The organism is Mucilaginibacter sp., assembly GCF_965225845.1.
GTDB lineage: Bacteria > Bacteroidota > Bacteroidia > Sphingobacteriales > Sphingobacteriaceae > Mucilaginibacter.
In genome coordinates, this window is sequence record NZ_CBDDBL010000002.1 from 1,094,039 (window position 1) to 1,151,709 (window position 57,671).

Sequence of the window (57,671 nt, forward strand, 5' to 3'; positions counted from 1 at the left end):
TAATTAACTATATTTCTCAATAAGCAAAAGCAAGAGTGCGCTTTCTGCCTTAGCTTCATCGAAATTTTCTCGTAATAGTTGTTTTATTTGCGGATTAATTATTTCTGCAGTAGCAAATTGTAAAATTTGTGAAGATGCCATTTCTACTGAATCTAATTGGTATAAATAGCTTACGATCATCAGATCGCGAATCTGCAAGTCATTTGAATGGAGATGCAGTCCAGCAAAGCTATTTTCAAGAAATGTGATAAGAACCTGGCAACTTTCAAATGAGTAAGTTATACCTAACTGGTCAAAAATTTGATCAATTCGAGCTAATTGTTTTTCGGTGGAAATAATGGTGTCTTTGATTGCATATTTTAAATCAGCAAACCCGGCTCCGTCATAAATTTCAGGTAATCGCTCAGCTAAATGAGATTTAGCACAATAGATACGATTAAGGTGTTCAATAAAAAAAGTATGAATTTTTTTTGAACCGGTTGGGGGTATATAATGATTAGTCAATTGTAAAAAATTAGTCAGGTCAGAAATAAAATATTATATCAAATACAACATACTTGGTTCAAATTAAGATATTCCGTATACTATCCTTAATAACTACGTTTAATACACCTGAATGGTTTTAGCTAAATTATTTTAGCTGATCAATTTACTTATGTGTAATTATCATATAATTTTTGTTTTTATTTATACTGTATTTATTGATTTTAATTTACTTAAAATATAGTGCATTTAAGTTTAAATTGCTATCCTTACCGTAATTAAATTATACAAAAAAATTACAAATAGTGAAGATCCTCATTATTATCCCGTGTTTTAATGAACAAGCATCGTTGCCCAATTTAATTGCAGACCTGGAGAGATTAACGCTACCGGAGAAATATAGATTACAACTATGCGTTGTAAATGATTGCTCAACCGATAATACAAGTAATGTGGCACAAAAGCTTAATGTTACCCTGCTTGATCTTCCCGTTAACCTGGGTATTGGAGGAGCCGTACAAAGCGGCTTAAAATATGCCTTATTGAATAACTATGACCTTGCAGTACAAATGGATGGCGATGGCCAACATCCCCCTGCTGAATTGCAAAAAATGATAGATTGCTACGAAAAAACAGGTGCAAGTTTAGTGATCGGTTCCCGGTTTCTAATAAAAGAAGGTTTCCAGTCGTCATTTTTGCGGCGATTAGGGATTACTTATTTTCATTTGCTGAACAAGTTTTTTACAGGAAAAAGTATTTATGATAGTACATCGGGTTTCCGTTTGTTCGATAAAAAAGCAATAGAACTTAGCGCGCGTTATTATCCTGATGATTATCCTGAGCCGGAATCGCTGGTATTCTTTTCAAAAGCCGGTTTAGCTATACAGGAAACGCCGGTTATCATGGTACATCGTACCGGCGGGCAATCTTCTATCAGGAGTTTTACATCTTTTTATTATTGTGTTAAGGTTACTTTAGCTATGTTTTTTTCATTTATCCGTAAATCATAATATTATGTTACGAATTCAGATCATTACCATAATTGCCAGCCTTGCATTTTTATACCTGGTTTTTCGCATGGTTGTTAAAGGTCGCCTCCGCGAAGAATACTCTATAATCTGGCTACTGTTTACAGGTATATTGGTTGTTTTCTCGTTTTGGGAGAAGGGTTTGTTATTAGTTACTGATCTGTTTGGTATTTATTTGCCGGCAAATTTGGTTTTCACCATATCTATATTTATAGCACTGGTTTATTTGCTGCACTTAAGCGTGGTTGCATCAAAACTGCAAAAGCAAAACAAACTGCTTGCCCAGGAAATGGCGATCATGAAAAATGAAATGGAAAAGTTAAAGGAAGAGAATACTAAATAGACCTTATTTATTCAGCATTATAAATATTCCCATTAAAACGATAAAGGCACCTATTGCTTGTTTAATATTGAGGCTTTCTTTTAAAAAAAAGTGGTTAGCAATGAGAATGAAGATGATGGATGTTAATGTGATGATCACAGAAAGGGTAGTAGCTATATCTGCCAAATATGGGATCTTAAGTAGCGTACTATTGATCAGGATAAAGGATATCCGTGATAATATGGCTAAGCTCATCGATAAGATAAAGCGCCAGTTAAACACCAACCCGATAATATTTTTCAGTTGGAATAAGTTTCCAGAGATCAGGCTTCTTTGACCAAGGAGCACTATAGAGAAAGCGGTTGCCAGGCAATAAACAATTACCAACGCAAAGGTTAAAGCTATCATATTTGATGATGATTTGTCAGGTTTGATTAATTTGTTCACGGTTAAGCTTTTAGTTTGTTATCGGCGTAACCTAATGTGTATATCCACGAGAATACGCCGGCAATCTTATCGCCCCATATCAATTTAAATATTTGTAGTTCCTCTTGACGGCGTTTCCCTTCGGATAGTTTCAATGTCGTTTCTGATTCAGCATGTATACGGTGTTTCATCAGCTTTTTGTTGATGAAACAGAAAGCGCCCTTTTTAGCTGCTATCTCGTACCAGGCATACCAATCCAAAGCCACTGTGTAATCGGGCGAAAATTTAAAGTTATTACCCAAAGCTTTTAAATTGAATGACACTGAGGGGCAACAGATCGGATCGCCAAATATTAAAACTGATTTTTTCAGTATGGTGCTTTTAATATTCCTTTTAAAGGCAAACGGAAATAACAATGCCTTTTTAACAAAGCTGTTAAGGTTTGATCTTCGGGCTTGTCCATCTACAAGATCCTCATAATCAGTAAAAGCGATCAAGGTATCGTTGGTAACCGATTTTAACAGTTTATCGGTAAAATCGGGTTCGTAAATATCATCCTGGTGTGCTATAGTGGCCCATTGGCTTGAGGCTTTTGATAGCGCGAAGTTCCAATCGTTAGCTATGCCGCCTTTATCGCTCACATAGTAATCGAAGTTGTATTTCTCTGCGATATGCTTTGAAAAATCGGTAGGGGTGGAGGTGGTTAGGATAATTGTACTATTAACCCTTTGGTTTAGCAAGCTTTGGATGCAAGTTTCCAGGAATGGGGATTGTTTGTAAACGGGTATTACAAAGGTGTGCATCAATTAATACTTACTGTTTAAAGTCTACAGGGTAAAAGTAAACAAATTGGGGAAATGTTAGGGTATTTAATAAGGCCAACTACCAACTGTTCGATGAACAGGGTGGAGCACCCGGCGAATTATGTCCACTTTTAGCGCTAAAAATGCCCAAAAATGTATCAAAAATGGTGTTTTTAACTACTTTTTTGATTGTATTTTTGATTGAAATCGACCTTTTTTAGCGTGAAATCAACTAAAAAACAACTATTTTTAGCTGGTTTTTGCTCTTATTTTATACGGGTTTTTAGCTTTTTGTAGAAAAATTAAACAATTTTTAACCACAGTATACACGAGAATGATACACTTTAACTTGCTATGTTTTTAACTTTTTGGTAAAATTCAGCCTATGCTTAATAACAAAAAAACAAAGACTTCTACTTAGAACCCTATTGTAATATACACTCGACGTTTTAGACTAAATTTGAAATGAATATCCAACCCAGTTTTCATGATGGGATAAGGAAACTGGTATTGCCTTTGCCTGATTTTGTAGGGCAACAGGTACGTTATGCTTATTTTTACTGATGGTGACCCTTTTATCACCCAACGCTTGCTGCAAGCTTGCTATAGCGAATTTTCTTACTTCAGCTGATTGAATTTCCGTATCAGTACTATCTATCTGTTTAATGCCCCAATGCGTGTTATTGAAATTTTCATCGGCATTAACCACTGTGGCGATCAATTCGTTATAAATTATTGATTTTGAATAGCATGTGGAATTCTCAAATTTTATAACTGAAGTAATAGTTGTAAACTGATCGAAGCCAATACCTTTTAATAAGGTTTGATTGAAATTATTTATCGTAAATGCTTCAGGTGCATGAATTTCTTTTACCTCGAATTTAACCGGGGTGAAAAGTACATCCGGCTTAATTCGCTGTAGAAATTTAAACAAAGATTCTTTGATCGACCATAATAGCCACACAAAAACTTCAAAGGGGGTGGCTGAAAAACAGGGTTGGCTATGCAGCGCGGTTTCAGTGGGGGTGAGGATTTTGGAGTAAAAGTTGTATTGTTTGGTGCGGGCAATATCAATACCCTTTAGCGATACAATATCGTTACCCGCACTAAGCATTTATTGTTGTTTTTGGCCAAGTTTTTCGCTTATCACATCAATACATGATCCTACATTCATCATTTTATCAGCTTCATCATAATCAATCTCAATATCGTATTTCGCTTCGGCATCTATAATAATATCAACCAAATTGGCTGAATTTATTTTCAGGTCTTTTAAAAGGTCAGTGTCTTCATTGATTTGGGCCAGCATCTCTTTGTTAGTTGTATAAGGTGAAATCACCTTTTTTAGTTCAGTTAAAATCTCTTGTCTGGTCATTATTTAATTAAATTTTGAAAGTATTAAACAGGAATTTACATCCCCAAAGCCAAAATTCGCTTTCGCTACAATATTAACTTCTTTTTTTATCATTTTAACAGGTAAACTATCAACGCTCACCATTTTGGTTATTTCGGGGTTGGGGTCCTCCAAATTGATGTTTGGATGCACAAACCCATTGGTTATCTGCAATATAGATGCCACAGTTTCTATCGATCCTGCCGCACTTAGGCTATGCCCGATCATCGATTTTAGGGAGTTTGTATGTGGAAAAGTGTTGCCTTTTCTACCCAATGCATCACACCAAAACTGTATTTCCTGCTTATCAGCATTCGTAGCCGTTAAATGCCCGCTTATCAAGTCTATCTGGCCGGGTGTAATATTTGATCGCTCTAACGACTCTTTAATACAACGCTCTACACCAATACCATTCGCCGCGGTCATGGTACCGCCAAGGCGTTGCCCACCCGAGTTCGATGATCCGCCTAAAACCTCGGCATAAATTTTAGCGCCGCGAGCCAGCGCAAAATCCAGATCCTCCAAAACCAGGGCTCCGGATCCTGAACCGGGAATAAACCCGCCTGCAGTTGAACTCATTGGCCTTGATGCTTTTTCAGGGTCATCATTAAACTTGCGCGATAGTACCCGCATCGAGTCAAATGCACCAAAAACATAGGTATCCACATGCTCGGCACTGCCTACCAACATGCGTTTGGCATAGCCGTGCTTAATATATTCGTAGCCCATTAAAATGGCCTGTGTACCTGTTGCACAAGCCGCTGAATTAGTAATCACTTTATTTCCCAAACCTAAACGGCCGGAGATATAGGATGTTACCCCGCTGTTCATGGCCTGCTCCACCACGCGCGAGCCTAATTTTTTAACTTCTTTATTATCAACACGGTTTATCACGTTCTTCATGGCTTCAGTATCAGCAATGCTGTTGCCAAATACGCAACCGGTTTCCCAGCGTGGCTCGTCAGTTTCGTAACTCATGCCTGAGTCTGCCCAGGCATCCAGCGCAGCTGCAAGTCCGTAGCCAATGTTGGTGCCTTTTAAACCGTGAAAGGTAACTTCGGAAATATAATTCGTCAGGCTGTCCCATTTAAAATCGGGCATGCCTGCCACCTGGCAGCTAAAATTAAGTTCGCGGTAATGTGGCATAAATTTTATGCCTGATATGCCATGCTGTATAGCATGCAAAAAAGCAGGTATCCCTATCCCGTTTGGCGCAACTACGCCCATGCCCGTTACCACAACACGATTACCCATTTTTAACAGCTATCTTTTTAATAATTCCCGCAAATGTACCGCTGGCTATCAGTTCTTTATTATGATCCAGCATTTCTACCTGGCATTTCAGTTTACCAAAACGAAAATATTGCTTTTTTGATATCACGGTAACTTTTTCGCCCGGTAATACCATTTTGTAAAAAGACACATCGGTAGAGGTTAGTAATGGATAAAGCGAATCATCATCCATAAAATTAAACTCGGTTTCCTTCAGCACTAAAAATATACCTAATACCACAAGTCCTATTTGCGCCATAATTTCGGTTACAATAACACCGGGGGTTACCGGGTTGCCCGCGAAATGGTCCTCGTAAAAAAAAGCGTCTTCTTTTAAAGTATATTCACCTCGCACCTCATCCTCGCTCAGTAACAATATGTTGTCAACAAAGCGAAACGAAGATTTATAAGGTAAATGACTTAGTATATGATTATTCATGTATCTATCTAAAATTTAACGGCAATGTTCACCACCATCTACATGAATGATAGCGCCGTTTATCCAAAACGACTCATTTGTACACAGCAGGTAAATAACACCGGCAACGTCTTCCGGTTTTGTAATTCTGCCTAATGGGTTACGTTTTATGCCTGCTTTTATTAATTTTTCGCTGCCGGGGATTTTTTTAAGCGATGCAGTTTCGGTTACACCGGCTTGTATCACGTTTGTTTTTAATCCGTAAGCGCTAAATTCTACCGCCATATATTTTGCCAAACTCTCTAACGAGGCCTTAGCAATGGATACAGCAGCATAACCTTCCCAGTACTTATGCGCACCTTCGCTGGTAAGGCCAATTATACGTCCATCAGCGTTAAACAGTTCGGCTTTTAGCAAAGATCGCGTCCAATCCAGCAAACTGTTCGACATGGCGTAGGTGGTCATCTGGATATCTTCGATGGATAATTCATTATAAGCCTCGTCTTCAACTGTCGCATTTTCAATGGTCAGGGGCTTTAAATTACCCCTGGCAATGCTGTGTAATAATAGTTTTACGCTATGTTTTGGTGCTATCTCTGCAAACTCCTGCACAAATGATTCGCGCCCAACCGTATCGAGCGCGTTGATATTGCGGGGAAGGATTGTGATGGTGTTCTCTTCAGCAATTTGATTGAAATTCTGCTTTAAAATTTTTTCGGATGAGGAATTTTCACGGTACAGTACGGCTACATTCATGCCATGTTTGGCCAGTTTTTCAACAGCAGCAAATCCAAACCCGCTCGATCCTCCCAAAATAACTGCCCATAAACCTGTGAATTGTAGTTTTTTATCCATCCAAATCGCTTTAAACTATTGCTGTCATAATTAGTCTGTATGTTGAAGCGTGGGGCGAATCAACAATCAAAAATTGCATCCCCAAAGTAAGTGAATTAAATTAAATTTAATATAAGGCGAATATATTATCTAACAAAACTTATAATAATATGTTAGAAGGCGTGGACAATAATATAATGCAGCTTATTGCTGAGTGTTGCCGGAGTGTTTATATTTATTATGTTTGATACGATTATGAAACCAACAATAGTACTTGTTTTATGCATACTGGTTATGCCTGCCTTTACTCAAAAAATCATGGCGCAGCAAAAGCTAAGATTCGATAAAGAAGAGTTTTACAATACGATGTCGGGTGAGGACATAAATGCTATTGATAATGAGCTGATACTGGTAAAGGACGCACCAAAAAATAAGGTGGGTTACGAAGGTGCCCTGCTCATGAAAAAAGCAGGTTTGATCAGCGGGCCTAAAAAGAAATTAGACCTGTTCAAAGCCGGGCGAATTGAAATGGAAACGGCCATTATTAATGAGCCCGAAAATACTGAGTATCATTTTTTACGTTTAGCCATTGAGGAGCATGCTCCTAAAATTGTAAAGTACCATGCCGATATTTTGAATGACAAAGCAATAGTGATCCGTAAGTTTAAAGACCTATCGCCGGTTGTGCAGCATGCTATTCTTGATTATTGCAAAAAATCGAAGGTTTTGCATGCTGAAGATTTTTCATAGCCCTGAAAAAATAGTTTATTATAACTTTGTTCCGAATGAATAAGAAGATATTAGCTATTTATTATACCCAGTCGGGCCAGATGGGAGATATCATCAATTCATTTACCGAACCGCTTGTGGAAGCCGGTGCAACGGTTGAAAAGGTTGTGATCAAACCTGTTGAGGATTATAATTTCCCCTGGACAGGCACTCGCTTTTTCTCAGTGATGCCATCGTGTGTGTTGGGTATTCCTACCGCATTGGAACCATTGCATTTTAAAGAGGCTAAGTACGATATGATCATTATGGCCTATCAGCCATGGTTTTTATCGCCGAGCATCCCCACCAATTCTTTATTGCAAGATGAAGGCTTTAAAACCTTGTTAAAAGATACACCCGTTGTTACCATCAGCGCCGCGAGGAATATGTGGATCAACGCTTATGTGCGTGTTCGTAACATGCTGAAAGCCGCGGGGGCAAAGCATGTGGGCAACGTGGCTTTGGTTGATAAGCACCCCAATGCGGTAAGTTTTATCACCATTTTTTACTGGATGATCTCCGGCAAAAAAGACCGGTACCTGAATATATTCCCGAAACCGGGCGTAGCCGATGAAGATATCCTCCATACTAAAACTTTCGGCAAAACCGTTGCTAAACATTTAGCTGATGATACGCTGGAAAGCCTGCAGGATGAGTTGATCGCCCAAAAGGCGGTGGTAATTAATTATCCGCTGATGTTTACCGAAGCGAGGGCACAGCCAATATTCGCGGCCTGGGCCAACATCATATCGAAAAGAAAAAATCGTTTGCCCTGGCTTACGGCTTTTAAATATTACCTTTTTATAGCATTATTTTTAGGTGCGCCTGTTTTGCTTATATTAGATGCTGTTTTTTTAAAGCCGTTTTCATCCGGCAGGATAGCAGCTAAAAAATTAACCTATTTACAAGTAAATAACTGATACATAATATGTCTGATCGTAGTGTTTATATCAATCATACCGCGGCATACTTCCCGAATGAGCCTGTTTCAAACGATGAAATGGAGGCTTACCTGGGGTATATTGATAACAAGCCATCAAAATCTAAAAAAATTGTACTGCGTAATAATGGGATAACTAACCGGTATTACGCGCTTAATAAAGCGCATAAATCTACCCATACCAATGCTCAAATGACCGCTTTGGCTGTTAGGGAATTGTTTGATAATGATCCTGAAAAGTTAAAGCAGATCGAGCTGCTGTCATGCGGTACCTCATCGCCTGACCAGATGATGCCAAGCCATGGCGTAATGACCCATGGCTGGTTACCTGAGGCAGGTGGTATAGAAGTAGTATCGCCGTCAGGCGTGTGCTGCGCCGGCATGCATGCGCTTAAATTTGCTTACCTGGCTATTAAATCCGGAGAAACGAAATTGGCTGTTGCGACAGGTTCGGAGCGGTTCTCAGGTTTATTGGTTTCTGACGTTTTTGAAGAAGAAGCGCAGAAATTAAAGGAAATGGAATTAAATCCATTCATCGCTTTTCAAAAGGACTTTTTAAGGTGGATGTTGTCCGACGGTGCATCAGCATTTTTAATGACTGATAAACCAAACCCGGATGGCTTGAGCCTGAAGATAGAGTGGATAGAAGGTGTTTCCTACGCCAACGAAATGAAAACCTGTATGTACATGGGTGCTGATAAATTGGAAGATGGCTCATTAAAAGGTTTTATGGATTATACGCCTGAAGAGGTGATGACCCAATCCATTTTCAGCGTAAAGCAGGATATAAGCTTGTTAAGCGACAATATTGTGCCTTTAGGCGGACGAAAGATCAAAGAGATATTTGAGAAAAAAGGCCTTACCGCCGCAGATATCGATTGGTTTTTACCGCATATCTCCAGCAACTTCTTCAGGAGCAAGATTTATGATATGGTTGAAGAGTATGGTGGTGGCATTCCTTACGAAAAATGGTTCATCAACCTGTATACCGTTGGTAATGTTGGCGCGGCATCAATTTATTTGATGATAAACGAATTGTTCAACAGTGGCAAGCTTAAAAAAGGAGAAAAAATATTATTGCTTGTACCCGAGAGTGCCCGTTTTTCGTATATGTATGCAATGCTTACCGTTGTATAGCATTAATTTATGAAAAAAGATGAAGTACCACAGGATTTAAGCTCGCTTGGCAAAATAACCAAAGAGGTTTGCTATGCTACAGACAGCGAGGGTAAATATGTGGCGGCTTTAAGCAGTGGCTGGGATGTTAAAATAACCGCGCTTGATGTTGCCTGGGGCGATATTGAAAAACGCATCGCGGCAGCAAAACAAAAAGTGCTGAACAACGAGGCGAGTCCGCTGCTGTTTTTTATGGAATACCGGCTGATGGACCTGGCTATTTTAGCAGGTTATACCGGTTTTTGGCAATGGCAGATCAAGCGGCATTTAAAGCCGGAAGTTTTCAATAAATTATCAACCAAACAATTAGAAAAATACGCCGAGGCGTTTAATACAAAGGTGGAAGACCTTAAAACTATGACCGTTCATGAAGACTGAGTTCAAGCACCGTCAGGGCGCGCATTGTGAATCGGGCGTTACCAGTAATTTACTAAGCATTGCCTCTAACGGCAAAATAACCGAGCCGTTGGCGTTTGGCATTGGCGCGGGATTATTCTTCGCTTACATCCCGCTGATCAAGATCAATAATGGTCCGGCGATAGCCTTTCGCACACTGCCTGGGTTTATATTTAATAGGGCGGCTAATTCGCTGGATATACCTATAGTTAGAAAGAAATTTCGCTCTAAACAAAAAGCCCAAACCTATCTGGATGAACGTTTAGCCGGGGGCATCCCGGTTGGCTGCCAGGTTGGGGTATATTATTTGCCTTATTTCCCAAAGGAGTACCGTTTCCATTTCAACGCCCATAATTTGATCGTCTACGAAAAGCAAGGTGACAATTACCTGGTAAGCGATCCGATTATGGAAACCACCAATATAATGAGCAGTTATGAGTTGGAACGGGTGCGATTTGCAAAAGGAGCTTTGGCGCCTAACGGGCATATTTACTATGCCAAAAAAGGTGCGATTATTACGGATGAAACGATTAGAGAAGCCATTAAAAGCGGCATCAAAAAGAACGTTTATAACATGCTAAACATTCCGGGCAGCTTTGCTGGAATTTCAGGCATAAAACAAACCGGCAGGAAGATCAAAAAATGGCGTGATAAGCTTGGAACTGAAAAATCAAAACTTTATTTGGCCCAAATGGTTCGTATGCAGGAAGAGATAGGTACGGGTGGTGGCGGATTTCGCTATATTTATGCAGCTTTTTTGCAGGAAGCGGATGTTTATTTTCCGGGCAACCAATTGGCGCAGATATCGGTACTATTTACACAAGCCGGTGACATGTGGCGCGAAGCGGCGATACATGCAGCCGGAATTTACAAAGGCCGCATAGGCAGCCAGGAAGATTTTAATAAGATGGGTGATTACCTTTTGGAAATTGCCAAACTTGAAGAAGATGCTTTTAAGCAGTTAAAAAATATAAAATGGCAGTAGCCCAATTAGCAATTGATGTTGAAAATATGGGTTTCCAATACCCTGGAAACGAAGACGTTTCCTTTTCGGGCCTTAATTTAAAGGTGGAAAAAGGGGCTCGCTTTGGTTTATTTGGGCCTAATGGAGCCGGTAAAACTACGCTCATAAGTATTATGACCGGTTTAATTACCGCGGACAAAGGTTCAGTTAAGCTATTAGGCCACGAAATGGGTAAGCAAAACGAAAGCTCGACCAACAAGCTTTTCGGTTTTGTACCGCAGGATTTTTCCTTTTACCAGGAGCTTAGCCCGGTTGAGAATCTGGAATTTTTTGGTGCCTGGGCTGGTTTAAGCAAACATGCCATCAAGCACCGGACCGATGAACTGCTGGATATTTTAGGTTTAAATGATGTTAGAAATAAGCAGGTTCAGAAATTCTCCGGCGGTATGAAACGCAGGGTTAATTTGGCCATCGGTGTAATTCATAATCCCGAGATTGTGTTTTTAGATGAACCTACAGTAGGGGTGGATGTACAAACCGGCCATGCGATCATCAACTACCTGCTTGATTTAAATAAAAAAGGAACCACTTTGGTTTATACCTCGCACCAGTTAAGCGAAGCTGAGGATTTATGTCAACAAGTCGCGCTGATTGATGGCGGCAAAATAATCGCCCAGGATAGTTTAAGAAATATGCTAAAGGATCATAAACAGGAAAGTTTGGAACAACTGTTCCTAAACCTAACAGGAAAGGACTACCGGAACTAATGTTTAAACTTTGGTATACAATAGTAAAGGATTTCAGAATATTGCTGCGTGATAAGGTGGGTATATCGCTCATGTTTGTAATGCCGATCATCCTGGTGGTGGTGGTTACCAGCATCCAGAACAGCACCTTTCAGTTAGTAGATAAAAATAAATTATCGGTGCTAATTTGCAATACCGATACCGGGCAAGCCAGTGTACAGCTGATCAAATCGGTAAATAAGATTGGTATGTTTAAGGTATCATTAGTACCTGCTGATAAGACCGAAGCGCAGATGGCTGATGCCATGCATAATGGTGATGCCATGCTTGGGGTGATCATTCCATCAAATTTCTCGGCCAAAGTTGAAGCAAAATCAAAAAGCATAGCAGGCAAAGCCTTAACCAGTTTTGGTTTGGCAGGTGATAGCAGTAAGAAAGTAGGTGATGTTGATCCATTGACGCTGTATTACAATCCTATTTTACAGGAATCGCTGAGATTGTCGGTACAGGGTGGTATCAGGAGCGCGTTACAATTGGTGGAGAGCCGTGAAACACTGCGGAGCCTGTACTATTCCATCAACGAAAAACAATTGCCTGAAGCGCTTGAAAATGAGATGCTGAATAACAAGACCGCGATCAACGAGATCCCGGTATCCAAAGATGGCACACGCGCCACACCAAATGCAACGCAGCATAACGTACCGGCATGGACGATCTTCGCCATGTTCTTCGTTATCATGTCTTTAGGCGGTAGTGTGGTGAGGGAAAAGGTGAGCGGCAGCTTTATCAGGCTAAAAACATTGCCTACCAATTACCTGGTTGGGATATTATCCAAGCAAATTACATACCTGGCAGTAACTATGTTACAGGCAGCGGTTATATTTTCCATGGGGATATATTTGTTCCCATTTTTTGGGTTACCGGCGCTTAATTTACCATCGGATATGTTGGCGCTTGTTATCGTGACAATAGTATGCGGATGGTGTGCAGTAAGTTACTCTATTTGTGTAGGCGTTTTCGCGGATACACAGGAACAGGCCAATGGTTTTGGCGCGGTATCTATCGTGATACTGGCAGCAATAGGTGGTTTAATGGTGCCGAGCTTTGCTATGCAGGGCTTCGCTAAAGCAGCAGCTAACTTCTCGCCTATGCACTGGTGCCTGCAGGCCTACTATTCATTATTTTTAGAGGGCGGGCAACTAAAAGATGTGGTAAACAATATTATCCCGTTATTTATTATAACCATAGTGATCCAATTGGTAACTTTTTGGGGACTTAAAAGAAAAAATTTGATATAATTGCGGCAGATGGAAACGACAGAACTAAAAGAACAGCTAAAAATACAGATCATCAAATTTTTAAATCTTACCGACTTAACACCTGCCGATATTGCCGATAACGAGCCATTATTTGGCGAAGGCTTAGGTTTGGATTCAATAGATTCGCTTGAGCTGATCGTTTTGTTAAAAAAGGAATACGGTATCGATATTAAAGACCCTCGTGAAGGCCGTAAAGTGTTAGTTGATGTAGCTACGATGGCTGATTATATACAGGCGAACGGAAAAAATTAAAATTATTTCAACTTTTTTGCAATCATGTTAGTGCGATAAACTTAGCAATGGCAAATTAAAGAGCAGTCTTATTAAAGAGCAGTCTTAATAAAGCTTCCCTGAAATTTAAAGCAAACTACCTCAGCATTAGCTATTTTTCCTGTTACGCTGATCTCATTTTCGATCAATTTATAAGATAACTCCAACACCAGTTGATGATTACCAGGAACGATCATGTTGATAAATTTCAGCTGATCTGCTTTTTTCAATTGCAGGGTAGTTGCTGACGCTTCCTCCAATACTTCCTTGATCAATTGTAACAGGCAGGCACCCGGCACTACAGGCTCGCCCGGAAAATGTCCCTTGAAAATCTCATGCTCAAAATGGACATCAAAAAGTACTTTAATGGTGCCATTTTCGTGCACTATTTGGGTTATTTTGAAGATGTTTTGGTCTGTTTGCGCCATTTTATATAGCTGAAACCAACATTAATGAATGATATTTTGCCTGGTAATGGTTGTAAATCAGCACTTTTTTAGGCGAAAAAGACCTGAAATCACCTTGTTTTACTACTTCCGGGATGGTCTTTTTTTTGACGATATTACCTGCCAGCCACAATGCGAAAGATGAAGAAGTTGGATATTCACCACAAAGGTGCTTGTAGTTTGCAGTCGGCTTATCTTTAAATATCGCCTTGCCTAATGCTGAATAGATCTCATCATTTTTAATATCGCCGTTTCTGCCAGTTATGATCAGGTCGATATCTTCGATAGCTGATCCGTTTTCTGCAAGGAAAGCCTCAATACTGGCCGCTATCGACGCAGGTTTATAAAGCGTTTTAAGCCCCGTAAGCTCCGCTAAGTTATCGGTAGAGGCTTTGTCGCTCACTAAGAAGAAAACCGCTCCCTCGCCGCCTATGGTGCCTTTGGATTGGCCTTCATAAAGAGATAGATTGGACACCGGCTGGCGTTTGTATAAGCCCAGGCGGGTTAATACTTTAAAGCTCGTATCTATCATCTCTTCTGTGCCGCCGACTAAAATATTATCGGCTTCCCGCTCATTGATCATCATCATCGCATCGAACATGGCGCTCTCGAACGATATGCCTTTATGTACAAACGTGTTGTTGTAATTATGGCATTTAAGTATCAGCGCTATTTGCGCGGCAACCGTATTGTGTGTTGATTGGATAAACGATGTTGGCGGCAGCATTTCTTCATGCCCCTCAACTATCCGGGTGATAAAGGATACAGTATCTTCCATGCAACCAAAGGCGGTGCCGGTTATAATGGCATCCGGCTGCTCAATATTAGCTTGCAGCAGGCAGCTTTTTGCGGCAGCGATGCCCATTTTGATTACATGGCTCATCCTGCGGATCTGTTTCGGATCGATGAATTGCTTGTAATCAGGATCAATCGCTTTTAAACGTGTGCCGGTTGACTCGACGATCTCAGTCAGGAAATTATCGCCATTAAAGGTATTTTGCGGTGATACCGCGGCGGACGAACGGATATACACTTTCATATCAGATACTCGAAAAAATTAATGATGTGCAATTGCCGCCAAAGCCAAACGAGTTCGACATCACGTGTTTAACTTCCTGATCCGTCAATAATTCAGCTTCCGGTTCAAAAGGCAACTCATCCATCCGGGTTTTAAAACGCAGGTTAGGGTAGATAATTTTGTTTTTGATCGCTAATACTGAAAACACCGCCTCAATGCCACCACTTGCTCCGAGCGTATGCCCTGTATAAGATTTGGTTGAGCTCATCGGCGGGAAATCTTTTTCAAATAAACGTTTAATAGCAGTCCCTTCTGCACTATCATTATTCGGCGTTCCGGTACCATGCAGGTTAATGTAATCTATATCGGTAGTTTGCAAACCGCTCTTTTTTAATGCGCCCTGCATAGCCATATAGGAGCCGGTACCATCAGGTGATGACGCGGTTTGATGATAAGCATCGTTACTGTTATTATAACCGCTTAATTCACAATCAGGTTGTTTAACTAATGTTTTGGCTACTTTTTCCGACACCAAAACAACATAACCGGCACCTTCGCCCAAATTTAAACCTTCGCGGTTCTCGTCAAAGGGCTTGCAAAATTCCTTATCCAGTATCATCAACGTATTAAAACCGTTCAAAGTGAATTTAGTCAGTGAATCTGTTCCACCAGCAATAACTACATCAAGTACATCATTTTTAATCAAGCGCGCCCCATAAAATATGGCATTAGCCGATGATGAACAAGCTGTGCTAACGGTAGTCATATAGTCGCTTATGCCCAAATTATCTGCAACCAATTCGGTCATGCTGCCACATTCATGGTCGAAAACATCACGGAGTTTGCCTTTATCGTTATCAGCAAAAAACTCGACAAAAAAATCTTCACTTTTATCCATGCCGCCAACGGAGTTTGCTGATACAAAACCCGAACGCCAGGCTTTAAAGTCTGGAATGTTAGCATCAGCCAAAGCTTCCTTAGCAGCAACCCCACTTAATAAAGCAGTACGACTAATATTTTCCGGTAATCCGGATAATTCAGCTAACTGCTCATTGCTTAACTTTACTTCAGCAACAGGTAATTCCCCTTTGTAAATGGTATCGATGTGGGTAATATCGCCCATTCCGGCCTGTTTATTTTTAAGTGAAGCGAGATTTTCCGCGGCATTGTTTCCAATAGCCGAGATCACGCCCACACCTGCCACATAAACTGATGAACTCATATAAATTCCCTAATTCTTATTAAAAATCTCACTCATTTTCTCAGCCGAAAACTCAACTGACTTATCAGTTTTCTTCCGTTCTACCAAAAACAAAACTGCTTTATAATCTTGCTCAAAAACATCAGCCCAACCGCAAATGCAGGCCTGCTGAATATTATTATCCAGTAAATATTCAACTTGTTGTGCTATAAAGCCAGCGTCAAAATCAGGCTGGATGTATAGCGCCTGTTCGCCTTTAAAGTGGTTTCGGATACAAATTTCACCAATAACAATATTTGGCAAGGTATAAACAAATAACGACGGGCTTGCCACATCTTTTATACTATCCCAATATTTAATATCGTCATCCAAACTGCTATTGGCATTTGCTATGATCACCGCGGTGTCCTCAGGCTCATAATCATCTTTTACAAAGCTGTCTTTCAGCAATACTTCGGCAGTTAACCAACCCAGTTTGCTCAAATTATCCATTTTATAAAATTTAGGATAATTTAGTTGCATCTGTTGATAAGCGGCTAACATAAATGCAGCAACATCGCCATCATGCGCATAAACCTGCTCGCCATTTTTTTTAATGGCGCCTTTGGCGATAGTGCAATAACTGGATATATATTTTTCTGTTAGCAAATTGATGTCAGTTGTATTTAAAAAATCAAAGCCCATTCAAGCGTCCACGCTTGAATGTAAATAAAATAAGCGTCCACGCTTATTAGCAAAAATATTCAATTATAGGAAGCGTGGACGCTTCCACCTGCTTATGATTAAGCGTAGACGCTTACTCAGGCGATGTTTTATTTCCCAAAAACCACTGCAGCATTACAACCGCCAAAACCCGATGCTGTTTTTAAAAAGTTAACTGCTTTTATACGCGTAGGCTCGGCGCAAACGGTTACTTTATCCTCGCTTGCCGGTTCCTTAAAACCAATGGTTGGTATTAATAAACCTTGCTTTACACATTGTATGGATATGATACTCTCAATTAATCCGGCTGCTCCTAAAGTATGCCCATAGTAACCTTTTAAACTATTTAACGGCGTTTTCTGCAATCCTGATATCGCTATGGCATTTGCTTCCATCTCATCGTTGTAAACGGTTGCTGTACCATGTGCTGAAATAAAATCGATCTGCGCTATTGAAAGCTCAGCATCCTGTAAAGCATTTTTTACCGCTCCCGCCAGTTCCTGCCCTGTACGCGATGGCCCGGAAATATGATTGGCGTCATTGCTTACCGAGCCGCCTTTCAGCTTTATATTTTGCGCGTGTTTTTCGTTGGTTGATAAGATGACCGTACCTGCGCCCTCACCTAAATTTAGGCCATCATGGGATTTGTCAAAAGGCCTACATCGTGCCGGACTAAGCGCCTGGAATGATTGAAAACCAGACAAAATGAATTTCGAGATTACGTCAGCGCCTGCAACAACCGCATGTTCATATTGGCCTGTACCTAATAACCTCTTTGCAGTGATCACTCCCAAAACACCCGAGATACAGGCATTTGAAACGACAATAGGCTTATTTTGAAAACCGAAATGCGCTGCCACCAAATCTGCAGAAGTTGACAAAGAGATCCTGTCCTTCAATTCCTCACTCATCGGCTGATTTTCCAGCAGGCTAATATTTCCTTTTGTTGAGGAGATAATGAGCACTGTTTTTTTATCACGAACATCAACTCCGCTGCCGTTCAGGGCGTCAGCTATGGATGCGATGAGTAATTGCTCAAATTTGGTATAATTATGCTCGCCTGCCTTTACAAATTGCTCATCCTTCTCAAACAATGAAGCAAAAAAGGGCAGGGGTGATATATTAGTATTATGATGCTGATTTACAGATGAGATACTTTCTTTTAATTTGGCGAAGTTTTCCGCAGTTGTTTTGCCTAAGGGTGATAGGATATTATCGGCTACTACAAAAACTTCCTTTTTATTCAATTCACTCATGCTTGTTAATTATTCTGGCTGAAAACCTTCATTTCACATCGAGCCAGTAATTGGTTGTTACACCAAACCTTACCCGAAATTACGGTAACATCAAAAACCTGGTTTTCAATTCTGATCTCAGTGATTAATTCGTCACCCACTTTCGGTAAGTCAAAAACCTCGAAATCTTTAACCGCACCTATATAACCAACAACAACGGGTTTGTTTTCAGCGTACGCCATATATCCTGCTCGAAGGGCTGCCGTTTGGGCGATATTTTCCATCAAACCCGCTTCCTGGAATTGGTTATTCTTTATAAAAACATTATCAGCCTCAATAATAAAACTGCTTTTAGTGGATGCTTCATCAACCGACAGCAGTTTACCAACCATTACAAAAGGGTGCTTTTGTGGTATAAGATCGGTGATATTTTCAACCGGGAAGATCATATCAGGAATATAAACCCCCATTAATGGATAGTACCTGCCCGGTAATATAAGCTGCATCCGGCGAAGCTAAAAATGCGGCTGCATGCGCGATTTCCTCAGGCAATCCGAAACGTTTTAACGGGATAAGGGCCCTTAATTCCTTTTCATCCAAACCGTCGGTCATATCAGTCCTGATAAAACCTGGGGCTAAAGCGTTTACGGTTATTCCCTGCCTGCCAACTTCCTGTGCCAATGCTTTGGTAGCGCCAATTACACCCGCTTTTGCTGCGGAGTAGTTGGTTTGACCCGCCAGGCCTTTTAATCCTGATAACGAAACTACGTTGATGATACGGCCGTATTTGCGTGTCAGCATACCGTTCAAAACCAGACGGGTTACATGGAAAAAGCTGTCGAGATTGGTTTTCATCACGCTGTCCCATTGTTCTTCCGCCATCCAGGCCATCAGGCTGTCCTCGCGGATACCGGCGTTGTTGATCAATATCTCGATGTGCTTTTCTTCTTCGTTTTCCTGCAGCCAGTCGCCAAGTTTTTGCTTGATCTGATCTTTATCAGCCACATCAAATTGCAGCAATTCGCCATTGCCGCCTGCTTCTTTTATGGTCGATAGCGTTTTTTTCGCTTCTTCGATGTTGCTTTTGTAGTTTATCAGCACATAGTACCCTTGTGCCGCTAATTTTATGCAAATAGCCCTGCCAATGCCTCGTGAGCCGCCGGTGATCAGTGCACACTTCATTTGGCAAAAGCGTTTATGTGGTCAGTGCTTTCTAAAAATTCCTTGATCTTTTTAGCCTCTTTATACTTAGGCGCGTCCTCAATGAATTTAGGGAAGAACGCTCTTACCGTATCATACAATGACTTAGATAATGAGGATAACCTGTCCTGGCATTCTAAATAATCTATCGCCTGCAAAATGGTCATCAGTTGGATGGCCAATACCTCGAATGAGTTATCAACCACGCGTTTAGTCATCAATGCCGCATTGCAACCCATGCTCACAATATCCTGGTTATCATTGTTATTTGGGATGCTATGCACATACATCGGGAAGGATAAGGTCTGGTTTTCTGCAACAGTAGAAGTTGCTGTAAACTGCATACCCTGCATGCCGAAATTAAAGCCTAATACACCCAGATTTACGAATGGTGGTAATTTTTGATTTAGCTTACTATTCAGCAGGTAATTCAATTGTCTTTCTGATAACATAGACAATTTAGCGATAGCGATCTTCAGTTTATCCATTTCCAGCGACACATAATCCCCGTGGAAATTGCCTCCGTGAAAAATATTATTGTTCAGGTGGTCGATAACAGGATTGTCATTAACCGAATTTAATTCATTTACTACCACTTCTTCAGCAGAAATGATCGTGTCGAATATCGGACCCAAAACCTGTGTTACACAGCGTAATGAGTAGTATTCCTGTACTTTATCTTCAAAAACTTCCTGATCCAGGTTATCAGGATTATACAAATGCTCCGAACGGTCACGGATCATTTTGCTATCCTTTAAAATATCACGCATTAATGAGGCGATCTTATTTTGGCCTTTATGTCGCTTAACCGCGTTCAGTTCCTGCGAGTAATGGTCATCAAAAGCCTCGACTATCTCGTTGATCATCGCCGAAAACATCAGCGACCAGTTCAATAACTTTCTTGCCTGGATGATATTCAGCATGCCGATACCGGTCATGGCAGAAGTACCGTTCAGCACCGCCAAACCCTCGCGGATATGGATGGAAAGCGGTTTGATATTAAAGCGGTTGAATATATCGATGGTTGGATGAACTTCGTTTTCAAAAATAACCTCGCCCTCGCCAATTAAAACCAGGCCTAAATGGGCAAGCTGTACCAGATCGCCGCTGGCGCCAACGCCACCATGTTCATAAATACATGGCGCTATGTTTTTGTTGATCAGTTCCTTTAACAGCTCAATAACATCCGAATGCACACCTGAATAGGCCTGCATAAAGCTATTTAAGCGGGCCACCATTAAAGCTTTGGATAGGTCGGCGGTCAACAACTTGCCGCTGCCGGATGAATGGCTCCGGATCAGGTTATACTGTAGTTGTAATATATTTTCCTCGTTCACCTTGTATTGTGCCATTGGCCCAAAACCGGTGTTGATGCCGTAAATTAATTTGTTGGACGAGAATTGCTTCAAAAATTCAAAGTTGGTTTTAACAAGGGCTACAGCATCTTGATTAAGGGCTACTTCCTGGTTTTTAAATAGTATTTCCGAAAAATCTTCTAATGTAAGGGTGCTTTGTCCAACAACTATCACGGGCAAAAAATATTATTTAATACGAAATTATTAGGGGGTAAATGTATAAAATATCTGCCGTTTAAATAGCAGACTTACGAAGTTTTGGAAACTTCGCAAGTATTACAAGGTCATTCGCTTATTGTTCAAGATTGAACCATCGGTGCAAAATGCCGTGGTGCATAAATGTTTCTGTAGGTATAAAACCAGATTTTACCAGCACATTTTTTGAGCCTGAATTACTGTCATGGGTAATAGCGTAAACAGGAGATAAATTAAGATGGCGGTGATTGTATTCCAGACATGCTTTAGCAGCCTCGGTAGCATAACCTCTGCCCCAGTATTTCGGGATCATGCGGTAACCAAGATCATAGTAATTGGTATGCCCATTAATTGGTTCGTTAATAAATTTAAAACCCGTCCAGCCCATAAAATTACCGGTGGCTTTTTCGATCATCGCCCAACGGCCAATTCCAAAATCTATATATTGCCGGCGGATGAATTCGTTCATCGCCGCACTTTCTTTTTTGGATTTTAAAGGCTGATTGCCAAGATATTTGTGGACTTCGGGGTCGGAATCCATTTCAAACATGCCGTCAATATCTTCAGGCATAACCTCGCGAATAAGCAGACGCTCTGTTTCGATCAGGATCTTCATCGCTTAACTCCGTTTATCCACGAATTTTATAGCCTTGCGGCTGGCTTCGCTAAACTGCATTTTTTGGATCGCCTCGGCAGTAACATACTTAATATGCGGACTAACCCTTAACCGCGCCTGTAAATAAGCCCGGATCCGGTGGTCAACCTCTTCGCTTATTTCTGTGGGTACAATGTAGATCAGCACCTGGTCCAACCCGATATAGTCTGATGAAACCTCGATCACAAAATCCAGGATTTCCTCGCGCTCATTCAATAGGTCAAACAGGGCAGGAGGATATAAAGTAGTACCCTTAAACTTGATCATTTGCTTTTTACGACCCATGATAGACGACAGGCGCAAACTCGTTCTGCCACAGGCGCATGGCTTATCAAAGTACATGCACATATCTCCGGTTTTATAGCGCAGCAGCGGCATTCCTTCAACGCCGAGTGTAGTAATGGTCACCTCGCCGGGAGTGCCGGGTGCTACCTGCTGGTTGTTTTCATCCAGTAATTCTACAATAACCAAATCCGGCTGATAGTGTCCGCCTTTGCCTTCGCCGCATTCCGTAAATGCGGTTTGCATTTCGGTAGAGGCATAGGTGGAGTATAATTTAATATCCCAGGCCTCGGTAATCTTTCTACCCAAAATATTTAAAGAGAAATCTGTATTGCGGATATTCTCGCCAATGCAGATCGCTTTTTTTACCGATGTTTCATGAATGTTGATGCCGGTATCCTTTGCATATTGGATCAGCTTCAAAATAAATGAAGGTACAGCCACAATAGCCGTAGGTTTTAAACGTTTGATGGTTTCCCATTGTAACGACGGTACGCCCGGGCCTAACCTGATAATGCCCGCACCCAATTTTCGGATGCCCAAATAGTAAGCGATCCCCGCCATAAACTGCCGGTCTAGGGTAAGCATCAATTGATAAGTATCATCCTTTGTTCCATCTGCGCAACTAAACGAGCTATATTCGTTATAAGCCAAACGTTGCAGGTCATTTTCGGTTAACGCGATAGTTACCGGGCTACCCAAAGTGCCTGATGTGGAGGTGTACTCAATAACCTCCCCCGCAGGCACACATAAAAAATCATTATTGCGCTGTTGCAGGTCATCCTTGGTTGTTGGTGGTATCTGAGCCAGGTCAGCAACTGCTCTGATCTCTGTAACGTCGATATTATGCTTTGCAAAAAGCTCCTTATAGAAAGGAGAATTTTTAGCCACGTAATTTAAAAGCTCCAGTAATTTTTGTTCCTGTAATGCGGTAGCCTTGTCCTGCTGATCTGTTTCCTGTGTAAATGCCATTATTTTTCAATAATTACCACTGCCGAAGCCATGGTTTTAATATGCGATAACGAGACTAATATATTACTAAATCCCATTGCTTTTATAATTTGACTGGTATCACCCAAAAAAGTCAACTCTGGTTTGCCATTAATGTCGTGTATTATCTCGATCTCGTTAAAAGCTGTACCTTCGAGCCAGCCCGTTCCTAATGCTTTAAAAAAGGCTTCTTTAGCTGCAAAACGAGCGGCATAACTTTCAAATTTGGTTTTTTTTGATTCACAATAAGTTATCTCATTTGCTGAAAATAGCAACTCCCTTAGTCCGCTTTCCTTACTGATCTTTTCCTTTATCCGCTCTACCTCAATCAAATCTGTTCCTAAACCTGCAATCATTTTTTTAGCGGATAAATATTTAGTCCAAATTTAGTAAAATTGCTGAAGCTGTTAGCTGTTCAAACATCTGTGGCGGCAAATTGTAACGTATATAATTAAAATATTTATAATGCTTAAAAAAATCCTTCTTTACCTTCCCATATTTTGTTTAGCTATAGCTGCACAGGCGCAAACCAAACATCGTTATAAAGATATTATTTACCAGGGTGTTGCTGTGGAAAAAGACCTAACCTACAATCCAAACGCCCTTAATGACGATAAAAAAGCTTATTTGTTTGACCTTTACCGCCCAACCGGTGATGACGAAAAACATCGCCCGTTAATCATCTGGATGCATGGAGGTGGATTTAAATTCGGGTCGAAATCAGCAAAAGGGGTATCGCTTTGGAGCAAAACATTCGCGCAGCGGGGTTATGTTTGTGCTAATATCAATTACCGTCTCAGCAAAAAAAATCCTCTATTCCATTTTAGTGAACTGATGAAGAGCAGCTATTATGCCGTTCAGGATGTTAAATTAGCTATCGAGTATTTTAAAAAGAATGCTGTTCGTTACGGTATCGATCCGAATAAGATCATCCTTGGCGGTAATTCTGCGGGCGGAATGATCGCTTTACAGGCAGCATATAGCAGTAATGAAGAGCTGGCAACTATGGCTGGTATCCCTGAAGATTCTGCTGCTGTGAATTTCCCGAAGGAAAGGGTGAAAGTTGCCGCGGTGATCAATTTTTGGGGTGCGATATATAACCTGGAATGGTTAAAAAATACAAAAGTGCCTATTGTAAGCTGTTTAGGCAGTAACGATGGTTTGGTATCGCCAACGCACAAAAGTGCGCCTTTATATGGCGGAGAAGATATCCACGATAAAGCAACTGCTTTAGGTATCCCGAACGAGTTGAAAGTTTTTGAAGGCTATTCGCATGAACTCCAAAAGCATTTCGATCCGTTTTTTGAAGGCGGTAAAGGCACCGAAGACCGTTGGCTGGAAGCAGGACAATTTACAGCTGACTTCCTGTATAAATACGTGATCAACTAAAAGTGCTAAAACAATACATACTTAGCGGTGTTAACAAATCTATCAACTAAACATTACAACCATGAAGTATTTAAAAATTGTTCTTGTTGTGCTATTCCTTACAGCAAGTATACAGGCATCAAGAGCTGCATCTGTTATGGCAATTAAGCCTTTAACTGCATTGCAGCAATTACCGCCCCCGCCGCCACGCCCTCCATTGCCATTTGCGCGCAGGCACCATTACTACAGGCATCACCACAGGCGCGGAGGTCTTCATATTCATATTCACTTGCCGCCACCGCCGCCACATCCACCATTGCCATAAACAATAAATTAAGTTTATATACAGCGGATCGCTCTATGAGTGATCCGCTTTTTTGTATCTGTTGTTATTAATTTTATTTCTTTCTGCTCAAAGTTTTGTTATCTGTCACAAACACATAAATTTGGACTTTAAGCCTAAAATTCTGCTATGAAAAAGATCGCTTTATTAGTAATGCTTGTTTTGACCAATATGGCATTCGCCCAAAACGACGGTCCGGTAGTCAAGATCACCAATGGTGCCTTACAGGGTGTTGTTGAAGCAAGTGGTATCCGTTCCTTTAAGGGAATACCATACGCGTTGCCGCCGGTTGGTGATTTGCGCTGGAAAGAACCTCAACCACCCGCAGATTGGAATGGTACTCGCCTGGCAGATAAATTTGGCCCGCAGGCGATGCAGTTGCCAATTTATAGCGATATGCAGTTCAGAAGTTCAGGCGTTAGCGAGGATTGCCTGTACCTGAATGTATGGACTCCCGCTAAAACCGGCAAGGAAAAACTACCGGTGCTGGTTTATTTTTATGGCGGAGGATTTATGGCAGGTGATGGCAGCGAGTATCGTTATGATGGGGAGAGCCTTGCTAAAAAAGGGATTGTTACGGTTACTATAAACTACAGGTTAGACATATTTGGTTTTTTCGCTCATCCAGACCTCACTAAAGAGTCTGCTCATCAATCATCTGGAAATTATGGTTTGATGGATCAGCACGCGGCGCTGTTATGGGTTCAAAAAAATATCGCTGCTTTTGGCGGTGACCCTAATCATGTTACCATTGCCGGTGAATCGGCTGGATCTATGTCGGTTTCTGCGCAGGTCGCGTCACCATTATCTAAGGACCTTTTTGTTGGCGCTATCGCGGAAAGTGGTTCTGTATTGGGGACCTTTTTGCCGGTGCCTTTAAATAAAGCCGAAGATATCGGCGTAAAATTTTCACAAAAAATAGGTGCGACATCATTAGAATATATGCGCAACCTTCCCGCTGACTCTTTACTGAAATTGTCTGCCGGTGCACATTTTCCGACAACCGTTGACGGCTACTTTTTACCGGAATCACCCAAGATCATTTTTACCGAAGGTTTAGAAATGCATGTTCCCTTACTGATCGGCTGGAACTCTGCCGAAGTGGATTACCATGGTGTTATCGGTAATGATTCTGCAACGGTGAGCAACTATAAAGCAGCCTTGCAACGCCTTTACGGCCAGCATGCTGAAGATGCATTCAAAAATTATCCTGCTGCTACTGATGCCGATGTAAAAGTTGCTGCTACCAACTTAGCTGCCGATCGGTTTATTGTTTATAACAGCTGGAAATTTGCCCAAATGCAGGCCCAAACGGGCGGCAGGCCGGTTTACCAATACCTATTTGCGCACATGCGCCCGCCAATGGTTAGCGGTAACATGGATGGTAATACCATAGGCGCTGCCCATGCTTCTGAAATTGAATTCGCTTTAGGTAACCTGGCAACCAACAAGGTTTACGCCTGGACAGATGATGATTACAAAGTATCAGCCATTATGGAAAACTACTTTGCTAATTTTATTAAAAACGGCAACCCCAATGGCAGCGGCTTAGCGCACTGGCCCGTAATGCAATTATCTGCCCCTAAAGTAATGGTAATTAATGTAGACAGCCATGCCGAGCCGGTAAAAGACCAGGACAGGTATATTTGGATGGATGGAGTTAATAAATAGGCTATGATTTGTCGGTGGCTATATCAATAGATGCTAATTATTTGATATGATTAAAGAAAGCAATAAAGAAATTATTGATATAATAAGGGAAGTGTATGAGAATCGTTTAGCTAGTGCACTAATTGTAGAAAGCTATTCTTTATCTGTTCATAATCATTGGTTAAATGTAGAAGAAGCGGATAAAGCTTATTCATTACTGGACTTTGATGATTATTTAAGGTTCACAAATAATGAAATTTTGATTGTTAAATTTTTTATAAAATTTAACAAAACCTATTCTATTAGTTACTTCAATGATGATTTAAACACATTAAATGATTTTGAAAATGAAGGTGAGCTAATTGATATTATAATCAAAGATTTACGAGAAATTGATCGATTTGTATTTTATGTAGAGTCAATGGATTTACTTTTTATAAGTATTTTTGATCAGGAAGTTGGAATATATTTCATCTCTCATAATGATCGGGAATTTTTTATAAAAATTGTTCAGGACAATGGACTTTACTTACTTGACTAAGTCACGCTGTCGCGAGTTTATAACTCGTGACAATGCATGGTAAAAGCTTTCAGCTTAACTATACCTACCGCACCAACATCTGCGAAAACGCCAAACTATCACCTTTAAAAGCGTTAAAATCAACAACATGGTTAATGCCGTTAACACGTGCTTTATCGGAGTGCTGCCAGAAGCGCCATTTAAAGCTTTGGTCAACATACAGATCGGAGTGGTCATAATGGGCTATCCAAAGCGGGTAATCATCAAAAAAACCGGCTAAATAAGTGGCGTAAAAACTAAGGTGCGTATAAATAATGGGCTTTGTTTTGGTGCGCGTTTCTACATAAGTTAAAAACGATTGTAGTTGTAAACGCATTTCCTCGGGCGATGCACCGTCTAACGTTTCTACATCGGCAACAGCGGGCAGGTCGCCTTTGTCCATACTAACGGTTTGCATAAAAAAGCGGGCTTGCCATAAGCCATTTTTATTTGCTCTTAGAAAATGATAAGCGCCACAAGCGATGCCGTTTTTAGGCGCTTCGCGCCAGTTACGCCTGAAATAGGGATCAACCTTTAATAAGCCTTCGGTAGCCTTAATAAATGCGAAGCTGATGTGTATGCTGTCATCGTGCATGGCTTTTACCTTTTGCCAGTCTATGCGGCCCTGCGCATAGGATACATCGATTCCGTGTATAGGATACTGAGATGGGATATGAATGTTAAAACTTTTATAGGTACGGTAATGTGGGTTCTCGCCGCGATCTTTAAACCATTGTATCCCTGAAGTAAATACCTTTAACACATAGCCATAATAAAATGGCGAGAGCAGGATAAGCACCAGCATGATGATAAAAAATCGCCAAAACGAAATTTTACTACCGCCTTTTTTTCTTGCAGCGGGCTTTTTGGTTGGAGATCTCTTAGGGGCGGCCACTGCGTAAAGATAATAAAATGCCACTATTTGCACTTATTTTTGATCCATGGAATTAGGAATAAGTACTTTTGGCGAGGTATGCGACCGAGATACACGGCGCAAAAGTAGATGCAATTGTATGTAAGTAATTCAGTGTGAAAGTATCCTAAAAGCAAAAGGTAAGCCATAAAACCTACCTTTTGTTTTTAAAGCCCTCCTAGGGGGTTACAAATTCATCCCACCGGAAACCTCGATGCGTTGTGCATTTACCCATTTGGCATCTTCGGTACATAAAAATGCTACTACGCCGCCAATATCATCAGGCAAGCCAACACGGCCAAGTGCTGTAGCACTTGCAATGTGATCATTCACCTGTTTATTGTCACGAACCATGCCGCCACCAAAGTCTGTTTCAATAGCGCCGGGCGCTACCACATTTACGGCTATGCCGCGCGCGCCTAATTCTTTGGCCATATAACGGCTTAAGGTTTCAATACCGCCCTTCATTGATGCGTAAGCGGCATAGCCGGGATTTGAAAAACGAGCCAATCCAGATGAAAGATTAATTATCCTGCCACCGTCATTTATCAACGGCAATGCTGTTTGGGTTAAAAAGAACACGCCTTTAAAGTGGATGTTCATTAATTCGTCAAACTGCTCTTCGGTAGTTTCAGCAAAGGGGGCATAGATGCCGATGCCTGCGTTATTGACCAGGAAATCGAATTTATCAGCATTAAAAGTATCCTTCAAAATATCTTTTATCTGCGCAAAAAATGCATCGAATGTTTTGGTTTCGCCGGCACTTAGTTGTAAAGCAGCGGCTTTTTGTCCGGTCTTTTCTATCTCGGCAACTACTGCTTGTGCCTCATCTTTTTTGCTGTTGTAGGTTAAAATTACGTTTATCCCTTTTTTTGCAAGGCTTAAAGCCATGTCTTTTCCCAGTCCGCGGCTGCCGCCGGTTACGATTGCTATTTTAGTTGTGCCCATGTTATGATTTGTGTATTTAGATAATTTAAAATTTAAGAATTTGTTTCGGCAAAAGCTTTATCAGCTATCTTGCTCATCTGGTTAAAAATAACGCCCGGAGCAATCCTGCTCATCATCTTTATTACTTTAGATAGGCCAGGATAGATCTCGTAATCATCATTTTGTATTCCTTTTAATGCCACAGCAATTAATTTAACCGGATCCATCAATTGTACACCTTCCTGAACACCAGCAAACTTGTCGTTAAGTGGTGTATTAGCTCCGGGGGCAACCAGTTCGAATACTTTTATGCCGGTCTTTTTGATCTGAACCCGCAATGATTTGGTATATGACCTTAACCCGGATTTAGTTGCACCATAAATTGGCGATAATGGAAACGGAACTAAAGCAAGGCCCGATGTGACATTAATTATGGCGGCTTTAGGTTGCGCTTTTAAATGTGGCAAAAACTGCTGGATCATCCGTATTGGCCCCGATAGGTTGATGTCGATCTCGCGGACTATATCATTCAGGTCGATAGAGGTATCCTGCAAATTCAGTTTACGCATTTCACCGGCATTGTTGATGAGGATATTTAGCCTGGGAAATTCGGCTATGATGCTCTCGTACAATGCTTTGATAGCAAGCGGATCGCTGACATCGCTTTGAAAGGTATGAACAAGCGGTAATTTCTTTTTTGTTTGATCGAGTTTAGCCTGGTTACGTCCGGTGATGATCACGGTATTGCCCATGTCTATCAGCCTCGAGGCGAATTCGTAGCCTAAGCCGCTTGTGCCGCCTGTAATAAGTATAGTGTTGTCTCTAAGTTCCATTTTGTATCGTTTTAATTAACGATACAAAGATGGGGGCAGATGTAGACGGCTGGTTTGCAAACATCAATCCAATTTTTGCAAAAATCAAATCTGTAGTTTTTTAAGATCTGAATGCCACCGGTGCCAGTGAGGTTTGTTTTCTGAAGAAATTTGAAAAATGTGCCACCTCTTCAAAGCCAAGGCTGTATGCGATCTCTGATATGTTCCAGTTAGTTTGCTTCAACAGGATCTTGGCTTCCTGTATAATGCGGCTTGTAATAATATCAGTTGTGGTTTTGCCCGTATTTTCCTTCAACACTTTATTTAAGTGGTTTACGTGTACCGATAGGCGATCGGCGTAATCCTTTGCTGTGCGCAGGCTTAGTTTTTGGTGAGGCGATTCTATCGGAAACTGCCGCTCCAGAAGTTCAATAAATAAAGACGATACCCTTGCCGATGCGGTATGCAATGGATAAAGCGCGGTTTGTGGCTGCAGTTTTTGTCCGTAATGAATCAGTTCCAGTACATAATTACGGATCAGGTCATATTTATGGGCATAATCTGATGAAAGCTCCTTATACATTTTGCTGAAAATGAAATTGATATCGTGCACAGCCTCGTCAGTAAGCTGGAATACCGGGTAGCCTGTAGGGTTAAAGATCGGCAGGTCATCCAATACCACACCACTTTTGGCGGGTATCAAAAATTCATCTGTAAAAATGCAGAAGTAACCATGCTGGTCATAATCCTGCGGTACCCAGTTGTATGGTATTTTAGGAGTTGCAAATAATAACGCGTTCTTTTCTATATCGATCACTTTATCAGCGTATTCTGCCCGGTTTCGGCCGCTGATCAGGCTTATTTTATAATACTCGCGGCGATTATAGGGCATCGGCGCGGCAGGGTTCTTACGGAACCTTGATGCAATTTCGTCCACATTAAATACATTAAAGTGGCCAATCTCCTTATTTATCCCTTCGGGGATAAGATTTGAAGTTTCCTGGTAAAATTGTTCAAGTGTGGTAGGTTCCATATGCTGTTGTAAAATTCAAATATAGATATTTTTAACTTGATGATATGTTTTGCCTTTGATGCTATAATTATTTTGTACCTTGTAATCAACATCAGCTATCAAAACCAATTATGAACAGACGATATTTTATCCGGGTGGGAGGCACAGGTTTAGGCGCCTTATTTTTCACTACTTATGCAGATGCCTTTACCCCGGCGCATCAATTGTTGCATTTGCCGGATAGTGTTTTTGTGAAGTTGGATGACGGGTTACACAAACTAAAAGCAAACGGCAACAACACCTGGACCTACAACGATATCACCGTTAAACTTAAGTATCAGGGGAATGCGCTGCGTACCGATGTCCATTCGCCAAAAGATGCGCTTCATTCGGTTCAACTGGAGTGGAATATAAAAACTTCTTCATCGAGCCTGATCTTAGGCGATGCTTTTGAACGTACCTATGGCGATGTGCATTTTGAGCATCCTTCGGCTGAAAGGATCTATCCATGGTATTATGTAGCTCATAATAGCAGCGGCAATACCTATTGCCAGGGCGTAAAAACAGGTTGTAATACCTTGTGTTATTGGCAGATTAAGGAAGGCGGAGTGCGGCTTGTGATGGATACCACAACGGGCGGCGTGGGTGTTAATTTAGGCGAACGTGTTTTGCATGCTGCTGATATTATCTCCACAAAAAATAATCCCGGTGAAAATACATTTGCTACCGCTCATCGTTTTTGTGGATTGATGTGTGCTAATCCACGTTTACCAAAACAGCCTATATATGGTATTAACGACTGGTATTTTGCTTATGGTAATAGTTCTTATGATCTCATCATTCAACATACAACCATGCTTGCTGATTTGGCGACTAATACCAATAACCGTCCATTTTCTGTGATTGATGATGGCTGGTCAGCTTATACAAATAAGGAAAAGGGTTACCGCAACGATTATTCACAGCCTAACGATAAGTTTAAGGATATGCATAAGCTGGCGGATAACATAAAGCATTTAGGCATGCGCCCTGGTTTATGGACGAGGCCGCTGAGCACCAAACAGGATACTTATAAAAAACTGCTTGCGCCCACTATCCCCGGCAGGGATGATGACAATCTGCCAACACTCGATCCGACCATTGATGAGAATTTAGATTATATCAAAAGCAATATCAGCCTGTACAAGCAATGGGGCTTTGAGATGGTAAAACACGATTACAGTACCTATGATATTTTCGCGCGCTGGGGGGTGAATATGAAGAATGAGTTTACTGTATCCGGGTGGCATTTTAATGATACTACAAAAACCAATGCCGAAATAATTTTGAACCTGTACCATGCTATTCGAGAGGCTTCTGATGATATGTACCTGATTGGTTGTAATACGGTAAGCCATTTATCGGCAGGAATATTTGAAATGAACAGGATAGGGGATGATACCAGCGGCACAGAATGGGACAGGACGCGTAAAATGGGTGTAAATACATTGGGCTTCAGGTTAGTACAGCATAATAAATTTTATGCTGCTGATGGCGATTGTGTTGGCGTTACTACAAAAGTGCCCTGGGAAAAAAATAAACAATGGATGCAATTACTGGCCGAAAGCAGCGCGCCGCTGATCATATCGGTACAGCCTGATGCTTTGGGCACTCAGCAAAAGCAGTTTATTAAACAATGCTTTACTTCGGCGTCAAATGTGCAACCCATCGGCGAACCTTTAGATTGGTTAACCAATCAATGGCCTAAGAAGTGGAAACTGGATGGCAAGGTAAAAGAGTTTAACTGGGATTGATGAAATATTTGCAATTTGTAGTACTATATTGATTGCTTAGCTAAAAAAGGACGATTACCTGTTTTTATAAAAGGTATAAAACATATATTTAGGCGCTAATAGCTTCTACTATAGCAAAAATATCTTCACCAATGAATAAGAATTTCTTCTTTTTACTGCTTTGCGTATTTTCATTTTTAAGCATTTCTGTAACTTATGCCCAGAAAGGCAATGTCAGCCAAGTTAAACTAACGGATTTTGATCTTCAGTCAAGCTATCTCATTTCTGAATCAGGCAGTACGTTATCTTTAGTAAATTATAAGCCAAGTGTATATTGGTTCCCTGTAAAGGTGCCCTCAACCGTACTCACCGGTTTGGTTGCTAATAAAATATATCCGTCGCCGTACTTAGGCTTAAATAATATGCTAATTCCGGACGCATCCGACAAATTCAATAAAGAATATAACCTGGAACAGTATAGCTTTATACCTAATCAACCGAATCCATGGAAAAAACCTTATTGGTACCGCACAACTTTTAAAGTTGCGGCGGCAGATAAAGGCAAAGTTTTCCAGCTAATATTTAAAGGGATAAATTACCGCGCAGCCGTATGGGTTAATGGTAAGCAAATTACAGATTCTACCCAAATGGCAGGCATGTTTGCTGAGTATAGTTTAGATATAAGTAAGCAAATAATCGCCGGTGGCGAGAACGCGCTTGCTGTAAAAATATATCCTTTGGACGAACCCGGATTCCCGGATAAAGAACAACTGGAAGCTATGGGGCCATTCTACTTAAACGGCGGGCCTACCGGCGATATCGGCAAAAACGTTACTATGCTTTGTTCCGTTGGCTGGGACTGGATTCCTCCCGTACGCGACCGTAATATGGGCATTTGGCAACCGGTTTACTTGCGTACAAGCGGTGCTGTAACTATAGGTCACCCTCAACTAAAAACAGACCTTCCTAATTTACCGGATACCAACACTGCTAAATTAACATTGAATTTAACGCTGACCAACCATACCGGCAGTACAAAAAATGGTATGCTAAGTGTAATCATTAAGCCTGAAAATTTTGGCGGTAATGCTGTTCAGTTTAGCAAAGCTGTAAGTGTAAGCGATAACACTTTTAAGCAGGTAGGTTATAATGCTGATGAAATAAGCCAGTTGCTGATCCATCAGCCTAAACTGTGGTGGCCAAATGGTTATGGCAGGGCAAATTTATACCGCATCAATATAAAATACAGTGATAATAACGGCGTGAGTGATGATACCACCTTTGTATTCGGTATCCGAACCGTTGCCTCAACAGCGACTAATGTTAATGGTTACGTACGGCGTGATTTTTATGTTAACGGCAAACGTGTGCATTTAGTGGGTGGTGCATGGGTGCCGGATATGATGGTGAACCGTGACTCGGCAAGATATGATTATGAGATGCACCTGTGTCGCAATGCAAACGTAAATTTGGTGCGTATTTGGGGTGGTGGTGTTACGCCACCGGATACTTTTTGGGATGCTGCTGATCGTTACGGTTTGATGGTATGGTCGGACTTTTGGATTACCGGCGATACACAAGGCGAGTTTAAAGGCTCGCCTGATTGGCCATTGGAAGGAAATGTATTTGTAAAGAACGTGGTCAGTACTATTTACAGGGTACGTAACCATCCAAGTTTATTAGTTTGGACCGGTGGCAACGAGGGGCATGCCCGTAAGGAATTGTATTACGCTATGCGCAATAATGTGATTGCAATGGATGGTACACGTCCGTTTATTCCATGCTCATCAGGCTTCGCCAAATTGCCCGCAGGGTGGGACGGCGCTTATCCTGACAATAAATCATCTGGTGTTTATAGCGGTGGGCCATATGCCTGGAAAGACCCCAAAGAATATTATAAATTAGCAGATGCGGGTAAAGATTGGGTGTTTAAAGATGAAACCGGCATACCATCGCAACCGCCCTATAATACTTTAGCAAAAGTAGTTACTAATTTAACCTGGGACACAAAATTGCCTTTCCCGCTTAACAATACCTGGGGATACCACGATGCTTGTACCGGCGCAGCGCAGTACGACCAGTATTATAAAGATATGGTTAACCGCTACGGGCAGCCAAATACAATGGTTGGTTTTTCCGACAAAATGCAGCTGATGAACTTTACCGGTTACCAGGGAATTTTTGAAGCGGATGGGCATAAATTAAATGAAACAGGCGGTGTAATGCTTTGGAAGCTGAATTCGGCTTTACCAAGCGTTGTTTGGCAAATATATGATTGGTATTTAGAACCTAATGCGGGTTATTATGCTATGCAAACCGCTTGCGAGCCTGTACATATGCAGTTTAACCAGGATGACTCGACTATAATGGTTATTAACCGTACGTTTAAAGGAACAGGTAATTTAATTGCCCAGGCCGAAGTCTACTCAATTAATAGTAAGTTATTGTACCATCGTACCGCGAACGTTAATATAGCTTCAACAGGTACATCTTCAGCAATGGCATTAAAAGCTATTTTGGGCGACATTAAAGAATTTTGTTTTGTAGTGCTGAGACTAACTAATAGTGCAGGTAATGTAGTATCAACCAACACCTATTGGATGTCACCGGGTAACGATTATAAAGCCTTGAATAACATGAATAATGCAAGGCTTGTCACAAAAGTGATCAAAGCTGAAAAAGGGTCGAAAGAGAATAAATATAACATTCAGGTAATCAATACCAGCAAACAGCTTGCATTTTTTGTGCGTCCCCAGTTAGTGGTTGCCGGGGAAGAAGTAATGCCGTCTTATTGGTCTGCAAGTTATTTTACACTTGCTCCCGGTGAGCGTAAAATAGTAACAGTTAGCGCTCCTGCTGTAAAGTTAGGGGATATAAAGCCAAAAATATTAATGAGCGGTTGGAATGTAAAAGGAGAAGAAATTCCGGTAATGTGATCATACAACGTGTTATCCATTCATTACCAGTTCTCTAATTGTTTTAAATAAACTGAAAGCTGTTGCGCTACTAATTGCTGTTGCGCCATATCAGGGTGGCTGCCACAACCGTTGTTGTATCCACCCGGAAAAAAGAAATGAGATACCCTTTCATCACCATTCTCGTTCATGTATTTTTGGATACCTCCGATATAGCTTTTAAGCATTCGCGTTAAATCCTGGTTTCCCATAGGGCTATTCAGGCAAACAATATCTGCCTTTGGGTAATGCGATCTTATTTGTTTAATGAAATTTACATAAGCACTGCAGAAAGTTACAGAATCCTGGTTACCATCGTTTTGCCCGAGGCAAATGGTAACCACATCTGGTATATATTTTTTAAAGTTCCATTGAATAGTATCTGCCCTAAGATCCACTTTATCAAATACTGTTGGCATCGTGATTTTCAAATCACAACAACTGTGTATCAATCCGATTCCCGATACGGCGGTTAGTTGCCATTCCGCGTCCAATAACCGTGCTGTGCAGGGTCCGTAGCTCAAATAAGCATTGTGCTGGTCGTACCAGTTACCCTTGTCGCAAGCTGATACCGAAAGATCAATTCCGGTACCACAAGTTATCGAATCACCAATAAATTCTATCTTTTTTTTAGGCGAATGCATAGCCAGGAGCTCATCGCAGGTTATGCCGACAAATTCAATATACCCAATCCCCGATTCTGTATCCTTACAAATAGTAACAGTATGTGTGCCCGGAGCAAGGTTGTTCGCAACTTTCAATATACTCGTTTTACCTGTGGTTGCTATCCGGAATGGTTTATCATTATCAATGGCAATTTCTATATAATTGTGGGTTACGCCATAAAGCAATTCATCATTTACGGTTATAGCCAATGAAGTGCCTTTAAATTTAGCCTGCAGATATACACCCGGATTCCAAAAACGTGGTGATGATGGATTACTAAAGTCAACTCTTCCTACATATTTTATATTAGGATTATCAGCCTTAAAAAATGTCGGTTCCTTTGGTTTTATCGGCTTTGCCATAACACATAGCGTAAAACAAAAGGCAAGGCAAAAGCAAAACAAATTCTTCATCAGGTATGATTAAAATGTGACCGTAGTTGATAATTTGAATGCAAATTACCGTAAATAATTATAAGTTTACCGCTGAAAATTAAAAATGGATTAACTAAATTTAATCGATTATAAATCACTGGTTTTTCAAATATAATATGATGAAGTTGATACGGCTGATGTTTTTTATACAAGTGCTTTTGCTGCTTGCAATAAAAACAAATGCGCAATCAACAACCGACAGCTTACTGAACAAACTTAACACGATATTAGCAAACAGGGATGTTTATGAAAAAAATAAGGAGGATCTTATTCAGAGAATAAAATTACGCCTAAAATATGCTACTACTACTAATGAGCGGTATATTGTATATGATCAGTTGTTTCAGCAGTATAAATCCTTTATTCACGATTCGGCTTATGTTTATTGTAAAAAACTGAATACCACCGCTTACCTGCTTAAAGATGAAGACAAGATAAATTATTCACGGGTAAATATGGGCTTCATTCTGGTATCGGCAGGTATGTTTAAAGAAGGGCTTGATACTTTAAGCAAGGTGAATGTTAAATACCTGGATGCCAAGCAGAGATATGATTACCTATTTTTGCAAGTGCGCAGCAATTTTGATTTAGCCGACTTTGACCGTATAAGCGATTACTATAATAGGTATAGCGTTAAAGGCCTGCAATATTGCGATTCGATATTAAAAGAAAATAAACCGGATTCATACGAATACCTTTCGGCGTACGGTTTAAAATTATTGCGCACCGAGGATTATAAGGGAGCGATAGCCCCATATGAAAAACTGATCCATTTTAAACAAAGCTATCAGGATAGCGCTATCAATTATAGTTGTTTAAGCTTTCTGTATTTTGAATTAAAACAGCCGGAAAAGGGATTGCCCTTGTTAATAGAATCGGCTATTGTTGACAATACACACTCTACCAAGGAATCTGTTGCTTTAACTAACCTGGCAACCCATATTTTTCAGGAAGGGGATATCAGAACAGCTTTCAATTATATAAATGATGCCATTAAAGATGCTAATTTTTACGGCGCCCGCCATCGCGAAGCACAAATTAGCAATATTATGCCCATTATTGAGAGCGAGCAAATACAGGGAATAGAAAAGCAGAAGCGATCATTGATGATTTACGCGTCGATAATTACAGGGCTGGTTTTCCTGGTTGTAATATTTGCTGTGATTGTGTTAAAACAGCTCAAAAAGCTTCGTATTGCTGATGAGGTCATCGTTAACAAAAACAATGATCTAAATGAAGCTAATGCCTCACTTACAAAAGTTAACAAGCGATTGGATAGCGCAAACCGCACGCTTTCGCAGTTTAATTTAAAATTGGATGAGGCCAATATGATAAAGGATGAATATATCGGTTACTTCTTCAATACACACTCCGATTATATTGAGAAGCTTGACCGTTTGAAGCGATCGATAGAAAAGAATATGCGCGAAAAGCGCTATGAAGAAGTATTGATGGTACTTAACCGATTGAATACCGGATTTGAACGCGAAAACCTATCGCATAGTTTTGATAAAGTATTTTTAAATATCTTCCCGCGGTTTGTAGAAGACTTTAATGCCTTGTTTGATGCTGATCATCAAGTACATTTAACAGATGGACAGTTACTGAACAGCGAGTTGCGCATTTTTGCCTTGATCCGACTTGGAATACATGATAACGAAACGATCGGTAAGATCCTGAATTATTCAGTCAATACCATTTACACTTATAAAACCAAGGTGAAAAACAAATCCCTCATTCCAAACGAGGAGTTTGAAGACAAAATCATGTTGATAAAAGCTGTTAAAGAAAATGCAGATCAGCTTAACCAGGTAGATTAAAAAAGCCCAAAATCCTCGGAGCTTTCTGTTAGTGGCAAACTATGCTGTATTTAATTTTTTAGTACGATGTATTGATATGGATCAAGCGTAATGGATTTATCTAATACCATTTTATTTCCTGTAAATGCATCTTTCCATTTTTCGTTAGCAAGACTTACAGGTAAAGAATAAGCTATCTGCTTGTTTCGCAAATTTGATAATACAAGCACTCTTTTACCAGCAATAATTTTTGTAAAAACACAAGCGTCTTCACTGCTGTACGACGTCAATTCGCCGCGGCGTATAGCCTCGCTGCTGTTTCTAAAAGCGATTATCTTTTTATATTCCGCAGTGACATCAGGATTTAGCAACCAATCTATTTTTGAATGCGAAAAGGGAAACATAAGCGCATAGGGTAGGCCAACTTCCTGCCCATCATATATCATAGGTACACTTTTCATATAAGCAACCACTACAAAAGCAGCCATAGTACCCTTTTTACCACCAAATAGTTTTAAAGGTGAGCCATCAGAACTGTTTACATCATGATTAGTGATATACCTTATCATCTGCTGTCCGTTCTTAGCATGAGTATAATCTTTCAGGTTTACAGTATCAATTGATTTTACCGATTTTCCGTTCTGGTAGATTCTTTTCAGGGTTTCATAAAATTTAAAACCAAAATTATAATCAAATCCGGCATCAAAATTCTCTCCGCGCGATCCTTCTGCCATAAATAATAATTTATGGTTTGGAATATTTCTCAAGCTATCGATTGCTTGTTTCCAAAAATCAGCAGGTGGCCCATCAGCATAATCGCAGCGAAACCCGTCAACATTAGCAGTCAGCACCCAGTATTTCATGTCTTTGATCATGGTTAGGCGCATATCACTATTTTTGAAATTCAATTGGGCAACATCGTGCCATGTTTGCGGGTATTTTATATTACCGGTTGAGTCTTGCTCATACCAGCTTTTTTTAACTATCCAGGGGTTATCCCAGGAGGTATGGTTGCCAACCCAATCAATAATAATAGCCATATTTCGTTTGTGCACACCATCAACTAACGCACGCAAATCATCCAGCGTACCAAACTCAGTATTAATTCCCCTGTAATCTTTAACTGAATAAGGCGAATTTTCGGCTTTTAGAACGCCTACAGGATAAATCGGTAAAAGATAAACAACATTAATTCCTAATGCTTTTATAGAATCCAACCGGGCAATAACGCCTTTAAAATTACCCTCCTTGCTAAAAGATCGCATATTAACCTGGTATAGGACAACATCCCTGCTGTCGGGTACATATTTATAAGGTTTCCCATACTGGTGAGGATCCTTATAATCGGTGGTTTGGGCAGTTGATTTTTGGCTGATTGCCCAAATTATAATTGTAGCAGCTAATAAACAGAGTTTTTTTTTCATCGTATACCTCACGGTTTCATTGGTTTATAATTTCGCTTGAACATGCATTGTGCAATAATAACGGAAGTATTCGGCTTTATTAATTGGTTGTTTTATTGTAAAGAAATACAAATGAACTACTCACAATATCAATAATCAATATTTAAAAAGATATATATAGATTTTTTATCGATCAGTTTTTTATAACAGGTTGATTAATAAAATTTTGAACATTAATAATACAGGTGTAAATATTAATTTTTATTTATGTTAATAATACATTTAATGCTTCAGAAATTAATTTTCTCGCTCGTTTTATATCTTGAACGCCCAGCATGTAATTCTTTTAGGTAATAACATGCTTACAGTAATCCATATCGCTATTAATAATAATCTATATATCAAGTCTGAAATATTTAATATAAGTAATTGATTTATAATTATTTATATATAAATCATTTCTATTTTTTTTAATATCGGTCTTCATATCTGTTGTTTTTCGTTACAAACCGCATTTACTTTGATCATTCCTAACGCCAAAGCTGTGTTAGGCTTAACCAATTTTTAAACCCATATTCAATGAAACAAGTTTACTTATTTAAGTATGGCCTTACCGTACTATTATTAATTTGTGCAATAAGTGTATTTGCGCAAAACAAACCCTTCACAGGCAAAGTAGTTGATGAAACAAACCAGCCTTTACCCGGCGCGACGGTTCGTGTTAAAGGAACCGAGCAATCTACAACTACAGATGCAAAAGGTGTATTTAGTTTTCCTAAAAATGGTCAATCAGCAATTGATGTAACAATCAGCTTTGTTGGTTATGACTTAATGGAAAAAGTTATTACAGCCAATGATGCAACGTTAACTATTGAACTGGTACCTAATCAAAAATCTTTGAATGAGGTAGTTGTGATAGGTTACGGAACATCAAAGAAAAAAGATCTTACAGGTTCAATTTCAAGTGTATCTGCCAAAGATCTTAACCCGGGTGCTGTAAGCCAGCCGTTACAACAATTGGTAGGCAAAGCTGCCGGTGTTGATATCAGCGAAATTGGCAGCGAGCCCGGTGTGCCATTATCTATCCGCATCAGGGGTATTACATCAATTAGCCCTGAAGGTACACCTAATGACCCCTTGGTTGTTGTTGATGGCATCCAGGGTGGTTTAGACCTGTTAAACCAGGTACCACCGACAGAAATTGCTACAATTGACATCTTAAAAGATGCATCAGCAACTGCCATTTATGGTTCACGCGGTGCTTCAGGGGTGGTTTTAGTTACTACTAAACATGGTACTGACGGGAAAACCACTGTTGAATATACCGAGAACACTTCAGTTGATCAGTTAACGAGGCAATTGCATGAGCTGAACGCTCAGCAATGGTCAACAGATGCAGCTGCTTTAGGTGTTGACGCCTCGGCTAATCATGGTTCAAATACGGATTGGTATAACCTGCTTACCCGTACCGGCGTTACGCAAAATCACTCGCTTGCCTTTGGCGGAGGCGCAAACGGATTTAATTATCGTGCATCGTTATCAGCAATCGATCAAACCGGCGTAGTCATAAATTCAAACTATCAAAAATATATTGGTAATGTGGTTTTGTCGCAAAAAGCAATTAACGACAAACTTACCCTAACCATGAATATTAACACCGGTATAAATGATGCGAACTACAGCCCTTCACAAGATGTAGGAAACGCAGCTTTTATGTCTAATACGATTACCCAGGCGTATATTGCGAGGCCAACAGACCCTGTCTTCAACACAGATGGCAGTTATTATATTGATCCAAATGTGTTCCATTATGAAAACCCCTATGCAATTGCCAAAACAGTTATTAATAAGGTTGATCAGAACCAGTTTTTGACCAGCTTTAGGGCAAACCTGGATATCTATAAAGGATTATCTGCAGGATGGTTTGGTAGCTGGAGAAAATTTGATCAGAATGATGGTCAGTATCTTCCTCCACAATCAACTATTACAGACGCGATCACTTATAATGGTATAGGAACCATTTACAATGAACATCATGACGAGAAATTGATGGACATAAATTTGACCTACAAAACAGACTGGGGCAAAAACCATTTTGACGCGTCGGCATATTACGAATATCAGGCAATTTATCAGAATGGTAACAATGAAATAGGCAGAGGGTTTATTAACAACCTTACCACATATAATGCCTTACAATTAGGTACTTTAAGTGACGTGCAATCCGGCGATATTTCATCTTTCGCTACGCAAAGGAGGCTTATATCTTACTTTGGCAGGGCTAATTATTCTTATGACAATAAATACTATTTGACAGGCACATTCAGAGCCGACGGTTCAACAGTATTTGGTGCCGATCATAAGTTTGGCTATTTTCCTTCAGGTGCAGCATCATGGCGTGTTGACCAGGAAGATTTCATGAAAGATCAACAGACCGTTAGCTCACTTAAATTGCGTTTAGGTTATGGTGTTACCGGTAACCAGGCAGGGCTATTGCCTAATGGTTCAATTGCTGAATTTGGCCTGAACGGAAGTTCTCCAATAGTGTATTTTGGCGGACAGGCAATACCAAACTACACCTATACCCAAAACGCAAACCCGGATTTAAGGTGGGAAACACGTGAAGAAACAGATCTTGGTTTAGATTTTGGCTTATTTCACGACAGGTTAACCGGTACGTTTGATGCATATACATCAAAAACCAAAAACCTGCTGTATGATTATAGCGTACCATTAATACCTCCTTTTGAAACCACTACGGTGTATGGTAATGCAGGAACATTACAAAATCGTGGCCTTGAATTATCACTAAGTTACCAGGTTATTAAAACTGATAAAATGACCTTAACGCTTGCAGGTAATGGTTCATTATTACAAAATAAGGTATTATCACTTAGCGGAGATATTGAAGGATTTGATGCCAATACCAACTATCAGGCTTATGGTGGCGGTGGTAACGCATTCCTTATTGTAGGCAAACCAATTGGTACCTTCCTGATCTACAAACATGCCGGTGTTAATGCACAAGGTGTGGAAACTGTTGTGAATGAGCCTGCCAATGGCATTCCAAATGGCGCGGTACAGAATAATAATGAAAGATTTGATGAAGGCCAGGTAGAACCTACTTATAATTATGCTTTCACCCCAAGCTTTACCTATGGTAACTTTGATGCATCAATGGTTTGGCGCGGACAAGGCGGTAACAAGATTTTTGATGGCTTACGTGAAGATTTGAGCATGTTACAAAACATTGGTAAACAAAACGTTTTACAAAGCGCTATACCGCTGGGTATCCATTCATCTCCGGTAAATTCTGACGAATGGCTGGAAAGCGGTGCGTTTTTAAGATTCCAAAATCTTTCTTTTGGTTATAAAATAAATGTGCCAAGCATCAAATTTATCAGCTCGTTACGCGTGTCCTTAACCGGTCAAAACCTGGCATTATTTACTAAATATCAAGGCGGTGATCCTGAAGTTAACGTAAGCGGAAATAATAGCTCTGGTGCGGATTACGGTATTTACCCTCGCACCCGTACTATTTCTGCAGGCTTGAACGTGATATTAAAATAATTGAGATGAAAAAGATATTAATTTATACGATGTTTATTATAGGCCTTGCTGCACAAAGCTGCACCAAGACCAATGAAAACGTGTACGATGTGTTTGGTGCAGACGCGTTTTTGAAAACTCCTGCAGGAGCTAACAACGCACTTGCTACGGTTGTGGGTAAAATTTCCGGTACATGGAGTACCAATTATGCAGGCAGGGACAATTGCTGGTACGATGCAAATGAGTTCATGTCAGACGAGCAGGTAATACCTCACCGTAATACCGGTGACTGGCAGCTTGATTTTGCACAATTATATACCCGTACAGAATCAACCAATCTTGGGATACTTGATAATAACTGGAACTGGCTTTACGGATCTATTTACGCTGCAAACAACGCTATTGCAAGCTTAACGGCGGCAAATGCTGCTCCAAGTTATATTGCTGAGGCTAAAGTTATGCGCGCCTGGTTTTATTATCTGCTGATAGATGATTATGGCGACGTACCATTTTTTACCAGTAATACGGCTAACCAAACAACTATCGGGCAAACACCAAGAGCTACAATATATAATTTTATTGTTTCCGAGTTAAAAGCCAATGTCGATTTGTTGTCAGAAACTAGGGGTGGTGCATACTATGGCCGTTTTAACAAATGGGCCGGCTACATGGTACTGGCAAAGGTTTACCTTAACGCGGGTGTTTACACAGGAACACCTGATTGGCAGGATGCGCTTAATGCTTGTAATGTAGTGGCATCAGGCGGTTTTACGTTACACCCTGCAACAGCTAATTCATCAAGTGCACTTGGGAATACTTACTATGACCTGTTTGGCGATGTTTTACCTAATGATGAAACTATACTGGCCATTTATTTAACCGAAAATGTTGTGAGTGGTAATATTTACACCATCCGTAGTTTAAATAGTGCCACCGGTACTGCGCTGCTGGGTTATAACGGTTGGAATGGTACCATCATTCCGCAGGAATTCTATGCTAAATTTGATCCGAGTGACATTAGGATAAAACAATTCCTTGTAGGAGCTCAGCCGGATGGTACAACTTATACAGCCACCGTATCATCGCTAATTGATCCGGGTGCAGCACCGAATGAAGGTATCCGGGATGTTAAATTTTATCCTGCCGGTATTAAAGACGCAAGCGGAGCATCAAACGATTTTCCAATTTACAGGTATGCTGACGTTTTGCTGATGCAGGCCGAATGCGAAATACGTTTAGGTAATGCCGCCGCAGCTGCACCTTATTTGAACCAGGTTAGGGAGCGTGCCGGATTAGCGGATATTGCTGTGCCCACACTTCAGAATGTATATGATGAGAGAGGCTTTGAACTTAACATGGAAGGCCACCGCAGGCAAGACATGATCAGGTTTGGCACATTCCTTAATGCACATGGCTTTGTTCCACAAGGGCAAGCTTATATGGAATTATTACCTATTCCTGCCGCCGAGCTTATTACAAATCCAAAGTTGAAACAGAATCCGGGTTATTAACTATATCATCATGAAAAAATTAATTAATCTTACATTAATAGCAATAGCCTGTTTAGCTTTTGCCTGCCATAAGGAAGCTGCATTAACTACATTGGCAACAGTTTCATTTAACGCGCCCTTAACGGCTACTACAAATAGTGTTGCAATTACAACAGCAGATACATCATCAAATGTGATAACATTTAACTGGCCTGCAGTGGTATATCCCTACAAGGCACATGTAACCTATACTTTACAAGTTGATCTTCCGACAGATACAACCGGATCTACAGGTTGGGCAAACGCAACAAGTGTTACAATAGGCAACGATATTTTAACAAAAGCCTACAAAGGCACTGATTTTAATAACCTGGCCCTTACCGTTGGTATTGGAGCAAATGATACCGGAAAGTTGGTTTTTAGAGTGCAGGCTTACCAGGATAGAAATGTTTATTCAAAACCGGTAACTGTAACGGTAAGTACTTATAAAAAAATAGTTGTACCGCCGGCATTCTCTGAAAACTGGCCTGTATTGTATGTTCCTGGTGCTTACCAGGGCAATGCACCTGCATCTGCCGGCACGTTAGCTGCAGAGGTTTCTGGCATATATGAAGGATATATATATGTATCGAACGCAAGTACTAATACCTTTGCATTCACCAATTCGCCAGATCTGAGTCATATCATTTATGGTGCGGGTACTTCCGCAGGTACGTTATCAGCCTCCGGAAAAGCAAATAGTTTATCAGTGCCGGCAACAGGTTATTATGAGCTGGTAGCTAATACCAACAATTTAACCTGGACAGCAACGCCTATAACCTGGTCAATTATTGGTGATGCAACACCAGGTGGTTGGAGTAATGATACGGAAATGGCTTATAACGCAAACACCAATACATGGACCGTGACGGCGGTCATGGTATCATCGGGTTCATTTAAATTCAGGGCTAACAATGCTTGGAGCATTGATTTCGGCATTGATGCAAATGGTCATATTCAATATGCGGATAACCCTGCTTATCCATACAATGGCACGCTTAATAACTTAACTGTTGCCGCAAATGGGACATATAAGATCACGTTAGATTTAAGCAACCCTAATTATTACAATTATACTGCTGTAAAACAGTAACACTAAATATAAGGCAGTGCCTAAGCACTGCCTTATTTAAACAATATGAGTAATGAATTTAAGCTGCGCCACCCATGTTGTAAATCAAATGTATGAGCCACGCCATGTGGCTTTTTGCAATTATGCCAAAATTATTATTAAACAATATTTATTGCCGAAACAGATAACTGTAAGGCAGTATGAATTCATCCTTACTATTATTCATGAAATTCATTAAGATCACAATTATGCTTGCGTGTGTTTTAAATATGCCTCGCGTAATGGCGCAGTCCCCTGTTTTAACAGCGGGTAATATAGAAACAGTTACTATCGGCTCGCAGGATATTACCTTCAAGTGCGGTAACGTCTATGGGAAAATTACCGTTTACAATCCCTCAATTATCCGTGTAAGACTAGATAAAAAACCGTTAGACGATGATTTTTCTTATGCTGTAGTTGGTGAACCGCAAAAAACAAAAACAACAATAATTCAAAATAACGAAACTATTACACTGGAAACTGATTCGGTTAAAGCCATCATCCAAAAAGAGCCTTTTTCTATCGCATTTTATACGCCAAACGGAGAACTGATAAACGAAGATGAACACGGGTTAACAACATCATGGGTTGGTACAGCAGTTACTACCTATAAAAAACTACAGGATAATGAGCATTTCGTTGGCCTTGGCGAAAAAATTGGCAACCTGGATAGAGCAGGAAATGGCTACATGAACTGGAATTCGGATGTATATGGCTACAGTGTAACCCAGGATCCGCTATACTCAACAATACCGTTTTATATTGGCATACATCACAATATAAATTATGGTATTTTCCTTGATAATACTTATCAAACCGATTTTAACTTCGGTGCGAGCAACAATCGATTTTCTTCATTTGGTGCAAGAGGAGGGGAGATGAATTATTACTTCATTTATCATAAACGCCTGGCGGATATTATTACCTCGTATACTTACTTAACCGGGCGTATGCCATTGCCTCCGCTATGGTCTTTAGGGTATCAGCAAAACCGTTACAGTTATTATCCGCAGGCTGAGGTAATGCGTATAGCACGTACCCTGCGCGAAAAACGCATCCCGGCTGATGGGATTACACTCGATATTCATTATATGGATCAATACCAGTTATTTACCTGGAATAACAGCCGTTTTCCGAACCCTGTTTTGATGAACGACACCTTAAAAAAATTAGGTTTCAGGACTACAGTAATTGTGGATCCTGGTATTAAGGTAGCCAAAGGCGCACCTGCATACGAGAGTGGTTTAAGGGATGATGTTTATATTAAATATCCTGACGGACAAGCTTATACCGGGCAGGTATGGCCGGGTTGGTGTAATTTTACCGATTTTACTAGTCAAAAAGGCCGTAACTGGTGGCATAAGCAAATTAAATTCTTCGCAGAATCAGGCGTTAGCGGAATATGGAATGATATGAACGAAATATCAACCTGGGGCCAAAAAATGCCGGATAATGTTTTATTTGACTATGATGGACACTTAACCACTCATTTACAGGCGCATAATGTTTATGGCATGCAAATGGCCCGTTCAAGCTACGAAGGTGCCGTTGAACAATTTAAAGAACGCCCGTTTATTTTATCACGCTCGGGCTATGCGGGCTTACAACGATATACAGCCATCTGGACCGGAGATAACCGTGCTGAAGATGACCATATGTTGCAGGGCGTACGTCTATTAAACAGTTTAGGTTTAAGCGGGGTATCATTTACGGCGATGGATATTGGCGGGTTTACAGGTAACCCATCAATACCTTTGTACACCCGCTGGATACAACTGGGTGCGTTTATTCCTTATTTCAGAAATCACACGAGTTTAAACTCAAAAGCATCGGAGCCATGGACTTTTGGCGAAGATGTATTAGATATTGCACGTAACTATATTAGTCTTCGTTATCAGCTACTACCATATCTATACTCTACATTTTATGAGTCTACCCAAAACGGAATTCCGGTAATGCGCTCATTGGCTATCAATTATACTTTTGATCCTAAAGTATTATATCCTGACTATCAAAATCAATATGAATTTGGCGATGCATTTATGATATCACCATTTGAAAGCGGAAAAGATTACGGAAAGGTTTATTTTCCGGAAGGAATATGGTATGATCTTTATACAGATTCAGTACAGGCGGGCAAACAAAATAAAGTTATTCAGCTTAATATCAATAAACTAACTGTTTACGTTAAAGGCAGTAGCATAATACCAATGCAATCGCTGGTACAATCAACAGCTATATTGCCAACCGATACGCTAACTATTCATATTTATAACGGTAAAAAAAATAACAGCTTTATATATTATGAAGATGATGGCAAAAGCTTTCAATATCAAAAAGGGGAATATTATAAGCGTAAAATAACATTTAATCCTTCGAATCGTAACATTATGTTTAATGATGCTGAAGGGAATTATACTTCGCATTTTAAATTTATAAGATTGATATTGCATGGATTTGATCAAGTAAATAATCTTTCTTTAGAAAGTGGCAGTTCGAAATTAGAAAACATCAGTTATGCGTTTTTAAGTGCAGCAGCAAATACTGATCCGCAGGGGAGTGCATCGGTTGCCGAAGCTTGCCAGGTTAAATGTGTAGTAATAAAGAATAATTCAAATAAAATAAATATAAACTATTAATCCAGGGGAAATTGTGAATATGAATGCTTTAAAATCAAAACTTAAATTAAGTGCTATACTATTATCATGCTTATCGGTGATGTTAATAGTTAGCTGTAGTAAATCAAACGGCGGTGGGGGCGGTAGCACCACTCCGGTTAAAACAGTTACATCATCTGGCGATCCGGCTCAGTATGGTACACCCTACAATAATGTACCAAATACACAGGATATGGTGATTTATGAGGTAAATATAAATACATATACACCTGCAACGTTTTCAGGTGCAATGGCACGTCTCGACTCAATTAAGGCTTTAGGAGTTAACGTTATATGGTTAATGCCAACTTATCCTATTGGTGTATTAAAATCTGTTGGATCGCCATATTGTGTAATGAATTACACCGGGGTGAATTCTCAATTTGGTACACTGGCTGATCTTCAGGCATATGTTGCAGCTGCACATTCATTAGGAATGGCTGTAATTATGGATTGGGAAGCCAACGATACTTCGTGGGATAACCCGTGGATAACTGCGAACCCATCATGGTACGTGCAAAATTCATCAGGGCAAATTCAACAGCTCTCAAGCTATACAGATGTAGCCGCATTAAATTTTAATAACCAGAACATGCGTTTAGCAATGATAAAAGATATGAAATATTGGATATTTGCTGCCAATATTGATGGTTATCGTTGCGATGATGCCGATAATGCACCTGCTGATTTTTGGACGCAAGCATTAGATACATTAAATAACATTAAAACTCACAAATTAATATATCTGGCAGAGGGTACAACCAGTGGTGAAATATCATCAGGTTTTCAGTTAGATTACGCATTTAGTTATTACAGCTCAATTAAATCTTTATTTGCAGGTAGCACATCAGTTAGCTCATTGTTTGCAACTAATACCAGCGAAATTGCATCTATCTCAGCTTCAGGAACAAAATTACGCTACATAACTAATCACGATGATGCGTCATCTGATGGCAGTACAATTACCGAATACAATGGTAAGCAGGGTGCATTAGCGGCGTTCGCAATGGTTGCTTATATGGGTGGTGTTCCTTTGATCTATGATAGCCAGGAAGTTGGCTACCCGAGTGCCATCAATTTTTTCAATGTTGTACCTGTTGATTATACTGCCAACCCGGACATGGTTGCAGCATACAAAAAAATATTGGCGTTTAGGGCTGCTCACGCTGCTGTCAAAATTGGCGCCTTAACGCAATATCCAGATGCAAATATTGCTGCATTTGAAAAGACATCAGGAACAGATGATGTTTTGATACTGGTTAATACTAAAAACAGTTCGGAAACATTTACGGTTCCGGCTGCATTGCAAAATACCACCTGGATAAACGGTTTTACAGGCGCAAATATCACCTTCTCAACGCAGTATACTTTACCGGCATACGCTTATGTGGCACTGCACAGGTAATCACATCTAAGTGATTTCTTGATATAAAATTATAGAAAGAAAGGCCTTTTCCGCAGACGGATAAAGGCCTTTTTTATTACCTGCGATTTAATTTAATGTAAAATATACAGTTAAAATAATTGCTAAACCATTAAGCAAAAATTGATCGAAAAATCCATTCTTGATTTATTTTTCAGTGATTTTTATCAGTATGCGCTGCTACCTGATAAATAAAAAAGTGCCCTTACGGTGTTTAAATGAGGTTTTTAATTTAAGTTGAGGTGTTGGAATGAAGCGTATCATTTTTTTTACATGAAACACTAAAATTTGTGTTTTATACTGATTATCAAGCGCAATATTAATTAATTGATTGTGATTGAAGCGTTTCAAAATTGTCATAATGTACTAAAAATCAACTATTTATATAAAAAAATTTGCTTTTATATTTCAAACTTTCATAAGTTTGGTGCACCAATACAGGAAAAACCTAAGTAACAATCCTGTGCAAATTTTATTTAATTAAACCAATTAGTAATGAAACACCCATTTTACTATTTAACTAGTTATGGCTAGTAGCGAGTGTATGTTCTATTTATTCAAATACGAACTTTAAGAAACACGCAATCATAAACCAATTTTAATTTTTTATTCATGAGAAAAACAATTACAATTCTATTTATTTTCCTGTTATCGGGCATATCAGTTGCCTTAGCACAAAACATCACTGTTAAAGGAACAGTTGTTGATAAAACAGGAGCTGGCCTTCCTGGCGTTACTGTAACGGTAAAATCAACCACACAAGGTACAATTACTGACGTTGACGGCAATTACACAATTAGTGCACCTGCAAACGGAACCTTAAGGTTTTCATTCGTAGGTTTTAATCCACAGGATGTAGCTGTAAGCAACCGTCCGAACGTTAATGTTACTTTAGAGGATAACACAACCGGTTTAAATGAGGTTGTTGTTATTGGTTATGGTACACAAAAGAAAGCAACTGTTACAGGTGCAATTTCTGGCGTAACTGCTGCTGATTTAAAAGATCAGCCGAACGTTCGTGTAGATGATGCGTTGGAAGGTCATGCCGCGGGGGTGACAGTAACGCAATCATCAGGTGCACCTGGATCATCACCAAATATATATATAAGGGGTGCAGGTTCATTAGGTGATAGCTATCCGTTATATGTTGTTGATGGTCAGATTTGGGATAATGGCGGGTATGATGCTATCAATCCAAACGATATTGAATCAATTCAGGTATTAAAGGATGCTTCCGCAGCTATTTACGGTTCACGTTCATCAAATGGCGTAGTTTTAATAACCACTAAAAAAGGAGCTATAGGTACTCCAAAAGTTACTTATAACTTTTATTATGGCACGCAATCTGTTACTAAAAAAGTAGGTTTAGCCAATGCAAGTCAGTATGCACAATTGAGCGATGAGGCTGCAGCAAACGATGGGACTACACAACCGTTCACTAATCCTTCGCAATATGGTACAGGTACAAACTGGCAAAATCAAATATTTGGTAATGCACCAATTATGCAACAAAATTTAGCTGTTAGCGGTGGAACTGATAAGTCAAATTACTTTACTTCGGTAAGTTATTTTAACCAGGAAGGTATCGTAACACCAAAGTATTCTGATTATAAAAGAGCTACATTTAGGGTAAATACAAACTCACAGCCTAAAAAATGGTTCTCATACGGCGAAAACTTTACATATTCATATGTACAAAGTACTACAAATTTTAACACTAATAGTGTTTTTGGTGGTCCGTTGAGTGATGCATTGAACCTGGATCCGCTTACACCAGTTGTAGTTACCAATGTTGCTGCACAGCCTAATGCTTCAACTTACACTAATCCTAACTTTTCCCCATACATTATCCGTAATGCTCAGGGTCAACCTTACGGCATATCAAACTATGTAGCCAATGAGATTGTCAATCCAATTGCTGCTGAACAGTTGCAAAACGGTAATTATGGCTGGTCACATAATTTGTTTGGCGATGCATTTGCACAAATAACACCTATACCAGGTTTGAACATTAAAACTGATATTGCTGCGAAACAATCGTTTTATGGTAGTGATTCATTTACACCACTGTATTATTTGAATGCCAACAATTCAAATATTCCTCCTGCTACAAATAATCAGTTTGCTCAGTTCAATCGTAATTTAGAGTGGAACTGGGATAATACAGCTACTTACACCCGTCAAATTGGTAAACACAACTTCTCTATTTTGTTAGGTCAAAGTTCTGAAGAAGAAAGTGGAGATTTAGTACAGGATCAAAATTATGGTGAGCCGATAACTTCTTACCAACAGGCTTCATTTGACTTTAATTTACCTCAAGTAGATCGTTATGGTTATGCAGCGCAAAATCAACCTTTAACGCATGCATCACTTTTCTCACGTGTTACTTATAACTATGATGAGAAATATTTATTGGACGCGACAATTCGCCGTGATGGTTCATCAAAATTTGGTAGCGATAATGTTTATGGTACATTCCCAGCAATATCAGCTGGTTGGGTAGCTACTAAAGAGGATTTCTTTCCAAAAAACTCATTTGTTGACTATTTTAAACTGCGTGCTTCATATGCTAGTATGGGTAATGAGTTGACTTTAGGTGAATTCCAATACTCACCAACTGTTTCTCCTTTGGGTACTTATGTTTTTGGGAACGGCGGTAGTCAAACACTTGCTCAAGGTTATGGTCCAGGTTCTCTTCCTAATGCTGCTCTAAAATGGGAACAGGATAAACAAACAGATATAGGTTTTGATGCGATAATGTTCCATAATTTTAATATAACAGTTGATTTTTACGACAAAAAAGCTGATAATTTATTGCTAAATGTACCTCCGCCAGCATATGCCGGTGTTAGCGGCAATGCGTTTGAAAATGCCGGTGGTATGAGCAATAAAGGTGTTGAGTTACAATTAGGTTATAACAAGCAAGTTGGCCAGTTTAAGCTTAACTTAAGCGGTAATATTTCTTATAATAAAAACGAGGTTACAAGCTTAGCTCAGTTGCCATATTTAACAGGCGGTGCATGGCAAGGCGCAACCATCTCGCAAATTCTACGTTCAGCTGTTGGCGAACCATTTAATTCATTTTATGGTTACAAAGTGTTAGGTATATTCCAGTCGCAAGCACAGGTTAATGCTTATAAAGATAAAAATGGAAACCTATACCAACCTAATGCTAAACCGGGAGATTATATTTATCAAAGTACTACAGGTGTAGGCCCTATTGGCCCAAGCGACCGCGAATTTTTAGGTAGCATAACCCCGCCATGGAGTTACGGATTTAACTTTGCTGTTAATTACAAACAGTGGGATTTAGCCGTATTTGGCCAGGGTGTTTGGGGTAATAAAGTTCTGCAGGAATATCGCCGTTTAGATATTGCTACTGCTAACTACCCAACTACTGCATTAGATGCCTGGACACCAACCAATACCAATACTAATGTTGCAAGATTAACAAATCTTGACCCGAATGGTGACTACCATAACCTTTCGAGTGCTTTATTGCAAAGTGGCGCTTACTTCCGTGTAAAATCATTACAGTTAGGTTATACATTACCTAAAAGCGTAGATAGCAAACTGGATTTAAGCAGGGTACATATATATGTAAGTGGCGACAACTTGTTTACCATTACAAAATACAACGGATTTGATCCTGAAGTATGGGGTGGTAGCAACCAAATAGGTGGAGTTGATCAGGGTGTGTATCCAACAGCCCGCACATTGAGGGTTGGTGTTGATGTTACCTTATAATTGTTAATTATTAAAAAAATATTTATTATGAAAAGAAGATATATAACATGCACCGCGGTTTTTTTGATGGGGATTGGTGTATTCACATCTTGTAAAAAATCATTTTTGCAACTCCAACCTAAAGGTGAGTTTGCAGAGTCAAATTATTACGCTAATCCAACTGAAGCATTCGCCGGCCTTGTGTCTGCTTATGATCCGTTGCTTACTGAAACAGGTGGTATCGATCAAACCTATACCGATGTTCGTGGCCCGCTTAATGCTGCATCTGATGATTGCTTTGCAGGTGGTGGTGGCTCAAGTGATACCCCGGATTGGCAATTATGGAATGATTATCAATTATCAGCAGGCGCAGGCCCGCAAAATGGTTATTGGCCAATTAACTTTTTGGGCGTTAGCCGTGCAAATACTATTTTGTCAAAATTAGGTAGTGTTCCTGGATTAAGTACTGCATTGGCTACACGTTATACTGCCGAAGCAGAATTTTTACGTGCACACTATTATTTTGATCTGGAAAGATTATTTAAAAATGTGCCATTGATCACAGCTCCCCTTACACCAGCTCAAATTTATAATGAGCCGCAAGCTAAGCCTGCTGACGTGTATACACAGATAGAAAATGATTTAAAAGCGGCTATTCCTAATTTGCCGGTAACTGTCGTAACAGCAGAAGACGGCCGGGTTACTCAGGGTGCTGCAATAGCCTTATTAGGTAAAGTGTATTTGTATGAACAAAAATATACGCTTGCTGCGCAAGAGTTTGCACTTATTAATGGTACACCAGGTACTACAAACCAGTATGGTTACGCTTTGCAGTCAAATTATGCGGCAATATTTGATCCGAATAATAAATTTAACAGCGAATCAATATTCGAGATCAACTTTACTGCAAGCCAGGCTTATACCTGGAACAACTGGGATGCATTTAAGGGAAGTGTTTACTCTGAAATGGTTGGCCCAAGAAACTTTGGCGATGCAACTTATGCTGGTGGATGGGGCTTTAACCCGATCACTCCTCAATTATTGGCAGCTTTCCAAACGCCATATTACGGTGGAGGGAAAGATCCGAGGTATGGTTACACTATTTTAAATATGGATAGCCTTGTTAACGTTGAGCATTCATCATTCCAGGAAGGTTATCAGGGAATTGGTTACTACATGGTGAAATATGCACCTTTAACCAAATACTTGTCAACTCAGGGCACTAATATTTTAAATTTCCCTAACGACTACATCGAGATACGTTTAGCTGATACTTACCTGATGGAAGCAGAAGCTTTAGTACAAGGCGGTGGCGATGTTGGACGTGCAGGAATACTACTTAATGCGGTACGTGCAAGAGTTGGTTTAGCTCCGGTTACGGCTAATATGGCTAATATTAAAGCCGAGCGCCGTTTAGAACTTGCGACAGAAGGCCACCGTTGGTTTGACTTAGTTAGGTGGGGTGATGCACCATCGGTACTAGCTTTCAAAGGCTTTACTGCCGGTAAAAATGAATTATTGCCTATCCCGCTTCAGGATCTTGCAGCTACTAAGCTGGTTCAAAATCCGGGTTATGCTAAGTAATATAAATTAACACAATTAAATAGACTGCCGGGTTAAATCCGGCAGTCTATTTTTATACAGCGAGTATAAATCATAATAATTATATAGCTGATACAAACAAAATAAAAAGAGTTGATTAGTGTAACGGATTAAATTATACCTTATGAAAAACAGAAAAAACCACCTACCGGTTTTTATCACAACATTTGCAATTTTAACATTAACGTTTTTTGGTTGCAGCAAAACTCCGAGCAATAATAATGGAGGCGGCGGCACCAATGGCAGTACCGGTACAACTGGTACAACAACTGCACCATTAAAAACCGATGTCAACATGTGGCTAACCAATCCCGATCAGTCACAGTTATTGGCCAAACAAAATGTATCACTATTATTTACGCCAACCACTAACAGCAATATCACGATTCATGTAGATACTACCACTACATACCAAACCGTTGACGGATTTGGGTTTGCACTAACAGATGGGAGCGCCCAGGTGATAAACGGACTTAATACACCAATTAATACTGCATTAATTAAAGAACTTTTTTCAACCGATAGCGCCTGTATCGGTGTAAGCTATTTAAGGCTTACTATAGGAGCATCTGATCTAAGTACTGCCCCTTATACTTATGATGATGTTGCTGCAGGCTCCACAGATCCAAATCTGACACAGTTTAGCCTTACCCCGGCAATGACGGATCTGATCCCTACATTAAAAAAGATACTTGCTATAAATCCAAATATAAAAATTCTTGCTTGCCCATGGAGCGCACCAGCCTGGATGAAAACTAATGGAAATCTTTCAGGCGGTAGTTTATTGCCGCAATATTATAGTGCTTATGCTAACTATTTTGTAAAATACATACAGGCAATGGCCGCACAAGGGGTTAACATTACTGCAATTACGCCACAAAACGAGCCTTTAAACGCCTACAACAATCCAGCTATGCTTGAGCAGGATACAGCTGAGTCAGTATTTATAGCTCAATATTTAGGCCCTGCATTCGCAGCCAATAATATCACTACTAAAATTATTTGTTACGATCATAATTGTGACCATCCTGAATATGCCACTTACGTTTTAAATAGTTCGGCTAATCAATATGTAGATGGTTCAGCATTTCATTTTTACGCTGGCCCTATTACAGCACTTTCACAAGTACATAATGCATTCCCTAATAAAAATATATATTTTACTGAGTATTATACAGGCAGTTCAGATAGTTTTAGCGGCGACTTAAGTTATCACGTTGGTAATTTAATTATTGGGGCGATGCAAAACTGGAGCCGAAATGTATTGGAATGGAACCTTGCCTCCGATCCTTCGTTTGGGCCACATACAACAAACGGATGTAGTACCTGTATGGGGGCTTTAACCATTTCTGGTGGCGCAACTGTTCAGCGTAATGTTTCCTATTATATAATTGCGCATGCTTCAAAATTCGTAAGGCCGGGAGCTACAAGAATAGCTTCTGATGTTTCATCGGAAGTACCTAACATCGCTTTTAAAAATACTGATGGCTCAAAGGTACTTATTGTATTAAATTCAAGCGGTAGTACACAATCTTTCAATATTTCATTCAACTCAAAAATTGTTACCAGCACATTAGAAGCCGGCGCTGTAGCTACTTACACGTGGCATTAAATTACAAACTATACTAATGAATCTTAAACTCAAACTTGTCCTATTCTGCTGTGTAACCGGATTTTTTTCTGTTACTAAACTAAACGCACAAAGTAATTATACCGATGCACAAATAGCTTTTAAATCCGACAGCTTAATAAAGCTGATGACCTTACAGGAAAAGGTTAAAATGATACATGCGAGCTCATCCTTTACTTCAGGCGGTGTGCCTCGTTTGGGTATTCCGGAGTTGGTTACTTCAGATGGGCCGCACGGTGTAAGGATTGAACACGGCAGGGGATGGTCTGAATTAAAAAATGTTCTTGATTCTGGTACATATCTACCTACCGGGGTATGCCTTGCCTCAACCTGGAATCCCAAACTAGGTTACGCTTTTGGCTCAGTATTGGGCAGCGAAGCAAATTTTAGAGGTAAGGATGTGATTTTAGGTCCCGGAATCAATATTATGCGTTCGCCTTTAAATGGCAGGAATTTTGAATACCAGAGCGAAGACCCATTTTTAGTATCTAAAATGGTAGTTGGTTATATTAAAGGTGTACAGGATCAGGGTATATCGGCTTGTGTGAAACATTATGCTGGTAATAATCAGGAAACATTACGTAACAGTATCGATGTTCAAATGAGTGAACGTGCCCTGCGCGAAATATATTTACCCGGCTTTAAAGCTGCTGTGCAGGAAGGTGGTGTTAATACCTTAATGGGATCATATAATAAATTCAGAGGCCAATGGGCTACACAAAATAATTATTTGATCAACCAGATTCTGAAAAAGGAATGGGGTTTCAAGGGTTTGGTAATGAGCGACTGGGGTGCAGTACACAGCACAACACAGGCAGTATGGAACGGCACTGATTTAGAAATGGGCACCGATCTTAGTTTAGGCCCAAATCCTGATTATGGTAAGTTTTTTATGGGGGATACTGTTGTGACTTTAGTTAAAGAAGGCAAAATCCCTGAATATATTATTGATGCAAAGGTTCGCCGCATATTGTATGTAATGTACAAAACCAATA

51 protein-coding genes (1 of these 51 cut by a window edge) are annotated in these 57,671 nt (G+C 40.1%); 26 read left to right on the forward strand and 25 right to left on the reverse strand.

Annotated features, from left to right (window positions below):
* Window positions 1-3 precede the first annotated feature (3 nt).
* A complete protein-coding gene (locus tag ACYZ0U_RS08745; protein ID WP_461451700.1) occupies window positions 4-504 on the reverse strand; it encodes a DUF892 family protein in 501 nt (166 codons plus the stop codon).
* Between the two features lie 284 nt (window positions 505-788).
* Between ACYZ0U_RS08745 and ACYZ0U_RS08750 the strand changes: the two genes are divergently transcribed.
* Window positions 789-1,493 carry a glycosyltransferase family 2 protein gene (locus ACYZ0U_RS08750; protein ID WP_461451701.1) on the forward strand — a complete coding sequence of 235 codons (705 nt, stop codon included), beginning with the start codon at window positions 789-791 and terminating at the stop codon, window positions 1,491-1,493.
* 4 nt (window positions 1,494-1,497) lie between these two features.
* On the forward strand, window positions 1,498-1,854 hold the full coding sequence (locus ACYZ0U_RS08755) for a DUF2304 domain-containing protein (RefSeq protein ID WP_461451702.1): 357 nt from the start codon (window positions 1,498-1,500) through the stop codon (window positions 1,852-1,854).
* A 3-nt stretch (window positions 1,855-1,857) separates the two neighbouring features.
* Here ACYZ0U_RS08755 and ACYZ0U_RS08760 read toward each other — a convergent pair whose 3' ends face one another.
* The 7 genes from ACYZ0U_RS08760 to ACYZ0U_RS08790 all read right to left on the reverse strand — a co-directional run bounded on the left by ACYZ0U_RS08760 (window position 1,858) and on the right by ACYZ0U_RS08790 (window position 7,000).
* A complete protein-coding gene (locus tag ACYZ0U_RS08760; protein ID WP_461451703.1) occupies window positions 1,858-2,280 on the reverse strand; it encodes a hypothetical protein in 423 nt (140 codons plus the stop codon).
* Window positions 2,281-2,282: 2 nt separating this feature from the next.
* Window positions 2,283-3,062: a glycosyltransferase gene (locus ACYZ0U_RS08765; RefSeq protein WP_461451704.1), complete on the reverse strand. Its 780-nt coding sequence runs from the start codon at window positions 3,060-3,062 to the stop codon at window positions 2,283-2,285.
* Window positions 3,063-3,516: 454 nt separating this feature from the next.
* Window positions 3,517-4,176: a 4'-phosphopantetheinyl transferase family protein gene (locus ACYZ0U_RS08770; RefSeq protein WP_461451705.1), complete on the reverse strand. Its 660-nt coding sequence runs from the start codon at window positions 4,174-4,176 to the stop codon at window positions 3,517-3,519.
* Entirely contained in the window at window positions 4,177-4,437 is a 261-nt protein-coding gene (locus tag ACYZ0U_RS08775; protein WP_461451706.1) for an acyl carrier protein, read from the reverse strand.
* A 3-nt stretch (window positions 4,438-4,440) separates the two neighbouring features.
* On the reverse strand, window positions 4,441-5,709 hold the full coding sequence (locus ACYZ0U_RS08780) for a beta-ketoacyl-[acyl-carrier-protein] synthase family protein (RefSeq protein ID WP_461451707.1): 1,269 nt from the start codon (window positions 5,707-5,709) through the stop codon (window positions 4,441-4,443).
* Entirely contained in the window at window positions 5,702-6,166 is a 465-nt protein-coding gene (locus ACYZ0U_RS08785; protein WP_461451708.1) for a 3-hydroxyacyl-ACP dehydratase FabZ family protein, read from the reverse strand. The genes ACYZ0U_RS08780 and ACYZ0U_RS08785 overlap by 8 nt, the downstream gene beginning before the upstream one ends.
* 15 nt (window positions 6,167-6,181) lie before the next feature.
* The gene (locus ACYZ0U_RS08790; protein ID WP_461451709.1) at window positions 6,182-7,000 is read right to left on the reverse strand and encodes an SDR family oxidoreductase; all 819 of its coding nucleotides are present in this window, start codon (window positions 6,998-7,000) and stop codon (window positions 6,182-6,184) included.
* Between the two features lie 234 nt (window positions 7,001-7,234).
* Here ACYZ0U_RS08790 and ACYZ0U_RS08795 point away from each other — a divergent pair, with 234 nt between their 5' ends.
* From ACYZ0U_RS08795 to ACYZ0U_RS08830, 8 genes are read left to right on the forward strand one after another with little or no spacing between them, the layout of a single operon-like run.
* Window positions 7,235-7,729 (forward strand): hypothetical protein, encoded by a 495-nt coding sequence (locus ACYZ0U_RS08795; protein WP_461451710.1) that lies wholly within the window; start codon window positions 7,235-7,237, stop codon window positions 7,727-7,729.
* A gap of 35 nt (window positions 7,730-7,764) precedes the next feature.
* Window positions 7,765-8,667, forward strand: coding sequence for a hypothetical protein (locus tag ACYZ0U_RS08800; RefSeq protein WP_461451711.1), 903 nt, complete (start codon window positions 7,765-7,767; stop codon window positions 8,665-8,667).
* An 8-nt stretch (window positions 8,668-8,675) separates the two neighbouring features.
* Entirely contained in the window at window positions 8,676-9,824 is a 1,149-nt protein-coding gene (locus tag ACYZ0U_RS08805; protein ID WP_461451712.1) for a beta-ketoacyl-ACP synthase III, read from the forward strand.
* Window positions 9,825-9,833: 9 nt separating this feature from the next.
* Window positions 9,834-10,241 carry a hypothetical protein gene (locus tag ACYZ0U_RS08810; RefSeq protein ID WP_461451713.1) on the forward strand — a complete coding sequence of 136 codons (408 nt, stop codon included), beginning with the start codon at window positions 9,834-9,836 and terminating at the stop codon, window positions 10,239-10,241.
* Window positions 10,231-11,244 carry a BtrH N-terminal domain-containing protein gene (locus ACYZ0U_RS08815; RefSeq protein ID WP_461451714.1) on the forward strand — a complete coding sequence of 338 codons (1,014 nt, stop codon included), beginning with the start codon at window positions 10,231-10,233 and terminating at the stop codon, window positions 11,242-11,244. The genes ACYZ0U_RS08810 and ACYZ0U_RS08815 overlap by 11 nt, the downstream gene beginning before the upstream one ends.
* The gene (locus ACYZ0U_RS08820; protein WP_461451715.1) at window positions 11,235-11,990 is read left to right on the forward strand and encodes an ABC transporter ATP-binding protein; all 756 of its coding nucleotides are present in this window, start codon (window positions 11,235-11,237) and stop codon (window positions 11,988-11,990) included. The genes ACYZ0U_RS08815 and ACYZ0U_RS08820 overlap by 10 nt, the downstream gene beginning before the upstream one ends.
* Window positions 11,990-13,267: an ABC transporter permease gene (locus tag ACYZ0U_RS08825; RefSeq protein ID WP_461451716.1), complete on the forward strand. Its 1,278-nt coding sequence runs from the start codon at window positions 11,990-11,992 to the stop codon at window positions 13,265-13,267. Before ACYZ0U_RS08820 ends, ACYZ0U_RS08825 begins: the two co-directional genes overlap by 1 nt.
* 9 nt (window positions 13,268-13,276) lie before the next feature.
* Window positions 13,277-13,540 carry a phosphopantetheine-binding protein gene (locus ACYZ0U_RS08830; protein WP_461451717.1) on the forward strand — a complete coding sequence of 88 codons (264 nt, stop codon included), beginning with the start codon at window positions 13,277-13,279 and terminating at the stop codon, window positions 13,538-13,540.
* A 71-nt stretch (window positions 13,541-13,611) separates the two neighbouring features.
* On the opposite strand, the gene ACYZ0U_RS08835 is transcribed toward ACYZ0U_RS08830, so the two are convergent.
* The 11 genes from ACYZ0U_RS08835 to acpS form a co-directional block, all read right to left on the reverse strand.
* On the reverse strand, window positions 13,612-13,986 hold the full coding sequence (locus ACYZ0U_RS08835) for a hotdog family protein (RefSeq protein WP_461451718.1): 375 nt from the start codon (window positions 13,984-13,986) through the stop codon (window positions 13,612-13,614).
* A 1-nt stretch (window position 13,987) separates the two neighbouring features.
* Window positions 13,988-15,043 (reverse strand): beta-ketoacyl synthase chain length factor, encoded by a 1,056-nt coding sequence (locus ACYZ0U_RS08840; protein ID WP_461451719.1) that lies wholly within the window; start codon window positions 15,041-15,043, stop codon window positions 13,988-13,990.
* 1 nt (window position 15,044) lies between these two features.
* Entirely contained in the window at window positions 15,045-16,244 is a 1,200-nt protein-coding gene (locus tag ACYZ0U_RS08845; protein ID WP_461451720.1) for a beta-ketoacyl-[acyl-carrier-protein] synthase family protein, read from the reverse strand.
* Between the two features lie 9 nt (window positions 16,245-16,253).
* Window positions 16,254-16,871 carry a hypothetical protein gene (locus ACYZ0U_RS08850; protein WP_461451721.1) on the reverse strand — a complete coding sequence of 206 codons (618 nt, stop codon included), beginning with the start codon at window positions 16,869-16,871 and terminating at the stop codon, window positions 16,254-16,256.
* Between the two features lie 164 nt (window positions 16,872-17,035).
* Window positions 17,036-18,181: a beta-ketoacyl-[acyl-carrier-protein] synthase family protein gene (locus ACYZ0U_RS08855; RefSeq protein WP_461451722.1), complete on the reverse strand. Its 1,146-nt coding sequence runs from the start codon at window positions 18,179-18,181 to the stop codon at window positions 17,036-17,038.
* A gap of 5 nt (window positions 18,182-18,186) precedes the next feature.
* Entirely contained in the window at window positions 18,187-18,666 is a 480-nt protein-coding gene (locus ACYZ0U_RS08860; protein ID WP_461451723.1) for a 3-hydroxyacyl-ACP dehydratase, read from the reverse strand.
* Window positions 18,611-19,342: a 3-oxoacyl-ACP reductase FabG gene (gene fabG / locus ACYZ0U_RS08865; RefSeq protein WP_461451724.1), complete on the reverse strand. Its 732-nt coding sequence runs from the start codon at window positions 19,340-19,342 to the stop codon at window positions 18,611-18,613. Before fabG ends, ACYZ0U_RS08860 begins: the two co-directional genes overlap by 56 nt.
* Entirely contained in the window at window positions 19,339-20,889 is a 1,551-nt protein-coding gene (locus tag ACYZ0U_RS08870) for an HAL/PAL/TAL family ammonia-lyase (protein ID WP_461451725.1), read from the reverse strand. The genes fabG and ACYZ0U_RS08870 overlap by 4 nt, the downstream gene beginning before the upstream one ends.
* A 118-nt stretch (window positions 20,890-21,007) precedes the next feature.
* On the reverse strand, window positions 21,008-21,526 hold the full coding sequence (locus ACYZ0U_RS08875; protein ID WP_461451726.1) for a GNAT family N-acetyltransferase: 519 nt from the start codon (window positions 21,524-21,526) through the stop codon (window positions 21,008-21,010).
* Window positions 21,527-21,529: 3 nt separating this feature from the next.
* Window positions 21,530-22,819 carry a phenylacetate--CoA ligase family protein gene (locus ACYZ0U_RS08880; RefSeq protein WP_461451727.1) on the reverse strand — a complete coding sequence of 430 codons (1,290 nt, stop codon included), beginning with the start codon at window positions 22,817-22,819 and terminating at the stop codon, window positions 21,530-21,532.
* Window positions 22,819-23,193 (reverse strand): holo-ACP synthase, encoded by a 375-nt coding sequence (acpS, locus tag ACYZ0U_RS08885; RefSeq protein WP_461451728.1) that lies wholly within the window; start codon window positions 23,191-23,193, stop codon window positions 22,819-22,821. Before acpS ends, ACYZ0U_RS08880 begins: the two co-directional genes overlap by 1 nt.
* Before the next feature lie 109 nt (window positions 23,194-23,302).
* On the opposite strand from acpS, the gene ACYZ0U_RS08890 reads away from it, so the two are divergent.
* From ACYZ0U_RS08890 to ACYZ0U_RS08905, 4 genes are all read left to right on the forward strand, one after another.
* The gene (locus ACYZ0U_RS08890) at window positions 23,303-24,226 is read left to right on the forward strand and encodes an alpha/beta hydrolase (protein WP_461451729.1); all 924 of its coding nucleotides are present in this window, start codon (window positions 23,303-23,305) and stop codon (window positions 24,224-24,226) included.
* A gap of 61 nt (window positions 24,227-24,287) precedes the next feature.
* Entirely contained in the window at window positions 24,288-24,530 is a 243-nt protein-coding gene (locus ACYZ0U_RS08895; protein WP_461451730.1) for a hypothetical protein, read from the forward strand.
* A 147-nt stretch (window positions 24,531-24,677) separates the two neighbouring features.
* Complete coding sequence (locus ACYZ0U_RS08900) at window positions 24,678-26,219, forward strand: carboxylesterase/lipase family protein (protein WP_461451731.1); 1,542 nt, start codon at window positions 24,678-24,680, stop codon at window positions 26,217-26,219.
* Between the two features lie 46 nt (window positions 26,220-26,265).
* Window positions 26,266-26,739, forward strand: a complete 474-nt coding sequence (locus ACYZ0U_RS08905; RefSeq protein WP_461451732.1) for a hypothetical protein — start codon at window positions 26,266-26,268, stop codon at window positions 26,737-26,739.
* Window positions 26,740-26,803: 64 nt separating this feature from the next.
* Here the strand turns inward: ACYZ0U_RS08905 and ACYZ0U_RS08910 are convergent, their stop codons facing one another.
* From ACYZ0U_RS08910 to ACYZ0U_RS08925, 4 genes are all read right to left on the reverse strand, one after another.
* Window positions 26,804-27,562, reverse strand: a complete 759-nt coding sequence (locus tag ACYZ0U_RS08910; RefSeq protein WP_461451733.1) for a glycoside hydrolase family 25 protein — start codon at window positions 27,560-27,562, stop codon at window positions 26,804-26,806.
* A 294-nt stretch (window positions 27,563-27,856) separates the two neighbouring features.
* Window positions 27,857-28,618: an SDR family NAD(P)-dependent oxidoreductase gene (locus ACYZ0U_RS08915; protein ID WP_461451734.1), complete on the reverse strand. Its 762-nt coding sequence runs from the start codon at window positions 28,616-28,618 to the stop codon at window positions 27,857-27,859.
* A 32-nt stretch (window positions 28,619-28,650) separates the two neighbouring features.
* Window positions 28,651-29,430, reverse strand: coding sequence for an SDR family oxidoreductase (locus tag ACYZ0U_RS08920; protein WP_461451735.1), 780 nt, complete (start codon window positions 29,428-29,430; stop codon window positions 28,651-28,653).
* Window positions 29,431-29,530: 100 nt separating this feature from the next.
* Window positions 29,531-30,442: a helix-turn-helix domain-containing protein gene (locus ACYZ0U_RS08925; protein ID WP_461451736.1), complete on the reverse strand. Its 912-nt coding sequence runs from the start codon at window positions 30,440-30,442 to the stop codon at window positions 29,531-29,533.
* Window positions 30,443-30,552: 110 nt separating this feature from the next.
* On the opposite strand from ACYZ0U_RS08925, the gene ACYZ0U_RS08930 reads away from it, so the two are divergent.
* Both ACYZ0U_RS08930 and ACYZ0U_RS08935 read left to right on the forward strand, forming a co-directional pair.
* Entirely contained in the window at window positions 30,553-32,214 is a 1,662-nt protein-coding gene (locus ACYZ0U_RS08930; protein ID WP_461451737.1) for an alpha-amylase family protein, read from the forward strand.
* Window positions 32,215-32,345: 131 nt separating this feature from the next.
* Window positions 32,346-35,129, forward strand: a complete 2,784-nt coding sequence (locus ACYZ0U_RS08935; RefSeq protein ID WP_461451738.1) for a glycoside hydrolase family 2 protein — start codon at window positions 32,346-32,348, stop codon at window positions 35,127-35,129.
* Window positions 35,130-35,152: 23 nt separating this feature from the next.
* Here the strand turns inward: ACYZ0U_RS08935 and ACYZ0U_RS08940 are convergent, their stop codons facing one another.
* Complete coding sequence (locus tag ACYZ0U_RS08940) at window positions 35,153-36,175, reverse strand: SGNH/GDSL hydrolase family protein (protein ID WP_461451739.1); 1,023 nt, start codon at window positions 36,173-36,175, stop codon at window positions 35,153-35,155.
* Between the two features lie 188 nt (window positions 36,176-36,363).
* On the opposite strand from ACYZ0U_RS08940, the gene ACYZ0U_RS08945 reads away from it, so the two are divergent.
* Complete coding sequence (locus tag ACYZ0U_RS08945) at window positions 36,364-38,067, forward strand: DUF6377 domain-containing protein (RefSeq protein ID WP_461451740.1); 1,704 nt, start codon at window positions 36,364-36,366, stop codon at window positions 38,065-38,067.
* A gap of 50 nt (window positions 38,068-38,117) precedes the next feature.
* Here ACYZ0U_RS08945 and ACYZ0U_RS08950 read toward each other — a convergent pair whose 3' ends face one another.
* The gene (locus tag ACYZ0U_RS08950) at window positions 38,118-39,470 is read right to left on the reverse strand and encodes an alpha-amylase family glycosyl hydrolase (protein ID WP_461451741.1); all 1,353 of its coding nucleotides are present in this window, start codon (window positions 39,468-39,470) and stop codon (window positions 38,118-38,120) included.
* 558 nt (window positions 39,471-40,028) lie between these two features.
* On the opposite strand from ACYZ0U_RS08950, the gene ACYZ0U_RS08955 reads away from it, so the two are divergent.
* The 9 genes from ACYZ0U_RS08955 to ACYZ0U_RS08995 all read left to right on the forward strand — a co-directional run.
* A complete protein-coding gene (locus tag ACYZ0U_RS08955; protein ID WP_461451742.1) occupies window positions 40,029-43,019 on the forward strand; it encodes a SusC/RagA family TonB-linked outer membrane protein in 2,991 nt (996 codons plus the stop codon).
* A 5-nt stretch (window positions 43,020-43,024) separates the two neighbouring features.
* Window positions 43,025-44,509 carry a RagB/SusD family nutrient uptake outer membrane protein gene (locus ACYZ0U_RS08960; protein ID WP_461451743.1) on the forward strand — a complete coding sequence of 495 codons (1,485 nt, stop codon included), beginning with the start codon at window positions 43,025-43,027 and terminating at the stop codon, window positions 44,507-44,509.
* 10 nt (window positions 44,510-44,519) lie between these two features.
* Complete coding sequence (locus ACYZ0U_RS08965; protein WP_461451744.1) at window positions 44,520-45,620, forward strand: SusE domain-containing protein; 1,101 nt, start codon at window positions 44,520-44,522, stop codon at window positions 45,618-45,620.
* A 179-nt stretch (window positions 45,621-45,799) separates the two neighbouring features.
* A complete protein-coding gene (locus ACYZ0U_RS08970) occupies window positions 45,800-48,277 on the forward strand; it encodes a glycoside hydrolase family 31 protein (RefSeq protein ID WP_461451745.1) in 2,478 nt (825 codons plus the stop codon).
* A 19-nt stretch (window positions 48,278-48,296) separates the two neighbouring features.
* Window positions 48,297-49,700, forward strand: a complete 1,404-nt coding sequence (locus ACYZ0U_RS08975; protein ID WP_461451746.1) for an alpha-amylase family glycosyl hydrolase — start codon at window positions 48,297-48,299, stop codon at window positions 49,698-49,700.
* Window positions 49,701-50,330: 630 nt separating this feature from the next.
* Window positions 50,331-53,465 (forward strand): SusC/RagA family TonB-linked outer membrane protein, encoded by a 3,135-nt coding sequence (locus ACYZ0U_RS08980; protein ID WP_461451747.1) that lies wholly within the window; start codon window positions 50,331-50,333, stop codon window positions 53,463-53,465.
* A 27-nt stretch (window positions 53,466-53,492) separates the two neighbouring features.
* Window positions 53,493-55,028 carry a RagB/SusD family nutrient uptake outer membrane protein gene (locus tag ACYZ0U_RS08985; RefSeq protein WP_461451748.1) on the forward strand — a complete coding sequence of 512 codons (1,536 nt, stop codon included), beginning with the start codon at window positions 53,493-53,495 and terminating at the stop codon, window positions 55,026-55,028.
* 142 nt (window positions 55,029-55,170) lie between these two features.
* On the forward strand, window positions 55,171-56,658 hold the full coding sequence (locus ACYZ0U_RS08990) for a glycoside hydrolase family 30 protein (protein ID WP_461451749.1): 1,488 nt from the start codon (window positions 55,171-55,173) through the stop codon (window positions 56,656-56,658).
* A 16-nt stretch (window positions 56,659-56,674) separates the two neighbouring features.
* Window positions 56,675-57,671: the start of a glycoside hydrolase family 3 C-terminal domain-containing protein gene (locus ACYZ0U_RS08995; protein ID WP_461451750.1), read on the forward strand. It continues 1,178 nt past the right edge of the window; 997 of the gene's 2,175 nt are visible here — the first part of the coding sequence; its start codon is at window positions 56,675-56,677; its stop codon lies beyond the right edge, outside the window.

Excerpts from the sequence above, each read along its gene's own strand:
- ACYZ0U_RS08755 (WP_461451702.1), top strand. The coding sequence starts at position 1,498 with ATGTTACGAATTCAGATCATTACCATAATTGCCAGCCTTGCATTTTTA.
- ACYZ0U_RS08765 (WP_461451704.1), bottom strand. The coding sequence starts at position 3,062 with ATGCACACCTTTGTAATACCCGTTTACAAACAATCCCCATTCCTGGAA.
- ACYZ0U_RS08770 (WP_461451705.1), bottom strand. The coding sequence starts at position 4,176 with ATGCTTAGTGCGGGTAACGATATTGTATCGCTAAAGGGTATTGATATT.
- ACYZ0U_RS08775 (WP_461451706.1), bottom strand. The coding sequence starts at position 4,437 with ATGACCAGACAAGAGATTTTAACTGAACTAAAAAAGGTGATTTCACCT.
- ACYZ0U_RS08780 (WP_461451707.1), bottom strand. The coding sequence starts at position 5,709 with ATGGGTAATCGTGTTGTGGTAACGGGCATGGGCGTAGTTGCGCCAAAC.
- ACYZ0U_RS08785 (WP_461451708.1), bottom strand. The coding sequence starts at position 6,166 with ATGAATAATCATATACTAAGTCATTTACCTTATAAATCTTCGTTTCGC.
- ACYZ0U_RS08790 (WP_461451709.1), bottom strand. The coding sequence starts at position 7,000 with ATGGATAAAAAACTACAATTCACAGGTTTATGGGCAGTTATTTTGGGA.
- ACYZ0U_RS08795 (WP_461451710.1), top strand. The coding sequence starts at position 7,235 with ATGAAACCAACAATAGTACTTGTTTTATGCATACTGGTTATGCCTGCC.
- ACYZ0U_RS08800 (WP_461451711.1), top strand. The coding sequence starts at position 7,765 with ATGAATAAGAAGATATTAGCTATTTATTATACCCAGTCGGGCCAGATG.
- ACYZ0U_RS08805 (WP_461451712.1), top strand. The coding sequence starts at position 8,676 with ATGTCTGATCGTAGTGTTTATATCAATCATACCGCGGCATACTTCCCG.
- ACYZ0U_RS08810 (WP_461451713.1), top strand. The coding sequence starts at position 9,834 with ATGAAAAAAGATGAAGTACCACAGGATTTAAGCTCGCTTGGCAAAATA.
- ACYZ0U_RS08815 (WP_461451714.1), top strand. The coding sequence starts at position 10,231 with ATGAAGACTGAGTTCAAGCACCGTCAGGGCGCGCATTGTGAATCGGGC.
- ACYZ0U_RS08820 (WP_461451715.1), top strand. The coding sequence starts at position 11,235 with ATGGCAGTAGCCCAATTAGCAATTGATGTTGAAAATATGGGTTTCCAA.
- ACYZ0U_RS08825 (WP_461451716.1), top strand. The coding sequence starts at position 11,990 with ATGTTTAAACTTTGGTATACAATAGTAAAGGATTTCAGAATATTGCTG.
- ACYZ0U_RS08830 (WP_461451717.1), top strand. The coding sequence starts at position 13,277 with ATGGAAACGACAGAACTAAAAGAACAGCTAAAAATACAGATCATCAAA.
- ACYZ0U_RS08835 (WP_461451718.1), bottom strand. The coding sequence starts at position 13,986 with ATGGCGCAAACAGACCAAAACATCTTCAAAATAACCCAAATAGTGCAC.
- ACYZ0U_RS08840 (WP_461451719.1), bottom strand. The coding sequence starts at position 15,043 with ATGAAAGTGTATATCCGTTCGTCCGCCGCGGTATCACCGCAAAATACC.
- ACYZ0U_RS08845 (WP_461451720.1), bottom strand. The coding sequence starts at position 16,244 with ATGAGTTCATCAGTTTATGTGGCAGGTGTGGGCGTGATCTCGGCTATT.
- ACYZ0U_RS08855 (WP_461451722.1), bottom strand. The coding sequence starts at position 18,181 with ATGAGTGAATTGAATAAAAAGGAAGTTTTTGTAGTAGCCGATAATATC.
- ACYZ0U_RS08860 (WP_461451723.1), bottom strand. The coding sequence starts at position 18,666 with ATGCAGCTTATATTACCGGGCAGGTACTATCCATTAATGGGGGTTTAT.
- fabG (WP_461451724.1), bottom strand. The coding sequence starts at position 19,342 with ATGAAGTGTGCACTGATCACCGGCGGCTCACGAGGCATTGGCAGGGCT.
- ACYZ0U_RS08875 (WP_461451726.1), bottom strand. The coding sequence starts at position 21,526 with ATGAAGATCCTGATCGAAACAGAGCGTCTGCTTATTCGCGAGGTTATG.
- ACYZ0U_RS08880 (WP_461451727.1), bottom strand. The coding sequence starts at position 22,819 with ATGGCATTTACACAGGAAACAGATCAGCAGGACAAGGCTACCGCATTA.
- acpS (WP_461451728.1), bottom strand. The coding sequence starts at position 23,193 with ATGATTGCAGGTTTAGGAACAGATTTGATTGAGGTAGAGCGGATAAAG.
- ACYZ0U_RS08890 (WP_461451729.1), top strand. The coding sequence starts at position 23,303 with ATGCTTAAAAAAATCCTTCTTTACCTTCCCATATTTTGTTTAGCTATA.
- ACYZ0U_RS08895 (WP_461451730.1), top strand. The coding sequence starts at position 24,288 with ATGAAGTATTTAAAAATTGTTCTTGTTGTGCTATTCCTTACAGCAAGT.
- ACYZ0U_RS08900 (WP_461451731.1), top strand. The coding sequence starts at position 24,678 with ATGAAAAAGATCGCTTTATTAGTAATGCTTGTTTTGACCAATATGGCA.
- ACYZ0U_RS08905 (WP_461451732.1), top strand. The coding sequence starts at position 26,266 with ATGATTAAAGAAAGCAATAAAGAAATTATTGATATAATAAGGGAAGTG.
- ACYZ0U_RS08910 (WP_461451733.1), bottom strand. The coding sequence starts at position 27,562 with ATGCTGGTGCTTATCCTGCTCTCGCCATTTTATTATGGCTATGTGTTA.
- ACYZ0U_RS08915 (WP_461451734.1), bottom strand. The coding sequence starts at position 28,618 with ATGGGCACAACTAAAATAGCAATCGTAACCGGCGGCAGCCGCGGACTG.
- ACYZ0U_RS08920 (WP_461451735.1), bottom strand. The coding sequence starts at position 29,430 with ATGGAACTTAGAGACAACACTATACTTATTACAGGCGGCACAAGCGGC.
- ACYZ0U_RS08925 (WP_461451736.1), bottom strand. The coding sequence starts at position 30,442 with ATGGAACCTACCACACTTGAACAATTTTACCAGGAAACTTCAAATCTT.
- ACYZ0U_RS08930 (WP_461451737.1), top strand. The coding sequence starts at position 30,553 with ATGAACAGACGATATTTTATCCGGGTGGGAGGCACAGGTTTAGGCGCC.
- ACYZ0U_RS08935 (WP_461451738.1), top strand. The coding sequence starts at position 32,346 with ATGAATAAGAATTTCTTCTTTTTACTGCTTTGCGTATTTTCATTTTTA.
- ACYZ0U_RS08940 (WP_461451739.1), bottom strand. The coding sequence starts at position 36,175 with ATGGCAAAGCCGATAAAACCAAAGGAACCGACATTTTTTAAGGCTGAT.
- ACYZ0U_RS08945 (WP_461451740.1), top strand. The coding sequence starts at position 36,364 with ATGATGAAGTTGATACGGCTGATGTTTTTTATACAAGTGCTTTTGCTG.
- ACYZ0U_RS08950 (WP_461451741.1), bottom strand. The coding sequence starts at position 39,470 with ATGAAAAAAAAACTCTGTTTATTAGCTGCTACAATTATAATTTGGGCA.
- ACYZ0U_RS08955 (WP_461451742.1), top strand. The coding sequence starts at position 40,029 with ATGAAACAAGTTTACTTATTTAAGTATGGCCTTACCGTACTATTATTA.
- ACYZ0U_RS08960 (WP_461451743.1), top strand. The coding sequence starts at position 43,025 with ATGAAAAAGATATTAATTTATACGATGTTTATTATAGGCCTTGCTGCA.
- ACYZ0U_RS08965 (WP_461451744.1), top strand. The coding sequence starts at position 44,520 with ATGAAAAAATTAATTAATCTTACATTAATAGCAATAGCCTGTTTAGCT.
- ACYZ0U_RS08970 (WP_461451745.1), top strand. The coding sequence starts at position 45,800 with ATGAATTCATCCTTACTATTATTCATGAAATTCATTAAGATCACAATT.
- ACYZ0U_RS08975 (WP_461451746.1), top strand. The coding sequence starts at position 48,297 with ATGAATGCTTTAAAATCAAAACTTAAATTAAGTGCTATACTATTATCA.
- ACYZ0U_RS08980 (WP_461451747.1), top strand. The coding sequence starts at position 50,331 with ATGAGAAAAACAATTACAATTCTATTTATTTTCCTGTTATCGGGCATA.
- ACYZ0U_RS08985 (WP_461451748.1), top strand. The coding sequence starts at position 53,493 with ATGAAAAGAAGATATATAACATGCACCGCGGTTTTTTTGATGGGGATT.
- ACYZ0U_RS08990 (WP_461451749.1), top strand. The coding sequence starts at position 55,171 with ATGAAAAACAGAAAAAACCACCTACCGGTTTTTATCACAACATTTGCA.